47 protein-coding genes, 1 tRNA gene and 1 other RNA gene (2 of these 49 running past the window's edge) are annotated in these 56,504 nt (G+C 67.2%); 23 read left to right on the forward strand and 26 right to left on the reverse strand.

The annotated features are described in order from the left end of the window. A protein-coding gene (gene phoR, locus KW835_RS11740; protein ID WP_218382563.1) for a phosphate regulon sensor histidine kinase PhoR crosses the window boundary here: on the forward strand, nt 1–520 show its 3' portion. It extends 833 nt beyond the left edge of the window; only the last 520 of its 1,353 coding nucleotides appear in the window; the start codon falls outside the window, past its left edge; its stop codon occupies nt 518–520. 16 nt (nt 521–536) lie between these two features. Here the strand turns inward: phoR and KW835_RS11745 are convergent, their stop codons facing one another. The 5 genes from KW835_RS11745 to trxA all read right to left on the reverse strand — a co-directional run bounded on the left by KW835_RS11745 (nt 537) and on the right by trxA (nt 6,136). Beyond that, the gene (locus KW835_RS11745) at nt 537–1,877 is read right to left on the reverse strand and encodes an MATE family efflux transporter (protein ID WP_218382564.1); all 1,341 of its coding nucleotides are present in this window, start codon (nt 1,875–1,877) and stop codon (nt 537–539) included. Next, entirely contained in the window at nt 1,877–3,583 is a 1,707-nt protein-coding gene (locus KW835_RS11750) for a hypothetical protein (RefSeq protein WP_218382565.1), read from the reverse strand. The genes KW835_RS11745 and KW835_RS11750 overlap by 1 nt, the downstream gene beginning before the upstream one ends. Nucleotides 3,584–3,772: 189 nt before the next feature. Continuing rightward, nucleotides 3,773–4,027, reverse strand: coding sequence for a type B 50S ribosomal protein L31 (locus KW835_RS11755; protein WP_056163725.1), 255 nt, complete (start codon nt 4,025–4,027; stop codon nt 3,773–3,775). 247 nt (nt 4,028–4,274) lie between these two features. Next, nucleotides 4,275–5,537: a transcription termination factor Rho gene (gene rho / locus KW835_RS11760; RefSeq protein WP_063459546.1), complete on the reverse strand. Its 1,263-nt coding sequence runs from the start codon at nt 5,535–5,537 to the stop codon at nt 4,275–4,277. 266 nt (nt 5,538–5,803) lie between these two features. Next, nucleotides 5,804–6,136, reverse strand: a complete 333-nt coding sequence (trxA, locus tag KW835_RS11765) for a thioredoxin TrxA (RefSeq protein WP_218382566.1) — start codon at nt 6,134–6,136, stop codon at nt 5,804–5,806. 109 nt (nt 6,137–6,245) lie between these two features. On the opposite strand from trxA, the gene KW835_RS11770 reads away from it, so the two are divergent. From KW835_RS11770 to KW835_RS11780, 3 genes are read left to right on the forward strand one after another with little or no spacing between them, the layout of a single operon-like run. Further along, the gene (locus KW835_RS11770; RefSeq protein ID WP_218382567.1) at nt 6,246–8,801 is read left to right on the forward strand and encodes a PD-(D/E)XK nuclease family protein; all 2,556 of its coding nucleotides are present in this window, start codon (nt 6,246–6,248) and stop codon (nt 8,799–8,801) included. After that, nucleotides 8,798–12,424: an exodeoxyribonuclease V subunit beta gene (locus tag KW835_RS11775; RefSeq protein ID WP_218382568.1), complete on the forward strand. Its 3,627-nt coding sequence runs from the start codon at nt 8,798–8,800 to the stop codon at nt 12,422–12,424. Before KW835_RS11770 ends, KW835_RS11775 begins: the two co-directional genes overlap by 4 nt. A gap of 47 nt (nt 12,425–12,471) precedes the next feature. Beyond that, nucleotides 12,472–13,839, forward strand: coding sequence for a TIGR03862 family flavoprotein (locus tag KW835_RS11780; RefSeq protein ID WP_218382569.1), 1,368 nt, complete (start codon nt 12,472–12,474; stop codon nt 13,837–13,839). Nucleotides 13,840–13,979: 140 nt separating this feature from the next. Here the strand turns inward: KW835_RS11780 and KW835_RS11785 are convergent, their stop codons facing one another. Continuing rightward, nucleotides 13,980–14,573: a hypothetical protein gene (locus KW835_RS11785; RefSeq protein ID WP_218382570.1), complete on the reverse strand. Its 594-nt coding sequence runs from the start codon at nt 14,571–14,573 to the stop codon at nt 13,980–13,982. 499 nt (nt 14,574–15,072) lie between these two features. After that, nucleotides 15,073–15,169: signal recognition particle sRNA small type (gene ffs, locus KW835_RS11790), an RNA gene on the reverse strand. 137 nt (nt 15,170–15,306) lie between these two features. On the opposite strand from ffs, the gene dnaX reads away from it, so the two are divergent. From dnaX to KW835_RS11820, 6 genes are all read left to right on the forward strand, one after another. Beyond that, nucleotides 15,307–17,343 carry a DNA polymerase III subunit gamma/tau gene (gene dnaX, locus KW835_RS11795; protein ID WP_218382571.1) on the forward strand — a complete coding sequence of 679 codons (2,037 nt, stop codon included), beginning with the start codon at nt 15,307–15,309 and terminating at the stop codon, nt 17,341–17,343. A 297-nt stretch (nt 17,344–17,640) separates the two neighbouring features. Then, on the forward strand, nt 17,641–17,973 hold the full coding sequence (locus tag KW835_RS11800) for a YbaB/EbfC family nucleoid-associated protein (RefSeq protein WP_218382572.1): 333 nt from the start codon (nt 17,641–17,643) through the stop codon (nt 17,971–17,973). 249 nt (nt 17,974–18,222) lie between these two features. Then, nucleotides 18,223–18,813, forward strand: a complete 591-nt coding sequence (gene recR / locus KW835_RS11805; protein WP_218382573.1) for a recombination mediator RecR — start codon at nt 18,223–18,225, stop codon at nt 18,811–18,813. Nucleotides 18,814–18,919: 106 nt separating this feature from the next. Next, a complete protein-coding gene (locus tag KW835_RS11810; RefSeq protein WP_218382574.1) occupies nt 18,920–19,345 on the forward strand; it encodes an MAPEG family protein in 426 nt (141 codons plus the stop codon). A gap of 374 nt (nt 19,346–19,719) precedes the next feature. Beyond that, nucleotides 19,720–20,775, forward strand: a complete 1,056-nt coding sequence (locus tag KW835_RS11815; RefSeq protein WP_218382575.1) for an ABC transporter substrate-binding protein — start codon at nt 19,720–19,722, stop codon at nt 20,773–20,775. A 196-nt stretch (nt 20,776–20,971) separates the two neighbouring features. Continuing rightward, nucleotides 20,972–21,124, forward strand: coding sequence for a DUF3096 domain-containing protein (locus KW835_RS11820; RefSeq protein WP_082485775.1), 153 nt, complete (start codon nt 20,972–20,974; stop codon nt 21,122–21,124). 102 nt (nt 21,125–21,226) lie between these two features. Here KW835_RS11820 and KW835_RS11825 read toward each other — a convergent pair whose 3' ends face one another. After that, nucleotides 21,227–22,768, reverse strand: coding sequence for a transglycosylase SLT domain-containing protein (locus KW835_RS11825; RefSeq protein ID WP_218382576.1), 1,542 nt, complete (start codon nt 22,766–22,768; stop codon nt 21,227–21,229). After that, the gene (gene gloB, locus KW835_RS11830) at nt 22,765–23,541 is read right to left on the reverse strand and encodes a hydroxyacylglutathione hydrolase (protein ID WP_218382577.1); all 777 of its coding nucleotides are present in this window, start codon (nt 23,539–23,541) and stop codon (nt 22,765–22,767) included. Before gloB ends, KW835_RS11825 begins: the two co-directional genes overlap by 4 nt. Between gloB and KW835_RS11835 the strand changes: the two genes are divergently transcribed. The 4 genes from KW835_RS11835 (at nt 23,540) to KW835_RS11850 (ending at nt 29,775) form a co-directional block, all read left to right on the forward strand. Further along, on the forward strand, nt 23,540–24,454 hold the full coding sequence (locus KW835_RS11835; protein ID WP_218382578.1) for a class I SAM-dependent methyltransferase: 915 nt from the start codon (nt 23,540–23,542) through the stop codon (nt 24,452–24,454). The genes gloB and KW835_RS11835 overlap by 2 nt on opposite strands. After that, nucleotides 24,451–24,900: a ribonuclease HI gene (rnhA, locus tag KW835_RS11840; protein WP_218382579.1), complete on the forward strand. Its 450-nt coding sequence runs from the start codon at nt 24,451–24,453 to the stop codon at nt 24,898–24,900. Before KW835_RS11835 ends, rnhA begins: the two co-directional genes overlap by 4 nt. Before the next feature lie 207 nt (nt 24,901–25,107). Beyond that, entirely contained in the window at nt 25,108–26,559 is a 1,452-nt protein-coding gene (locus tag KW835_RS11845; RefSeq protein ID WP_218382580.1) for an efflux RND transporter periplasmic adaptor subunit, read from the forward strand. Between the two features lie 45 nt (nt 26,560–26,604). Further along, nucleotides 26,605–29,775 (forward strand): efflux RND transporter permease subunit, encoded by a 3,171-nt coding sequence (locus KW835_RS11850; protein WP_218382581.1) that lies wholly within the window; start codon nt 26,605–26,607, stop codon nt 29,773–29,775. Nucleotides 29,776–29,927: 152 nt separating this feature from the next. Here the strand turns inward: KW835_RS11850 and KW835_RS11855 are convergent, their stop codons facing one another. The 9 genes from KW835_RS11855 to KW835_RS11895 all read right to left on the reverse strand — a co-directional run bounded on the left by KW835_RS11855 (nt 29,928) and on the right by KW835_RS11895 (nt 38,445). Continuing rightward, nucleotides 29,928–30,263: a thioredoxin family protein gene (locus KW835_RS11855; RefSeq protein ID WP_218382582.1), complete on the reverse strand. Its 336-nt coding sequence runs from the start codon at nt 30,261–30,263 to the stop codon at nt 29,928–29,930. A gap of 86 nt (nt 30,264–30,349) precedes the next feature. Next, nucleotides 30,350–31,723, reverse strand: coding sequence for a molybdopterin molybdotransferase MoeA (locus KW835_RS11860; protein ID WP_218382583.1), 1,374 nt, complete (start codon nt 31,721–31,723; stop codon nt 30,350–30,352). 45 nt (nt 31,724–31,768) lie between these two features. Further along, nucleotides 31,769–32,356: a GNAT family N-acetyltransferase gene (locus KW835_RS11865; RefSeq protein ID WP_218382584.1), complete on the reverse strand. Its 588-nt coding sequence runs from the start codon at nt 32,354–32,356 to the stop codon at nt 31,769–31,771. A gap of 8 nt (nt 32,357–32,364) precedes the next feature. Beyond that, the gene (gene mobA / locus KW835_RS11870) at nt 32,365–33,003 is read right to left on the reverse strand and encodes a molybdenum cofactor guanylyltransferase MobA (RefSeq protein ID WP_218382585.1); all 639 of its coding nucleotides are present in this window, start codon (nt 33,001–33,003) and stop codon (nt 32,365–32,367) included. Between the two features lie 286 nt (nt 33,004–33,289). After that, nucleotides 33,290–34,426: a GTP 3',8-cyclase MoaA gene (moaA, locus tag KW835_RS11875; protein ID WP_218382586.1), complete on the reverse strand. Its 1,137-nt coding sequence runs from the start codon at nt 34,424–34,426 to the stop codon at nt 33,290–33,292. A 242-nt stretch (nt 34,427–34,668) separates the two neighbouring features. Further along, the gene (locus KW835_RS11880; RefSeq protein WP_218382587.1) at nt 34,669–35,430 is read right to left on the reverse strand and encodes an SDR family oxidoreductase; all 762 of its coding nucleotides are present in this window, start codon (nt 35,428–35,430) and stop codon (nt 34,669–34,671) included. Nucleotides 35,431–35,492: 62 nt separating this feature from the next. Beyond that, nucleotides 35,493–36,101: a DUF2889 domain-containing protein gene (locus KW835_RS11885; RefSeq protein WP_218382588.1), complete on the reverse strand. Its 609-nt coding sequence runs from the start codon at nt 36,099–36,101 to the stop codon at nt 35,493–35,495. 100 nt (nt 36,102–36,201) lie between these two features. After that, nucleotides 36,202–37,635, reverse strand: coding sequence for an aldehyde dehydrogenase family protein (locus KW835_RS11890; protein WP_218382589.1), 1,434 nt, complete (start codon nt 37,633–37,635; stop codon nt 36,202–36,204). Nucleotides 37,636–37,740: 105 nt separating this feature from the next. After that, entirely contained in the window at nt 37,741–38,445 is a 705-nt protein-coding gene (locus tag KW835_RS11895; protein ID WP_218382590.1) for a Crp/Fnr family transcriptional regulator, read from the reverse strand. Between the two features lie 142 nt (nt 38,446–38,587). Here KW835_RS11895 and KW835_RS11900 point away from each other — a divergent pair, with 142 nt between their 5' ends. Together KW835_RS11900 and KW835_RS11905 are read left to right on the forward strand one after the other, a co-directional pair. Further along, nucleotides 38,588–39,112: a DUF962 domain-containing protein gene (locus tag KW835_RS11900; protein ID WP_218382591.1), complete on the forward strand. Its 525-nt coding sequence runs from the start codon at nt 38,588–38,590 to the stop codon at nt 39,110–39,112. A gap of 159 nt (nt 39,113–39,271) precedes the next feature. After that, nucleotides 39,272–40,156, forward strand: coding sequence for a bile acid:sodium symporter family protein (locus KW835_RS11905; protein WP_218382592.1), 885 nt, complete (start codon nt 39,272–39,274; stop codon nt 40,154–40,156). A gap of 195 nt (nt 40,157–40,351) precedes the next feature. Here KW835_RS11905 and KW835_RS11910 read toward each other — a convergent pair. From KW835_RS11910 to KW835_RS11925, 4 genes are all read right to left on the reverse strand, one after another. Then, nucleotides 40,352–40,441, reverse strand: a tRNA-Ser gene (locus KW835_RS11910). A gap of 75 nt (nt 40,442–40,516) precedes the next feature. Beyond that, nucleotides 40,517–41,725: a GGDEF domain-containing protein gene (locus KW835_RS11915; protein ID WP_218382593.1), complete on the reverse strand. Its 1,209-nt coding sequence runs from the start codon at nt 41,723–41,725 to the stop codon at nt 40,517–40,519. A 226-nt stretch (nt 41,726–41,951) separates the two neighbouring features. Then, nucleotides 41,952–42,878 (reverse strand): SPFH domain-containing protein, encoded by a 927-nt coding sequence (locus KW835_RS11920; RefSeq protein WP_218382594.1) that lies wholly within the window; start codon nt 42,876–42,878, stop codon nt 41,952–41,954. Nucleotides 42,879–42,944: 66 nt separating this feature from the next. Further along, the gene (locus tag KW835_RS11925; RefSeq protein WP_218382595.1) at nt 42,945–43,370 is read right to left on the reverse strand and encodes an NfeD family protein; all 426 of its coding nucleotides are present in this window, start codon (nt 43,368–43,370) and stop codon (nt 42,945–42,947) included. Between the two features lie 147 nt (nt 43,371–43,517). Between KW835_RS11925 and KW835_RS11930 the strand changes: the two genes are divergently transcribed. Together KW835_RS11930 and KW835_RS11935 are read left to right on the forward strand one after the other, a co-directional pair. Next, a complete protein-coding gene (locus tag KW835_RS11930) occupies nt 43,518–45,884 on the forward strand; it encodes an arginine/lysine/ornithine decarboxylase (RefSeq protein ID WP_218382596.1) in 2,367 nt (788 codons plus the stop codon). Nucleotides 45,885–46,090: 206 nt separating this feature from the next. Beyond that, a complete protein-coding gene (locus KW835_RS11935; protein ID WP_218382597.1) occupies nt 46,091–46,651 on the forward strand; it encodes a fasciclin domain-containing protein in 561 nt (186 codons plus the stop codon). A gap of 65 nt (nt 46,652–46,716) precedes the next feature. Here the strand turns inward: KW835_RS11935 and KW835_RS11940 are convergent, their stop codons facing one another. Next, nucleotides 46,717–47,577 carry a DNA ligase gene (locus KW835_RS11940; protein WP_218382598.1) on the reverse strand — a complete coding sequence of 287 codons (861 nt, stop codon included), beginning with the start codon at nt 47,575–47,577 and terminating at the stop codon, nt 46,717–46,719. Between the two features lie 85 nt (nt 47,578–47,662). Then, nucleotides 47,663–48,463 (reverse strand): enoyl-ACP reductase FabI, encoded by an 801-nt coding sequence (fabI, locus tag KW835_RS11945; RefSeq protein WP_218382599.1) that lies wholly within the window; start codon nt 48,461–48,463, stop codon nt 47,663–47,665. 117 nt (nt 48,464–48,580) lie between these two features. Here fabI and KW835_RS11950 point away from each other — a divergent pair, with 117 nt between their 5' ends. The 4 genes from KW835_RS11950 (at nt 48,581) to KW835_RS11965 (ending at nt 54,380) form a co-directional block, all read left to right on the forward strand. Beyond that, the gene (locus KW835_RS11950; protein WP_218382600.1) at nt 48,581–50,386 is read left to right on the forward strand and encodes an extracellular solute-binding protein; all 1,806 of its coding nucleotides are present in this window, start codon (nt 48,581–48,583) and stop codon (nt 50,384–50,386) included. Nucleotides 50,387–50,466: 80 nt separating this feature from the next. After that, nucleotides 50,467–51,498, forward strand: coding sequence for a microcin C ABC transporter permease YejB (locus KW835_RS11955; protein WP_218382601.1), 1,032 nt, complete (start codon nt 50,467–50,469; stop codon nt 51,496–51,498). Nucleotides 51,499–51,514: 16 nt separating this feature from the next. After that, entirely contained in the window at nt 51,515–52,561 is a 1,047-nt protein-coding gene (locus KW835_RS11960; protein WP_218382602.1) for an ABC transporter permease, read from the forward strand. A gap of 169 nt (nt 52,562–52,730) precedes the next feature. Then, nucleotides 52,731–54,380, forward strand: coding sequence for an ABC transporter ATP-binding protein (locus tag KW835_RS11965; protein WP_218382603.1), 1,650 nt, complete (start codon nt 52,731–52,733; stop codon nt 54,378–54,380). A 220-nt stretch (nt 54,381–54,600) separates the two neighbouring features. On the opposite strand, the gene KW835_RS11970 is transcribed toward KW835_RS11965, so the two are convergent. Beyond that, nucleotides 54,601–55,197 carry a lipocalin family protein gene (locus KW835_RS11970; protein WP_218382604.1) on the reverse strand — a complete coding sequence of 199 codons (597 nt, stop codon included), beginning with the start codon at nt 55,195–55,197 and terminating at the stop codon, nt 54,601–54,603. Between the two features lie 285 nt (nt 55,198–55,482). Here KW835_RS11970 and KW835_RS11975 point away from each other — a divergent pair, with 285 nt between their 5' ends. Beyond that, nucleotides 55,483–56,091, forward strand: a complete 609-nt coding sequence (locus KW835_RS11975) for a hypothetical protein (protein ID WP_218382605.1) — start codon at nt 55,483–55,485, stop codon at nt 56,089–56,091. Nucleotides 56,092–56,198: 107 nt separating this feature from the next. Here the strand turns inward: KW835_RS11975 and KW835_RS11980 are convergent, their stop codons facing one another. Then, a protein-coding gene (locus KW835_RS11980; protein ID WP_218382606.1) for a FlxA-like family protein crosses the window boundary here: on the reverse strand, nt 56,199–56,504 show its 3' portion. Its footprint extends 72 nt past the window's final position; the window shows 306 of its 378 coding nt (coding positions 73–378); the start codon falls outside the window, past its right edge; the stop codon is at nt 56,199–56,201.

A 56,504-nucleotide genomic window follows, 5' to 3' on the forward strand; every position in this document is an offset into this window, starting at 1 on the left:
GTGGATGCCGGTGCAGTCACTGTTGCAGCGCTGCGAAGAGGAAGGGCGCGCTTTGTCTGCGCTGCTCACGCAAAACCAGCCGCGACAGCACACGATGGTCTTCCCCGGGGCGGACAGCTTGCGGCAGGAGGGCCAGATTGCCGGCGTGCCTGCTGAACTGCAGAGCGCGCTGTCCAACCTGATCAGCAACGCGGTGCGCTACACGCCTGCTGGCGGCACGATCACGATCACCTGGCAGCGCAAGGAAGATGGGAGCGCGGTGTTCTCGGTGCAGGACACCGGCCCTGGCATTGCCCCTGAGCACATCCCCCGACTGACGGAGCGCTTCTATCGCGTGGACCGCAGCCGATCGCGCGAAACCGGCGGGACGGGCCTCGGGCTGGCCATCGTCAAGCACGTGCTGCAGCGCCACGGCGCCACGCTCGAGATCACCAGTGTGCTGGGCAAGGGCTCGGTGTTCGCGGTGACGTTTCCGGCCAACCGGCTGCGCGGCTTTGCGCTGCCTGCGGCGGCGGCTTGATCGGGCGCCAAGACACTCAAACGGGCCTGTGAATCGCCCGCCACAGCATGGCCACGAACAGCAGTGCCGTTGCCAGCAGGGCGGCCGCACTGGCGGCCCAGAACGGCGTGGGCGAAGGCGTGGTGACGGCCCACATGCCCTCGCCATGGTAGGCCCACAGATAGCCGCCGCCCAGTCCGGCGCCCCACAGCAGAACGCAGTACACCAGCAGCGGTGCCACCGTGATCCGGTAGCAGCGCAGCACAAAGACGCACAGGGTCTGCAAGGCATCCGCAAGGTGGTAGGCCGCAACCCAGACCAGCACGCCGCCGGCCATCGCCACCACGGCAGTGTTGCTGGAGTAGATGGTGCCCAGGTGGTGTTTTGCTATCAATAAAGTAGCTGACAGCGCAATACCAGCAAGCGCTGCAAGCTTGAATCCCATCAAAACCGCCTGCCGCGCGCGCACAGGGTCGCCAGCGCCCAGCCAGTAGCTGGTGCGGGCACTCGTGGCAATGGCGAGCGACAGCGGCACCATGTAGAGCACTGCGGCAAGGTTCGATGCGATCTGGTGTGCTGCCGATGCGATGGTGCCCTGGCGCGCGATGAACAGCGCCATCAGCGTGAACGAAGTCACCTCCACCATCACCGCCAACCCGGCCGGAACGCCCAGCCGCGCAAAGCCGGCGATGGTCGGCCAGTGGGGTGGCTCGATGCGGCGCCAGAGGCTCAGGGGTCGGTAGATGTCCTGCGTGCGCAGCAGCCAGACGGCCAGGCCCAGCATGCTGCAGTTGACCACCAGCGTTGCCCAGGCGCAGCCGACCACGCCCTGTGCGGGCAGCCCGAATCCGCCGAAGGTGAACCAGATCGACAGGGGCAGCTTGATGAACAGCGAGCCCACCTGCAGCCAGGTCACCAGCTGGGGACGCCCGAGGGCCTGGTTCAGCGTGCTGTAGATGCGAAAGAGCAGAGCCGGTGGCAGTGCCAGGGCAAGCACCGCCAGGTAGCTCTCGACCTCGGTGCGCAGTGCGGGTGGTACTTCGGTCCAGCGAAGCAGGGGGCCGGGTGACAGCAGGATGGCCATTCCCGCCGTCGAAGCTGCGGCACACAGGTACAGCGCTTGCCGCAAGGAGCTGCCGATGGCCTCCGTCTGGCGCGCGCCGCGCTGCTCCGACCACACCGGCAGAAGTGCCTGCAGCACACCGATCAGCGCGACATACACGCTGATGAAGATGGCCGAACCGACCGACAGCGCGGCCAGCGAGGACTCTCCATAGCGCCCCGCGACGATGGTGTCCGTCACGCCGAAGGCCATGACGGCCAGCTGCCCGGCCAGCACGGTGGCGGCGTGCCGGGAGATGGTGGACAGCTCGGACATCAGCGCGCAGACCCGGCGCGCCGAAACACCAGCAGATGGTCGTTCTTGTCGGTAGGCCGGGGAACAACGGCCCGGCGCTCCCACAGCGCCGCGTTGACCATGCGCTCGGACGCAGGCCAGGATTCCTTGTCGGCCACCAGCCAGTCGCACTCGTCCTGCAGGCCCGCGCGTTCCAGCGCGAGTTTGCCGTGGTACTGCAGCGCGGCCACTTGGGCGCGGTTCAGTCCCACGGTCTGCACGCAGCCCGGTTGGGGGCCCAGCACCGCCTGCACGGCCCGCACCTGCGGCCCGTAGCTGCGGGCATAGTCCAGCAGCGGCAGCCACAGCGTCATCAGCAAAACCCAGCCCAGCGCCGCGCCGCCTGCGGGCAGCACCAGGCTCTTCCAGATGGGCGCGCGGTCGCGCGAGGCGCGCCACCACACCAGGCTGCACCAGCCGGCCGTGGCCGCCAGCGCCACCACCAGAGCCAGCAATGAAAACTGCGGCACGAAGCCGGGCGCAAGCTTGGCCACGTTGGCCGCCGGCTTGGCCGGAAAGCCCGTCTGCATCGCGATCCATATCACCCAGATCGCCAGGGCCGACACCGTGAAGAACAGCAGCGTGAACCAGTCGATCAGTGCGCCCACGCTGCGCCGCAATGTGGGCAAGGCAAACGCGGCCAGCGCGGCCAGCGCCGGCAGGCCCAGCAGCAAGGCCCTGTCGGCGGGCTGCGTGGTGAGCGTCGCCGCGATCGACACGGCGGAAAACCACAGCGGCAGCAGCAGGTGCCGGTGGCCCTGCCGGCTCACGATCTGCTTGCGCCAACGCCACAGCGTCCACAGCGCCAGGGGCCACGCGGGCCAGCCAAACCACAGCAGCAGCCGTGCAAGGCTTTGCCATTCCTTGCCACCCGAGCCCGCACCGGTACCAACGATGCGCCAGCGCCACAGGTCTAGCTTCCAGGCCACCAGGGCAGCAACCAGGGTGACCGCGGTCAGCACCAGCGCCCAGGGCAAGCGGCGGTCCGTACTGCTGCCCGGCGCCATCACCACCAGCACGATGCTGCCAACGCCCAGCAGGGCGGCGACCGCAGGGGCTCCCGCCAGGGTCAGCCCCAGCATGCCCACGGCCAGTGCGATGGCCGGTGCCGTGGCGCGGTGGGGCATGGCCGCCACCGCGAAGAAGAGCAGCGCCGTGCAACTGAGCTGCACCAGGTAGCTGGTGACTTCGTGCGACAGCTGCGCCAGCCCCAGGCAGGCAATCAGGGCCAGCAGTGCGCCGTCGGCAATCGCACGCGCGTAGTCCGGCGGGTTGGCTTCGCCCCCGAATGCAAATGCCACCGGCTGAGCGCCCGGGCTGCGTGCCAGGTAGTACACGCCGTACCAGGTGGCGATGAGGGTCAAGGCCAGCAGTACGGCAAAGGGCAGGCGTACCGCCATTTCGGCAGACAACCACGACGGCGCGAGCTGGATGGCCCACGCGCCCAGCCAGTAGGGCAGCAGCCCCTCGGTCTCTGGCGCCATGCCGCCCACGAGCGGGGCCAGCCACGGAGTGCGGCCCTGCGCCAGCTCCAGCATGTAGCCGAACGCCGTGACGTCCGCGCTTTTCCAGGGGTCCCGGCCCACGAAGCCCGGTACGACATAGGCAATGCACAGCAGCAGCAGCGCCCAGCGTGGCAGGGGGCTGACGGCATTCTGGGTAACGATGGCAGGGGTGGGTGGGGTCACGCGTCAGAAAGGCGGCAAAAGCGGAGCCACTGAGAATAAGGGCAAAAGCACTGCGAAGGCCCCAAAGCGACGAAAGACTCCGCGCCCCTGCGACGGGCCTTCGCGCGGGGTTGGGGAGGCGGCGACAACAAAGCAAAAAGGCAGCCCGGTTGCCCGGGCTGCCTTTTGTGGCGCTGACGCAAGGACGAATTACTTCGCTGCAGTCTTGCCGAAACGGTTGCGGAAGCGCTCCACGCGGCCACCCATGTTGTCCACCGACTTTTGCGTGCCGGTGTAGAAGGGGTGCGATTCAGAAGAGGTATCCAGCTTGAACAGCGGGTATTCCTTGCCTTCGAAGGTCTCGGTTTCCTTGGTGTTCACGCACGAGCGGGTCACGAACTTGAAGCCGTTGGACAGGTCCGAGAACAGGACTTCGCGGTAGTTGGGGTGAATGCCTTCTTTCATGATCAATCCTTGTCAAGTGCGGGAGCCGCGCTGAACCCGGAGCAACCTTTGCGCCGTGGAACATTCAACGTACTTTCCGCAGAAAAAGCCCTCTATTATTGCATAGGGTGAATCTGGGGCTTGGCAGCATCGGGAGCGGCGGTGGAAACGGGCGCGCCCTGAGACCAGTGCCACCGTGGATCTGGCTCTGCCAGTCCACCGGTGTCGTCCCCCTTTGAGGGGAGGCGCCGACGGCGATCCAGGGGGCTTACCCGCCCCTTCGCATCATGTCGAAGAAGTCCACATTGGTCTTGGTGGCCTTCATGTTCTTGATCATGAGCTCCATCGACTCGATCTCGTCCATGTTGTACATGAACTGACGCAGGATGCGGGTCTTTTGCAGGATCTCGGGGGCCAGCAGTAGCTCTTCGCGGCGCGTGCCGCTCTTGTTGAGTTCGATGGCGGGGAACACGCGCTTTTCGTACAGGCGGCGGTTCAGGTGGATTTCGCAGTTGCCCGTGCCCTTGAATTCTTCGAAGATCACTTCGTCCATGCGGCTGCCGGTGTCGACCAGCGCGGTGGCGATGATGGTCAGCGAACCGCCTTCCTCGACCTTGCGGGCGGCGCCGAAGAAGCGCTTGGGGCGCTGCAGCGCTGCGGCGTCCACACCGCCGGACAGGACCTTGCCGCTGGAGGGCACGACGTTGTTGTAGGCGCGGGCCAGGCGGGTGATGGAGTCCAGCAGGATCACCACGTCCTTCTTGAGTTCGACCAGGCGCTTGGCGCGCTCGATCACCATCTCGGCCACATGCACGTGGCGGGCGGCGGGCTCGTCGAAGGTGGAGGCGATGATCTCGCCCTTCACCGTGCGCTGCATTTCGGTCACTTCTTCAGGGCGCTCGTCCACCAGCAGCACCATCAGGTGCACGTCGGGGTTGTTGGCCGTGATGGCGTGGGCGATGTGCTGCATCATCACCGTCTTGCCGCTCTTGGGCGGTGCGACGATCAGCGCGCGCTGTCCGCGGCCGATGGGGGCGATGATGTCGATGATGCGGCCGGTGATGTTCTCCTCACCCTTGATCTCGCGCTCCAGACGCATCTGTTCCTTGGGGAACAGGGGCGTCAGGTTCTCGAACATCACCTTGTGCTTGTTCTGCTCCGGTGGACCGCCGTTGACGGCGTCGAGCTTGGTGAGGGCAAAGTAGCGCTCGCCATCCTTGGGCGTGCGCACTTCGCCTTCGATCATGTCGCCGGTGTGCAGGTTGAAGCGGCGCACCTGGCTGGGCGAAATGTAGATGTCGTCCGTGCTCGCGGTGAAGCTGGTGTCGGGGCTGCGCAGAAAGCCGAAGCCGTCGGGCAGGATTTCCAGCACGCCGTCGGCAAACACCTGCTCGCCCGCCTTGGCGCGCTTCTTGATGATGGCAAACATCAGCTCCTGTTTGCGCATCCGGCCGGTATTTTCGATTTCGAGTTCTTCGGCTTGCTTCAGGACTTCAGACACGTGCAGTGCCTTGAGTTCGTTTAAGTGCATGGAGTGACTCCTTGGCGGAGCTGGTGTGAACTTTGGGGGGGAGGGCTGATGCCGGGAAGGCTGCTGTTTGCAGGCCTGGCATGCCGTGGATCTTGGTCCGGCTGCCAATGCGTGCAGACCGGTGATCGACAGGAATTATGACAGGAAAAAAACCGGGGTATTCGGGGGCTTGCTATTTGGCCGCCAGCCAGGGCATCGCGGAGTGCGGGTGCCGAAAGAAAAACGCCCCGCCAGACGTCTGTGTCTGCGGGGCATGGGGCGATCGATCAGGCCAGTTGCTGGTCGATGAAGGCGGTCAGTTGTGCCTTGCTCATCGCGCCGACCTTGGTGGCGGCCAATTGCCCGTCCTTGAAAAGCATCAGGGTGGGGATGCCGCGAATGCCGAACTTGGCGGGGATCTCGCGGTTGTCGTCCACGTTCAGCTTGGCGATCTGCAGCTTGCCCTGGTAGGTGCCGGCCACTTCGTCCAGGATGGGGGCGATCATCTTGCAGGGGCCGCACCATTCCGCCCAATAGTCCACCAGCACCGGGGTGCCGGCCTTGAGCACGTCGGCTTCGAAGCTTGCGTCGGAGAGATGTTTGATGAGTTCGCTGGCCATGGCGGATTCCTTGTGTCTGGGCGGGTTGCGACCGGGGTACGTATAAAGTCTGGTCATTGTGACAGAAACCAATCCCACGTTCACCGTTATGGCCGCGCCTTGTGACGCTATGACAGTCATAGCGAAAAGCGATCAGTGCGCGCTCTTGTGGAAGCGTGTTCTGGACCAGGTCGCGCGCCATATTGCGCAGTGCGGCGCCCACCCCGCACGCACCGTGGTGCTGGTGCCGTACGCCCAGCTCATGCCCTGGGCGCAGCGCTACTGGGGCGTGGAGCACCCCGATGGCTTTGCGCCCCGGTTCGAAACCACGCGCAACTGGGCGCGGCAACTTGCGGCTTTTGTGCCCCAGGGGGATGACCTGGCCGGCGATGTGGCGCGTGACACGTTGACGGCACGCCTGTTGCTGGACCGTGTGGGTTTGTCCGCGCAGCGCGATGTGCTGGCCGCTGCGCTGCAGGAGGCCGCCGCCCAACTGGCCCCAGCGGTGGCTGCCGTCCCGCCCGCGCAACGAGAGGCCTGGGGTCAGCAGGCGCGCAGCCTTCTGCCGCAGGCGGACGAAGGTTCGGCGCTGCGCTACGAGTCCGTGGTCGCGCGCATCGCGCTTGAGTGGGTGCTGGCCTCGCGCCACGCCACGGACGTGCTGTTTGAGCCCGGCGTGGCGCGTTCCGTCGATGCCCTGGTGCTCTTGCCCGGGTTCCAGCCCGATGGCCTGGCGCAGTCGCTGCAGGCGCACTGGGGCGCCAGGGCCGTGGCACTCTCCCTGCGGGATGCGGGTGAGCCTGCGCAGGCCGAAGGGCAGCGCCATGTGGCTCTGCATGCGGCGCAGGACGCTGAGGACGAAGCACAGCGCGCGGCAGCCTGCGTGCTGGCCCATCTGGCTGCGGGGCGCGTCCCCGTCGCCTTGGCCGCCAACGACCGCGCGCTGACCCGTCGCATCGGGGCTCACCTGGCCAGCAGCGGAGTCGCGGTGCGTGACGAAAACGGCTGGACTCTGTCGACCACGCGGGGGGCGGCTCGCTTGATGGCGGCGTTGACCGCCAGCGCGTGGGACGCGACCTCCGATCAGGTGCTGGACTGGCTCAAGCACGTGCCCCGTGCCGACGAGCGCGTGCTGGCGCGGCTGGAGCGTGCGCTGCGCAAGGCGTCGATGGCATCGTGGTCGCAGGTGGCTCAGCACGGCTGGGACGGCCAGCCCGATGTGGCGGCTCTGGTGGCGCAGGCACAGTCCTGGCGCGACAGCCTGCGCGCCGCGCGCGCATTGCCCCAGTGGCTGCAGGCCCTGCGCACCTTGCTGGTTGGCAACGGGCAGTGGCAGGTGCTGGAGGACGACGCCGCCGGCGAACGCGTGCTGTCCTCTCTGCGCCTGCAGGCCGGACAGGAGGCGGAACTCGATGGCTGGGGCGATGGCGCGGGCCGCCGCATGTCGCTGGCCGAATTCACGCGCTGGGCCAACGAGGTGCTGGAAGCCGCGCGGTACGTCCCCACCCAGGCGGGCGACGCGCCCGTGGTGGTGTTGCCCATGCCCCAGTTGCTGGCGCGCCCCTTTGCGGCGCTGGTACTGCCCGGTTGCGACGAAAAGCGCCTGCAGGCCGCTCCCGAGCCTGCGGGCGAATGGACGCAGGCGCAGCGCGAAGCCTGGGGCCTGCCCACGCGCGCGTCGATGGAGGCGGCCCAGCGCGCAGCCTGGCAGCACGCCCTGCAGACCCCGGCCGTGGACGTGCTGTGGCGTACCGGCGACGAAGGCGGCGAGCCCCTGCTCGCCAGCCCGCTGGTGCTGGCGCTGCGCCTGGACGGCGCCGCGCAGGCCGGTGCCGATACACGCACGCAGCGCACCGTGGACGCAGCCCCGACGGCACGGCCCTTGCCCCGGGGCGATCGGCTGCCCGTGTTGCGGCTGTCTTCCACCGCGTATTCCGACCTGCGGCACTGCCCGTATCGTTTCTTCGCGCTGCGCCAACTGGGCTTGCAGGAGGCCGATGAGCTGGCCGCCGAAGTGGACAAGCGCGACTTCGGCAACTGGCTGCACGCGGTGCTGCAGCACTTTCACGAGGCCCTGCTGGCCGACCCTGCGCGGGACCTGTCCGAGCGCGTGCTGCGCATGGACGCGGCGGCCCAGGCCGTGACGCGCGCCCAGGCGTTGGGGGAGGGCGACTTCCTGCCCTTCGCCGCAGGCTGGCCGCAGGTGCGTGACGGCTACCTTCGCTGGCTGGCCCGGCATGAAGAGTCGGGCGCATCTTTTCGCCAGGCCGAGCTGCGCGCCACCCAGCCGCTGGGCAGCCTGGAGCTTGTGGGCACGCTAGACCGCGTGGACGCAGTGCCAGCGCACGACGAATCCACCACGCTCGTCATCGACTACAAGACAGAAAGCGATAGCGTGACACGAAAGCGCGTCCAGTCCGGCGCCGAAGACACCCAACTTGCGTTCTACGCCGCGCTCCTCAGCCACGACACGCTGCGTGCCGCCTACGTGAACGTTGGCGAGCGGGGCGAGACGCAGATGCACGAGCAGGAAGACGTGGTGCACCTGCGCGAGCTGCTGGTCGAGGGCATCCAGCACGACTTCGAGCGCATCGCCGCGGGCGATCCGATGCCAGCTCTGGGCGAGGGCATGGTGTGCGACTACTGCGCTGCACGCGGGCTGTGCCGCAAAGATTTCTGGAAATGACTGAACAAGCCGCCTACGAACACAACGGCCAGCCCATATCGCGCGAGGGCTTTTACGCCATTGCCTGCGACCCGCAGCGCAGTGTGGCTGTGGAGGCCTGCGCGGGTGCGGGCAAGACCTGGATGCTGGTCTCGCGCATGCTGCGCGCGCTGCTCGACGGCTGCGCGCCGCACGAGATACTGGCCATCACCTTCACCAAGAAGGCGGCCGGCGAAATGCGCCAGCGCCTGCAGGAATGGCTGGAGGACTTCTCCCACCGCCCGCTGGACGAGCTGACCCGCGAGCTGGTTGCAAGGGGAATCAGTCCCGAGCGCGCGCTGGACAAGCGCGAGGCGCTACAAAATCTATACCGTCAGATGCTGGCCAGCGGCCGCCCCGTGCAGATCCGCACCTTCCACAGCTGGTTTGCGGCGCTGCTGGGCACGGCCCCGCTGGCGCTGCTGCAGTCGCAGGGCCTGCCCGCGCACTTCGAGCTGCTGGAGGACGATGCCGAGGCCGTGCGCGAGGTCTGGAGCCCTTTCCTGCAGGCCGTGGCCGACAGCCCCGGTCTCAAGGCCGACTACGAAGCCGTGGTGGAGCAGCATGGCCGCTCGCAGACGCACAAGGCCCTGGCGGCGGCGCTGGCCAAGCGGGTGGAGTTCGACCTCGCTGATGCGGCGGGCGTGGTGGATGCCTCTGTGCCGCCTTTCCAGGCCGCATACCCCGACCTTGCGGGCTGCGCCGAGCCCGCCGACGCGCTGCAGGGCGACGCGTGCCGCCAGCGCTGGCTGGCCCACGCCAAGGCGTTGGGGGCCGAGGCCAACAAGACACCGCAGAAGGCCGCAGACGCCATCGTCGATGCATTCGCCTGCACCGACCTGAACGAGCGGCTGGACATGCTGCGCAAGGCGCTGTTCGTGGCCAAGGAAGACCGGCTGTCCAAGAACCTTGAGAAGTTCCCCGCCGCGCAAGAGGCCGAGCCCGAGCTGCAGCGCCTGCTCGTGGCGCGCCGCCAGCACGCGGCCTGGCAGCACCAGCAGCGCATGGCGCGCCTGGCGCGCCGCCTGATCGCCGAGTTCGCGGCCGTGAAGAATCAGCACGGCTGGGTGGACATGAACGACGTGGAGCGCACCGCGCTGGTCATGCTGTCCGACCCCATCCTGTCGGGCTGGGTGCAGGAGCGGCTCGATGCCCGCGTGCGCCACCTGCTGGTCGATGAATTCCAGGACACCAACCCGCTGCAATGGCAGGCCCTGCACGCCTGGCTGTCGGGCTACGCGGGCTCGGGCGGCGGCGCCACGGCGCCCAGCGTGTTCATCGTGGGCGACCCCAAGCAGAGCATCTACCGCTTTCGCCGGGCCGAGCCGCAGGTGTTCATCGCGGCGCAGGCCTTTGTGCGCAACGGCCTAGCGGGCGACCTGCTCAGCTGCGACCACACCCGCCGCAACGCCACGGGCGTGATCGCCGCGGTGAACCACGTGATGGGCACGGCCCAGGCCCAGCACGAAACCATCGGCTTTCGCGACCACACCACCGAATCGAGAGACCCCGGCTCCCTGCTGTGCCTGCCGGCCATCCTGCCGCCGCAAGCCGACGGTAGCCCAGGGGCAGGCATCGACCCTCTGGCCTGGCGCGACAGCCTGACCGAGCCGCGCCACGAGGCCGAGGAAACCCAGCGCATGCGCGAATGCACCCAGGCCGCCGCCTGGGTGGCCGCGCAGATCGCCCGGGGAACGCCCCCGAACGAAGTGCTGGTGCTGGCCCGCAAGCGCGACCGCCTGGCCGCGATGCAGGACGCCCTGCGCGCCCTGCACCTGCCGTGCGTGCAGCCGGAAAAAGCCGATCTGTTCGACGCGCCCGAGGTACAGGACATCGTGGCGCTGCTGGACGCGCTGGTGTCCACCGGGCACGACCTGTCTCTTGCGCGTGCGCTGCGCTCGCCGCTGTTTCGCCTTCCTGACGACGCACTGGTGGCGCTGGCCCTGCTGCGCCGCCAGCCCGAGCATGCTGCCACCAGCTGGTTCGATTTGCTACAAAAAACAGAGCTATTGACGACCGAATATCAAGCTATAGGGCCTGTTTTGATGCAATACAAGGCCTGGGTGGACAGCCTGCCGCCGCATGATGCGCTGCACGCCATCTACCAGCACGGCGACGTGCTCGCGCGCTTCGCGGCCGCAGCGCCCGCCACGCAGCGCATGACGGTGCAGGTCAACCTGCGCGCGCTGCTGTCGGCCGCGCTGCAGCATGACGGCGGGCGCTACCTCACGCCCTATGCGTTTGTGCGGGCCATGAAGCGCGGCGGTGTGCGCGCCCCGGGCCGTGCCGATGCGCAGGCCATCCGGCTGCTGACCGTGCACGGCGCCAAGGGGTTGGAAGCGCACTGCGTGCTGCTGCTGGACACCGACACCCGCCCTCAGAAGGCCGAGACCATGGGCGTGCTGGTGGACTGGCCCGGTGAACAGACGGCGCCCACCGGCTTTGTCTTCCTGGCCAGCGAATCGAGCCCCCCGCCCAGCGCGGTCGATGCGCTCGCCACCGAGCAACAGGCCCGCCAGCGTGAAGAGCTGAACATGCTCTACGTGGCCATGACGCGCGCCAAGCACTGCCTGGCCATGTCGTCGGTGCAGCCCGCCACGTCGGCGCCCGGCAGCTGGTGGAGCCGCCTCGCGCCCCTGATGGAAGAGGTGGATGTGGCGGGCGTGCCTGGCGTGCCGGTGGGTGGTGTGCAGGAGGGCGTTGGCCAGGCCGGGGAGGCCGACGACGCTGGACGCGGCGCCGCAACGCCCGCCGCTTTCAGGCTCGCAGAGCTGCAGCGCGTGCCCGATGCGCTGCGCATGCCGGCAGCCGCCGCCATGGCTGCATCCCCGGGCAGCGCTGTGGACCTGGAGCACGGTGCCGCCACGCCCTCCACCCCCGCCTCGCGCCTGGGCGAGGCCATGCACCAGTTGCTCGAACAAACCGGCGTGGCCGGCGCACCGCTGGCAGAGCTGCGCGAGCAGGGCTGGCCGGCCACCCGCGTGGCCCGCCTGGCGCAGGAGTTCGACATCACGCCTGCCGCCGCAAGGGTTGCCTCCCAGACAGCCCAGCGCATCCTGGCGGGCGAGGGCGCCTGGGCGTGGGATCCTGCGGCCGTCGACACCGCCATCAACGAAGCCCCGCTGCGCCACGGTGGCCAGAGCCTGCGCCTGGACCGCCTGGTGCACTGCACGCAGCCCCCGGGGCGCATCGGCTGGTGGGTGCTGGACTACAAAAGCGCTGCAGAGCCCGAGCGCCAGCCCGCATTGATGGCCCAGTTGCGCCGCTACCGCGATGCCGTGCAGCGCCAGGCGCCGGGCGAGCCAGTGCGGGCGGCGTTCCTGACGGGTGACGGTCGCATGGTGCTGGTGCCGGAGGGCGCTGCCATGCCGGCCGGTGCTGACGCTGCGGTCACGGCCATGAAGCAGGCCCCTGCCACACCCGCAGCCGCAGTGCTGGCAGGGGCAGGGGCAGGGGCAGGGGCAGGGGCAGGGGTGCCAGCAGGGCACGCCCATGCCATCAGGCATACTCCGGCCCCCGCCGCGCAACCCGCGGCGCCCCCTGCCTCCGCACCGCCCGCGCCCCCGGGCGACGACCCAGACTCTCCCCAGCGTTCACTGTTCTGAGCCTGGCCTTGCTGCCCCACGGCGCGCCCCATTCAAAGGTTTCCTCCATGTCCGCCACCACGCCTTCTTCCGCCACTCCTGGGGTCGACCTGCACTGCGACGTCGCCGTGGTCGGCGGCGGCCCCGCAGGGCTGATGGCCGCCGAGGTGCTGGCGCAGGGCGGTGTGGGCGTGCACCTGTTCGACGCCATGCCCTCCGTGGGGCGCAAGTTTCTGCTTGCCGGCAAGGGCGGGCTCAATCTCACGCATTCGGAGCAGCACGACGCCTTCGCCACGCGCTACGGAGCGCGGCAGCCGCAGGTCGAGCCGCTGCTGCAAGGCTTTGGCGGGCCCGAGCTGCGCGCCTGGGCGCAGGGCCTGGGGGTGGAAACGTTCGTCGGCACGTCGGGCCGCGTCTTCCCGCAGGACATGAAGGCTGCCCCTTTGCTGAGGGCCTGGCTGCAGCGGCTGCGCGGGCACGGCGTGCAGTTCCACATGCGCCACCGCTGGCTGGGCTGGGCCGATGACGGCGCGCTGCGGTTTGCCGTCACCGGCCCGGCCGAGGCGCCCGCAGCCGCCACAGTGCGCGCACGGGCCGTGGTGCTGGCACTGGGCGGTGGCAGCTGGGCGCGCCTGGGCTCGGACGGAGCCTGGGTGCCGGCGCTGGTGGGGCGTGGCGTGGCGGTCGAGCCGCTGCGCCCCTCCAATTGCGGCTTCGACGTGCTGCGCGCTGCAGCCCCCGCTGGCGAGACCCGCCGCGAATTCCTGCAGGAGCTGCTGGGCCGCACGCCCACTCCGGGCGTGGGCTGGACGCCGCATTTCACGGAGCGCTTTGCCGGCCAGCCTTTCAAGACCGTGCAACTGAACTTCACCGACAGCCAGGGCCGCGCGTTCAGCCGCCGTGGCGAGTTCGTGGCCACGGCCACGGGCGTGGAGGGCAGCCTGGTCTACGCCGTATCGAGTTTGCTGCGCGAGGAGGTACAGGCCCACGGGCACGCGACCTTCCACCTGGACCTGCTGCCCGACCACAGCCCCGAACGCGTGCTGGTCGAAGTGCGCCATCCGCGCGGGTCTCGCTCGCTCTCGAGCCACCTCAAGAGCCGCCTGGGCCTTGACGGCATCAAGGCCGGCATCCTGTACGAACACCTGGGCAAGGACGGCGTCAACGACCCCGTGGCCCTGGCCCACGCCATCAAGGCCCTGCCCATCACCGTGGTGGCCCCCCGCCCCCTGGACGAAGCCATCAGCACCGCTGGCGGTGTGGCCTTCGAGGCGCTCGACGCCCACCTTATGGCCACGGCCGCGCCCGGCGTCTTCTGCGCCGGCGAAATGCTCGACTGGGAAGCCCCCACGGGCGGCTACCTGCTGACTGCCAGCATGGCCAGCGGCCGCGTGGCCGGCCAAGGCGCGCTGCGCTGGTTGGCTCAAAGCGTTTGACTGAGTGCTTGAGAAAGCGCGCTACCGTTGAAACCGGCGCGCCCTAACGCCAGCGCACCCGTGGATCCGGCTTTGCCGGTCCACCGGGTGCGTCCCCCTCAGGGGGAAGACGCGCAGCGTCTCAGGGGGCAGAACTTCGGTCAGAACTTCGCCCTGTAGTACAGCATGGGCCCCCCCTTGCGCGCCCGCAGCACCAGGCGAGAACCGCCCTGCAGTTGCACCCCGATGGCACCGAACTCGGGCACCAGCCCGCGCGTTTTGGACGAGGCCCATTGCATCTCCACCCGCGTGCCGTACACCGGCTGCTGCTGTTGCCAGATCAGGCCCATGGCATCGGGCGACTGCGCCAGTTGCGGCGTCTGCGCCCAAGCGGAAACGTCCAGGTGGCGCCCGGTGGCCAGCTTAGAGCGCCACCGCACGCCCAGGTCCAGGCTCGTGGGGGCGGCGGTGTTGCCGCCACCGAAGCTGTTGGCGCTTGTGGAGCCCGGCGAGCCTGCCAACGGGGCAGCCGACGTCAGTCCCAGCGAAAAACCAAGGCTGCGTGGCGCGTCCGGCGTGAGCCAGCGCGTGACGTCGATGTGTTGGGTGGCGTTGGCAAAGCTGCTGGCGGTACCCCCCTGCCGCTGCGACGGCGTGTTCCAGCTGGCGTCGCCCAGGTTGGGAAGCACCAGGCTGTTCACCTCGTACGCCGTGGGGGAACTGGCACCACGCGTTTCAGTCTGCAACGCGGCCATGGCTTCGTCACCAAAGGTGGATGTTTCCGCAGCAAGTACCGGCCCGGCCCCGGCCAGCAACGCGCAAAACTGCGCGGCCAGCAAGACGCCTGAGCGCCTGGCGCGTGCTTGTTGCAGAGCGTGCGGAACCCAGTGATGGGGATGACAGGAAACAAAGAGCTTTGTCGCCGCGGGGCGGCGAGTGGAAGTCACCTGCGCTGTATTGCGGTTTGGCATGGCGGCACCCGTGAAAAGAAAGGATGAAGCGATGCAACAAAGTGTGCTGTCATCTCCCGCGCCCGTTCCGTGTCGATTGCCTCGAAACGGCGTGGGAAATCACTGACACCATGGTGGCACGGCGCGCAGCCAAGCGCCAGTGCGCCGTCAAATCACGGATGGCGAAGGGGATTCTGGGGGAGATGCAAGCCAAGGGGTACGCGCGGTACCGTGGCGGTCCTTGTGCGTCCGCTGCGATGGTGAAACACGCAGCCGGAGCCAGGATGGAAAAACGCGAAAAGAAGTTGACGAGCCTTACCCCCGGCACTGACTCCACAGTTAGGGCTGCTTGGTTCCCCACCTGACCCGGTTGGCCGCTTCACCATGCGAGGAGGCCCGTCACCGGCGATTGTACGCTGGATGCGGGGCCGTCTTTGCGTCGCAGGCACATGGCCTTGGCCACCGCAAGGCTTCGGCGGGTGGCCGTGCCATCGCCCGGACCGCGAAAGCCTGCGGCCCAACCCGTAGAATCGACCGAATGTCCTATCTCGTGCTCGCCCGCAAGTACCGCCCCCGCAATTTCACGGAAATGGTGGGGCAGGAGCATGTGGTGCAGGCGCTCACCAACGCCCTCACGCAGCAGCGTCTGCACCATGCGTACCTGTTCACCGGCACGCGGGGCGTGGGCAAGACCACGGTGTCGCGCATCCTGGCCAAGTCGCTCAACTGCCAGGGCGCGGACGGCAACGGCGGCATCACCGCCACGCCCTGCGGCGTGTGCCAGGCGTGCACCGACATCGACAGCGGCCGCTTCGTGGACTACACCGAGCTCGACGCCGCGTCCAACCGTGGCGTGGACGAGGTGCAGAGCCTGCTGGAGCAGGCGGTGTACAAGCCGGTGGCGGGGCGCTTCAAGGTCTTCATGATCGACGAAGTGCACATGCTGACGAACACGGCGTTCAACGCCATGCTCAAGACGCTGGAAGAGCCGCCCGAATACCTCAAGTTCGTGCTGGCCACGACCGACCCGCAGAAAGTGCCGGTCACGGTGCTGTCGCGCTGCCTGCAGTTCAACTTGCGGCCGATGGCGCCGGAGACCGTGCTGGAGCACCTCACGCGCGTGCTGGCCCAGGAGAACGTGCCTGCAGAGCCCCAGTCGCTGCGCCTGCTGGCCCGCGCGGCTCGCGGCTCCATGCGCGATGCGCTGTCGCTCACCGACCAGGCCATCGCCTTTGGCAGCGGCCAGTTGCAGGAGGCGGGCGTGCGCCAGATGCTGGGCGCGGTGGACCGCTCGTACGTGTTCCGCCTCATCGCAGCCTTGGCGCAGGGCGATGGCAAGACGGTGGTCGAAACTTCCGATGCGCTGCGGCTCAATGGGCTGTCTGCCGCTTCCACGCTCGAAGAGATGAGCGCCGTGCTGCAGCGCATGGCGGTTTACCAGGCGGTGCCGCAGATGGCCGGCGCCGTGGACGCCAATGACCCCGAGGCCGTGGAAACCGCGCGCCTGGCTGGCCAGATGCCGGCCGACGAAACCCAGCTGCTGTACAGCCTGTGCCTGCACGGGCGCGGCGAGCTGGGCCTGGCGCCGGACGAGTACGCGGCGCTGACCATGGTGCTGCTGCGCCTCCTGGCCTTCAAGCCCAGCGGCGAACCGGCTGAAAAAAAAACTCTGACGCAGGCTGAACCTGCACCTGCACGGCCTGCCGCAGCTCCCGCACCGACGATTTCTGCGGCGCCGGTCGCGCCACCGGCAGCTTTTGTGGCGCCGGCTTTGGCCGCTGCTCCCATTCCTGCCCCCGTAGCTGTACCTGTCCCTGCGCCCGCGCCGACGGCTTCGCAAGTGGGCGCAGAGCCCGCGCCGCAACGCCGCCAGGTACAGACCCCGGAAGATGACGGCGCGTCGTCCGAACCTCCACCATGGCCTGGGTCCGAAGAGGACGAGGGCGGCTCGGCAACCGCGGCCAGGTCCGCACCATCGCCAGCATCCCCTGCGGTGGCTGCTGGCGTCATGGCGTTGCCGGTGCGAGATGCCCAGAATTTTGAGCAAGTTTCGTCTCCATCGTATGCTGAGCAAGCGCAGTCCGCTCCTGAATTCGTAGCAATCCCGGTGCGTGTAGCGCCTGAGCCCGGTGCCCGGTTGCAGCCCGCGCCCCATTCGGCCCCGGTGCCCGTGTCCGCGCGCTACACACCGACCGAAGAGGGCGATGTCTGGCACACCACCGTGCAGCAACTGGTGGCTGCAGAGGCCATCAATGCCCTGGTGCGCGAGCTGGCGCTGCAGTCCCAACTGGTGGCGCGCGACGGCGCCCATTGGCTGTTGCGCGTGGAGCGCGAGTCGCTGAACCAACCGACGGCACGCGAGCGCCTGCGTTCCGCCCTGGAAAATGCCGGCCTCGCCAGCCAGATCAGCGTGGAGGTGGGCGTGGTCATCGACAGCCCCGCGCGCCGCAACGCGGCAGCCGCCGCCGAGCGCCAGCGCCGCGCGGAGGAGATCGTGGCCAACGACCCGTATGTGCAATCGCTGGTGCGAGACTATGGCGCGAGAATCGTGCCGGGCAGCATCAAACCGGCATGAACCTCCCCCTGAGTCGCCCTTGCACCCCGGGGCAGCCGCCAGAGGCGACTGCTTTTCGGGACCGTCCAAGCCTGCCTGGGCAGGCTTGGAGCCGCGGCACTCAGCCCCTCTCTCGCGGCGCGGGAGGGGGACGTACCCGGTGGCCCGGCAAAGCCGGTTCCACCGCGCACTGGCCTGGACCGTGCCAGTTTTTGACGCGGCTGACCTTGCGCACAATGTCGTGATGTGAGCGCGGACCGAATTCAGTCCCCTTCCGGGGATATCGATCAACCAGAAAGAAAGCAAAGGAAACACACCATGTTCAACAAAGGACAACTTGCCGGCCTGATGAAGCAAGCCCAGGCGATGCAGGACAACCTCAAGAAGGCCCAGGATGAGCTGGCGTTCATCGAAGTCGAGGGCGAGTCCGGTGCGGGCCTCGTGAAGGTCGTGATGACCTGCAAGCACGACGTCAAGCGCATCACCATCGACCCCAGCCTGCTGGCCGAAGACAAGGACATGCTCGAAGACCTGGTGGCTGCGGCGTTCAATGCGGCTGTGCGCAAGGCCGAGGAGACTTCGCAGGAGAAGATGGGTAAGCTGACCCAAGGGATGCCGGGCCTCCCCGGCGGCATGAAATTCCCTTTCTGAGGCTGGCTACTGCGCGGGCCATCTGCGTCGTTGGGCGGTGCTCGGAATCCTCACTTACAGGAAGTATGTTCCGGTTCCTGTGCTCCGTCCGCCTAGCAGCTGATCCCGCTCGCTACGCCCTGGAGGGCGGGGTCGGGGGGGGCTGGCAGCGGGCTGGCTCTCCATCCGTTCGGGCTGAGGCCTGCCGAAGCCAGGGCGCGGCATCCACACACAGCCCATACCCTTGTCTGCCCTGAATATCTCCCACCCATGTCCACCACCAACTCCCTCGATGTCTTGATCCAGGCGCTGCGCCGTCTGCCGGGGGTGGGGATCAAGTCTGCCCAGCGCATGGCGTTCCATCTGCTGCAGCATGACCGCGAAGGGGCGCAGGTGCTGTCGCAGGCGCTGCACGAAGCCGTGGGATCGGTGCACCATTGCGCGCGCTGCCATACCTTCACCGAGGCCGAGGTGTGCAGCACCTGCCTGGACCCGTCGCGCGATGCGTCGCGGCTGTGTGTGGTGGAAACGCCGGCGGACCAGGCGGCCATGGAGCGCACCGGCGCGTTCAAGGGCCTGTACTTCGTGCTCATGGGGCGGCTCAGTCCCCTCGACGGCGTGGGACCGAAGGAGATCGGTCTGCAAAAGCTGCTGCAGCGTGCCGCCGAAGAGGGGGTGCAGGAGGTGATCCTGGCCACCAATTTCAATGCCGAGGGCGAAGCCACTGCGCATGTGATCAGCGAGACACTCAAGAGCCGTGGCGTGCATGTCACCCGGCTTGCCCGTGGCGTGCCGGTGGGCAGCGAGCTGGAATATGTGGACCTGGGCACCATAGCGCATGCGCTGTCGGACCGCCGCTGAGCGGAGAGCCCGCGCCCGTGCCCCGTGCCGTACCGGTAGAATACTCACAATTTAATAGCTGCTGGCGCTTGCGTACCAAGCGGTAGCGGCCAAAAAGGCATACAAAATGAATACCACCATGCATGTCGCGAGATTTACGGTGGCCTACTGGTGCGTGCTGATCGCGGCGCTGCTGCCGCTGGCCTGCTCGTGGCTGGCCAAGAGCGGGCACTGGGGCAAGTCTCGCAAGGACGGCGGGTTCGACAACCATGACCCGCGCACCTGGATGGCGCGCCAGACCGACTGGCGGGCCCGCGCCAACGCGGCGCAGGCCAATAGTTTCGAGACGCTGCCATTCTTCATTGGCGCCGTGATCATCGCGCACCTGCTCGGCGCAGGGCAGACTCTGCTGGACATGCTGGCGTTCCTGTACGTCATGCTGCGCGTGTTCTACATCCTGATGTATGTCTCCGACATGCCCACGGTGCGCAGTGCCGTTTGGGCTGCAGCCTTCATCGTGAACATCGCGATCCTCTTTGTGGGGTATCGGTAGCCTGGATCGTTGGCCCCTTGAGGCGCCGTGCGTCTTTCCCCCTCAAGGGGATGCACCCGGTGGACTGGCCAGGCCAGATCCACGGGGGTGCGGGCTTGTTTGCTCGCCAGTTTTATGGGCCCCGCGGTTGGGGCTGCCATCAGGCGCAGCGTCTGAAACCGGCGCCCTCCAGACCAGTCCACCGGGTGCGTCCCCTCCAGAGGGGCGAGAGAGGGAGGGGCGCCGCTGGCGGTTCATGGGTGGACACTTCCACCACCACCTGTGACCGTAAACACATTCTTACGTATAAACCCCGCTGGGAATCCCCCTAATGCGCAACGGCCCACTGTGCGGCACGATTGTTGCAGTGCAACAATCGTTCTTTTTCTGATTCCATGACCCCTCCCTTGCTCTCCCGACGCGCATTCAGCGCACTGTCCGCTGCCACAGCTGCCACGGTGTTTGCGCCCGCGGCCATGCGGGCGCAGACGGCAGAGGCCGCTGCGCTGGGCCGCCTGACCATTGCGGTGGGCGGGCAGGGGGTGCTGTATCACCTGCCCTTGGCGCTGGCGGACCAGTTGGGATACTTCCGGGCCGAAGGCCTTGATGTGACTGTGCGGGACTTCTCCGCCGGGGCGCTGGCCGCGCAGGCGGTGCAGGAGGGCGCGGCCGACGTCTGCGCTGGTGCGTTCGAACACACGCTGCGCCAGCAGGCCCGGGGTCAGGCATACCGTTCGCTGGTGGTGCAAGGGCGTGCGCCACAGCTGGCCTTGGGGGTGTCGCAGCGCTCTTTCCCTGGCTTCAAGGAAGTGGGTGACCTGGAGGGGCGGCGCATCGGCGTGTCGTCGGTGGGGTCGTCCACGCACCTGGCGGCCAGCCTGTTGCTTGGCCGCGTGGGGCTTGCGCCCAAGGACGTCTCGTTTGTCGCCGTGGGCACGGGCACGGCAGCCCTCAATGCGTTGCGCTCCGGCCAGGTGCACGCACTGTGCCATGCAGACCCGATCATGACGCTGCTGGAGCAAAAGGCCGACACCCGCATTGCGGGAGACATGCGCTCACTCAAGGCTGCGCAGGAGGTGTTCGGCGGCAACATGCCTGCCAGCTGCCTGTATGCGCCGCAGGCGTTCATCCAGAAGAACGCCCCGCAGGCTCAGGCCCTGGCCAATGGCATCGTGCACGCGCTCAAGTGGCTGCAGACCGCTGCGCCGGCCGATCTGGTGAAGGCCGTGCCGACCAGCTACCTGATGGGCGACCGGGGCCTGTATCTGGCGGCCTTCAGCCGGGTGCGCGAGACCTACTCCACCAACGGGCTCATGCCCGACGACGGTGCCGCCACCGCACTGCGCGTGCTGGCGCGCGTGCACCCCGAGCTGGCGGATTTCAAGGTGGACCTGGCGCGCACCTATACCAACGAGTTCGTGCGCAAGGCGCGCCAGAAATTCAACGTTTAGTGCGCCCTGCGGGAGGGTGCCGCAACACTTTGCGGGCCATGCCTACACCGTGCCGGCGCCCTGTCCTGCGCGGCAAGAAAGGGGTGGAGGATGGACTACAGTCCTGGGGTCGGGCACTGCGGCACACCGCGCAAATGGCGCGGCGCCATGGCTGCCCACCTCCTGTCCTCACCCTCTACCCCTCAAGGATCGCGCCATGACGTTCAGCCTCAGCATCGGCCCTCTCGTTTCCCTGATCGCCGGAATCCTCATCCTGGTGATGCCCCGCCTTCTGAGCACCATCGTGGCGCTCTACCTCATCATCATGGGCATTTTGGGCCTGCTGGGCATGCACAACCTGCGTTTCTGAAGCGATGGGCTACGCCTCGCAGCGGGGCGGGGCCGGCCCGCCAGGGCGCCACGGGAGAGCCCGCGTGGGCAGCCGCACTCTGTCGAGTGGGCCGGAGTGCGATCAGCGGCGCTTGACCTTGGACGGCGTGCCGCCTTTGCGCGTGGGTGCCGCGGCCGCGCGTTTGCTGTTGCCGCCATTCTTGGCAGAGGTGCGGGTCCCTACCGAGTTGCGCGCGCTGGCCTGTCGCACGGGCAGGTACACCACCACCTGCTGACCCACCTTGAAGGCCGCATTGGCGCGCACATCGTTCCAGTCCGCCACGCTCGCGGCCGCCAGCTTGTAGCGTCGTGCAATGCTGGCCACGGTCTCGCCCTTGCCGGCGCGCACCGTCGTCTTGCGGGTCACCACCTCGGGCGCGAAGGCAAGTTGTCCGTTGTCCGCGAGGTGCGATGAGACATCCTGGCGGATGGCGGCCGAGCGCGGCACCATCAGTGCCGAGCCCGCCTTGATGAGCATGCGTGGCGGGATGTTGTTCAGGCTGCGCAGGTCGTTCTCGCTCATGCCGGCGCGTTGCGCGGCCTCGGCCACCGTCATGTTGGAGGGCACGGACCAGACGGTCCAGCTCGCGTACTGGCCCTCTCGGCGCGCTTCCAGATTGCGCTGGAACACCTTCGCGTTGTCCCATGGAAGCAGGATCTGCGGAGTGCCCGCAGCCAGGATCACCGGGCGGTGAAAGGATGGATTCAGCGCGCGGAAGTCTTCCTCGCGGATGCCGGCAAGCTGCGCGACCAAGGCTACATCCATGTCATGCGTGATGTCCACGGTCTGGAAATAGGGGTGGTTCTCGATCAGCGGCAGCTCGGTGCGGAAGGCCTCGGGGTTGGCCACGATGTTCTTCACTGCCTGCAGCTTGGGCACGTACATGCGGGTTTCGGCCGGCATGTTCAGGTCGGTGTAGCTGGTGCCCAGGCCTTGCTTCTGGTTGCGCGCGATCGCGCGGCCCACGCTGCCCTCGCCCCAGTTGTAGGCGGCCAAGGCCAGGTGCCAGTCGCCGAACATGCCATAGAGCTTTTGCAGGTAGTCGAGCGCGGCGCGCGTGGAGGCCAACACATCGCGCCGGTCGTCGCGGAAGGCGTTCTGCTTGAGGTCGAAGTAGTTGCCCGTGGCGGGCATGAACTGCCACATGCCGGCCGCCTTGGCGCTGGAGACGGCCTGCGGGTTGAAGGCGCTCTCGATGTAGGGCAGCAGTGCCAGCTCGGTGGGCATGCCTCGGCGCTCGAGCTCCTCGACGATGTGGAACAGGTACTTGCTCGAGCGTTCAGTCATGCGCTGCATGTAGTCGGGCCGGGTGGCGTACCACTGCTCACGGTCCTGCACAAGCTCGTGCTGCAGGTCGGGCATCGCAAAGCCGCGGCGGATGCGGTCCCACAGGTCAGCCGGGGCCGAGAGCGAAGCGACTTCGCCGCTGGATGCCTGGGCTGCAGTGATGGGGCGCAGCGGTCCGTTGGGGATGACCGGTGTGTGGGAAGCGCGGGCCGAAGAAGTGGCCTCAGTGGATGCCTTGGCGTCTGCCGCAGCCGAAGGGTTTTGCGTGGAGCCTGTTGTGGCACAGCCCGTGAGCCAGAGGGCTGCAGCCAGGCAGGCAATGTGCAAAATTTTCATCGGAACTCGTTCTTCCATTGGCGCAGCGCGGCCAGTACCGCCACTGCGTCGTCTTGGTGGACCTGCGCGTCGAAATCCCGGGCAGCTTGGGCCACGCCAGGCTGCCGCACACGCAGGAAGGGGTTGATGTCTCGCTCCAGCGCCATGTTCGAAGGCAGCGTGGGCTGCTCGGCGGCACGCAGCGCTTCGCACCGGCTGCTGTAATGGAGCAGGGCCGCGTTGCCGGGTTCCACGGCGCGTGCAAATTTCAGGTTGGACAGCGTGTACTCGTGCGTGCAGCACACACGGGTATCGCCGGGCAGCGCGGCCAGCTCGTCGAGCGAGCCGAGCATCTGCGCCGGTGTGCCCTCGAACAGCCGCCCGCACCCGCCCGAGAACAGCGTGTCGCCGCAGAACAGCAGCGGCGCGCCCTCGAAGGCCGTGCAGTAGTAAGCGATGTGCCCCGCAGTGTGGCCGGGCACGTCGATCACGGCGAAGCGCAGGCCCAGCACGTCCACCATATCGCCCTGCGCGAGCCGAACCAGCGGTTCGGGAATGCGCTCACGGGCGGGGCCGTAGACCACGGCGCCGGTGGCATCGCGCAGCGCGTCGACCCCACCGACATGATCGGCATGGTGGTGCGTGACTAGAATGGCCTTCAACTGCAGGCCCAGGCGCTGCAGTGCCTGCACCACGGGCGCGGAATCCCCGGGGTCGACGACGACGGCCTGGTGCCCGTCGTGCAGCATCCAGATGTAGTTGTCGGTAAAGGCGGGCAGCGGCAGCAAGTTCATGAGCGATCAAATTATAGGTTTGCACCACTGGTTCGATTCGCCGCCGGGCCGGTACCTGCTGGCGTGGGAGCAGGCGCGCTTCGATGAGGCGGTGGCCGACATCTTCGGCTATCACAGCCTGCAGCTGGGCATGCCGCTGCTCGATGGCCTGCGCGCCAACCGCATGCCGCACCAGTGGCTGGCACTCGGGCACGAAGGTTTCGCCGTCAGTGGCTTGTGGGGTGGGTTGGGGGGGCACGACGATGCCGATCCCTCGACCCCGCCGCGCCGCCCGGTCGATCTGCTGGCCGAGCCCTTGGCCCTGCCTTTTGCCGAGGGCAGCCTCGACCTGCTCGTGCTGCCCCATACCCTGGAGCTGAGCATCGACCCCCACGCGACGCTGCGCGAGGTCGAGCGAGTGCTCGTGCCCGAGGGCCGGGTCGTCATCAGCGGCCTGAACCCGGCCAGCCTGTGGGGCCTGCGGCAGCGGCGCGCGCGGCTGTACCAGCGCATGGGCAAAGGTCACCTGTACTTGCCCGACGTGGGCGAGTTCATCGGCTACCGCCGCCTGCGCGACTGGCTGCGCTTGTTGAGCTTCGAGGTCGAATCGGCGCAGTTTGGCTGTTATCGTCCTGCCGTGCGCAGCACCCAGTGGCTGGAGCGCTTTGGCTTCATGGACCCGCTGGGCGAGCGCTGGTGGCCCATCTTCGGTGCGGCTTACTTCGTGGTGGCTGTCAAGCGGGTGCATGGGATGCGGCTGCTGGGGCCAGCTTGGCGCACTCAACGCCAGCGGGCCGCCGGCACCGTTCCCATCGCCAACCGTGCGCACGCGGCGGGTGGGCCCGCAGCACCGAGGGTGCAGGCCCCGGACCGCGCCACCAAGACACCTTTGCGGCAACGCGACACAGCTAGAAAAGACAGGAATACGGTTTGAATCAGGTAGTGATATACACAGATGGCGCCTGCAAGGGCAACCCCGGACCAGGGGGATGGGGCGTGCTGCTGCGCGCCGGCGACGTCGAGAAGGAGCTCTTCGGGGGCGAGATGGGCACCACCAACAACCGCATGGAGCTGATGGCGGTGATCGAGGCGCTGGCCGCCTTGAAGCGCCCCTGCGCAGTGACGCTGTTCCTGGACAGCGAATACGTGCGCAAGGGCATCACCGAATGGATTCACGGCTGGAAGGCCAAAGGCTGGCGGACTGCGTCCAAGCAGCCCGTCAAGAACGTGGAGCTGTGGCAGCGCCTGGATGCGCTGGTCAGCACCGGCGGCCATCGCATCGACTGGCGCTGGGTGAAGGGGCATTCCGGCGACCCTGGCAACGAGCGGGCCGATGCCCTGGCTAACAAGGGGGTGGACAAGGCGCGGGGACGCGGCTGACCACCTGGAACCTGGAGCGGAGTGCTGGAGAGCGCGCAGCCGAACCGGCACACAGTGTGCTTGCACGCAACAAACAGCGTGCTTTGTGTAAAGCCTGCGTAAAACCGGGGAATTGACCTTCGGTCAAGCGGTCAGTCACTGCACTGTCTGACACTGACTGATACATTCTTTGGCTGCATTCCGCATTTCCACCGGCTTCATTGATCCATGGCGTCCAAGAAAAGAACCATTGTTTTTGCTGTCATCGGCATCGCAGCCGCTACCGGTGCCGCCTGGTGGCTGCAAAAGCCACCCCAGGCCCCGCGCACGGACGCGGCCACGGCGGCTGCCAGCGGCGCTGCGGCCGGGGGGGGCGCACGTGGCGGGGCGCAGGGCGGAGCCGGCCGCTTGGTGTCGGTGGAGGCAGTGGCCGTGCGACAGATGTCGCTGCGCGATGAGGCCGAGGCCGTGGGCAGCCTTCGGTCGCGCCAGAGCGTGGTGCTGCGCCCCGAGGTCAGCGGCCGCATCACGCATCTGAACTTCCGCGACGGCCAGCGCGTCAAGCGCGGGCAGGTGCTGGTGCAGTTCGACGACCAACTGCCCCGCGCCCAGGTCCAGCAAAGCCAGGCCGAGCTGTCCATCGCCCAGGCCAACCACAAGCGCAACCAGGAGCTCGTGGCCCAGGGCTTCATCAGCCAGCGGTCGGTGGACGAAAGCGCGGCCAACCTCGAAGTGGCACAGGCCAAGCTATCGCTGGCGCAGGCCACCGCATCGCGCCTGAAGATCGTGGCACCCTTTGACGGCATCGCCGGCATCCGTGGCGTGAACGTGGGCGACTACCTCAAGGACGGCGCTGACATCGTCAACGTGGAAGACCTCGACGCGGTGTATGTGGACTTCCGCCTGCCCGAGCGTCTGCAGGGCAAGGTGCGCACGGGCCAGACCGCGCAGGTCTCGTTCGATGCGCTCCCGGGCGTACGCTACGGCGCCGTGGTGCAGGCCATCAACCCCCAGATCGACGCCGACGGCCGGTCGGTGGCGGTGCGTGGCTGCATCGACAACCGCCGACTGCAGCTGCGCCCCGGCATGTTCGCCCGGGTGACGGCCGTGTTTGCCGAGCGCGCCAACGCGAGCGTCATCCCTGAAGAGGCCGTGGTGCCCGACGGCACCAATCCCTACGTATTCAAGATCGTCGAAGGCAAGGAGGCCGGCAGCCGCGTGGCCCGCCGCACCCCGGTGAAGCTGGGCGTGCGCACGCCTGGATTCGTTGAGGTGGTGGAGGGTATCGGCGCTGGCGACCTGGTGGTGTCCGCGGGGCAGCAGCGCATCCAGAAGGACGGCACGGCGGTGCGCGTGGTGGAGCTGGGCAAGCCCACTGGCGGTGCTGCGCCGGGTGCTCCGGGCGCTGGTGCTTCCGGTGCCAAGGGGGCGGCTGGTGCTGCCAGCGCCTCGGCCACCGCACCTGCGACGGCTCCGGTCGATGCGCCCGCAGCAGGTGCAGCAGGCGCCGCCAGCAACGCCGCCGTGGCGGCGGCTCCCGCAGCGCCGCAATCCGCCGCTCCGCCCGCGCCACAGACTGCACAGACCCTGGTGGCTCCGCTGCCCGGGGCCAATCCGTGCCTGGCCGCCATTGCGCCGGCGGGCCGCGCTTTGCCCGCACCCACCCGGGCACCCGCCTGATGCGAGCGCTCGACCACCACCGACTGACCGAAGCCCCCCGCCGCCATGCAACTCGCTGAAATATCGATCCGCCGGCCGGTCTTCGCGACCGTGCTGTCGCTGCTGGTGCTGCTGATTGGCGCGGTGAGCTTCACGCGCCTGTCGGTGCGCGAATACCCCAAGATCGACGAGCCCGTGGTCACGGTCAGCGTGCGCTATGCGGGCGCCTCGGCCGAGGTGATCGAATCGCAGGTCACCAAGCCGCTGGAAGACTCCATCGCGGGCATCGACGCGGTGGACGTGATCACCTCCATCAGCCGGCCCGAGCAAAGCCAGATCAGCGTGCGCTTTCGCCTGGAGAAGGACGCCGACAACGCCGCCGCCGAGGTGCGCGACCGCACGGCCCGCGTGCGCAACCGCCTGCCCGACGCGGTGGACGAGCCCGTCATCGCCAAGGTCGAGGCCGATGCCTCGCCCGTGATGTGGCTGGCCTTCAGCAGCGACACGCGCAGCCCGCTGGAGATCAACGACCTGGTCAACCGCATCGTCAAGCCGCGCCTGCAGACCGTGACCGGTGTGGCCGACGTGCCCATCTACGGCGAGCGCAAGTACGCCATGCGCGTGTGGCTCGACCCCGAGCGCATGGCCGGCTACCGCCTGACCACGCAGGATGTGGAAGACGCGATCCGCAGGAACAACCTGGAGCTGCCCGCGGGCCGCATCGAGTCGCAGCAGCGCGAGTTCAGCGTCACGTCGCAGACCGATCTGTCATCGCCCGGGCAGTTTGCCGAGGTGGTGATACGCACGGTCAACGGATTTCCGGTGCGCATCCGCGACGTGGCGCGGGTGGAAGAGGGCGCGGCCAGCGACCGCAGCCGCGTGCGCCTGAACGGGCGCGAGGCCATTTCGGTCGGCGTGATCCGCCAGGCCACGGCCAACCCGCTGGAGCTGGCCCAGGGTGTGCGCGCCATGATGCCCGTCCTCAAGACCGACCTGCCGCCAGACATCGTGATCGATGTGGCCAATGACAATTCGCTGTTCATCGACCGGTCCATCAAGAGCGTGTACTCCACCATCATCGAGGCCGTGGTGCTGGTGGCGCTGGTGATCTTCGTCTTCTTGCGCACGCTGCGCGCCTCCATCATTCCCATCATCACCATCCCGGTGAGCCTGGTGGGCAGCTTCGCGCTGATGTCGCTGGCGGGCTTTTCGATCAACACCCTTACCCTGCTGGCGCTGGTGCTGGCCATTGGCCTGGTGGTGGACGACGCCATCGTGATGCTGGAGAACATCTACCGGCACATCGAAGAAGGGCTCGACCCGTTCTCCGCAGCCATCAAGGGGGCGCGCGAGATCGGTTTTGCCATTGTGGCGATGACGCTCACGCTGGTGGCGGTGTATGCGCCGCTGGCCTTCACGCCGGGCCGCACGGGCCGGCTGTTCGTGGAGTTCGCGCTGGCGCTGGCCGGGGCGGTGGTGGTATCGGGCTTCGTCGCGCTCACGCTGTCGCCCATGATGTGTTCGCTGCTGCTCAAGCACAACCCCAAGCCCAACTGGTTCGACCGGTCCATGGAGCGCTGGCTCACCGCGCTGTCGGACGCGTACGGCAGACTGTTGCGCTGGATCGTGACGGCCCGATGGGGAGGCGGCACAGGCAAGGTGGGAGCCGGGCGAGGCAGTCGTATCCGGGGCGTTGTCTTCCAGGCGCGCTGGATCGTGATCGCGGTCATGGCCGTGAGCGGTGTGGCCCTGGCCCTCGTCTATCCCACCATGCGCCAGGAGCTGTCGCCGCTGGAAGACCGTGGCACGGTTTTGGTCAACGTCACGGCGCCCGACGGTGCGACACTCGACTACACCAACCGGTATGCGCTGGAGCTGGAGAAGCTCGGGCAACAGTACCCCGAGTTCGACCGCATCTTCGCCAACATCGGCAACCCCACGGTAGCGCAGGGCAGCGTCATTTACCGCACGGTGGACTGGGAGAATCGCAAGCGCACCACGCTGGAGCTGGCCCGCGAACTGCAGCCCAAGGTGGGCACGCTGCCGGGGGTGAGCTCCTTCCTGATCACGCCGCCATCGCTGGGCCAAGGCTTTCGCGCGCGGCCGCTCACCTATGTGATCCAGACCTCCGACAGCTATGAAAACCTCAACGAGGTGACCACGGCCTTCATGGCCGAGATCGCGCAGAACCCCGGCATCGTCGGGCCGGACATCGACCTGCGCCTGAACAAGCCCGAGCTGCGCATCGAGGTGAACCGCGAGCGCGCGGCCGACCTGGGCGTGAGCGTGGACGTGGTGGCCAAGGCCATCGAGACCATGCTGGGCGGTCGCACCGTCACGCGCTACAAGCGCGATGCCGAGCAGTACGACGTGATCGTGCAGACGTCGGCGCGCGGGCGCACCACGCCTGAGAACATCGACACCATCTACGTGCGTGGCCGCAACGATTCGATGATCCCGCTCTCCAGCCTGGTCAAGGTGCGAGAGAGCGTGAGCCCGCGCGAGCTCAACCACTTCGGGCAGCGCCGCTCGGCCACCATCACCGCCAACCTGTCGCCCGACTACTCGCTGGGCGAGGCGCTCAAGTTCATGGACGACACCGCCGCCAAGGTGCTCAAGCCCGGCTACACGACCGACCTGAATGGCACCTCGCGCGAGTTCAAGAGCTCGCAGGGCGCGCTGGGCATCGTGTTCCTGCTGGCGCTCGTGTTCATCTTCCTGGTTCTGGCCGCGCAATTCGAGAGCTTCATCGACCCGCTGGTGATCATGGTGTCGGTGCCGTTGTCGATGATCGGCGCGCTGCTGGCGCTCAAGTGGAGCGGCGGCTCGCTCAACGTGTATTCGCAGATCGGGTTGATCACGCTGGTGGGGCTGATCACCAAGCACGGGATCCTGATCGTCGAGTTCACGAACCAGCTGCGCGAAGAAGGCATGGAGATGGTCGATGCGCTGGTCAAGGCCTCGGCCCAGCGCCTGCGCCCCATCCTGATGACCACCGGCGCCATGGTGCTGGGCGCCATCCCCCTCGCGCTGGCCACCGGCGCGGGCGCCGAGACGCGCATGCAGATCGGCTGGGTGATCGTGGGCGGCATGTCGCTGGGCACGCTGCTGACCATCTTCGTCGTGCCCACCATGTACACCCTGTTCGCGCGCAAGGCCGTGCCGGGCGCTAACACGGCGGTGGCGAGCGATGAGCCTGCGCACGCGCTGCACATGCACGATTACGTGGGCAAGTAGCGGCACAAGAGCGGTATGGGCCCATCGGCACAAAAGGTCCCGTCGGGACCTTTTGTTTTTTGGACCCCACCGGCATGGGAGAGACGGTGCGGCTTCAGGCGTGCAGAAAGCCGTGGGCTTCTGGCTGAGCTTGTCGAAGCCCTGCGGGCGTATCAGCCTGCCGGCGCTGCGACGGCCTGCAGTGCATCGGCGATGTCCTGCTGGCCTTGCGGCCGCACCAGCCGCTCCACTTCCTTGCCGTCCTTGAGAAAGACCAGCGTGGGCCAGAGCTTGACGCCGAAGCTGCGGCCCAGGCGCTGGCCGGGGCCGTCTTCCACTTTCACGTGCGCGATGTCGGCGCGGTCCGTCAACGCTGCTTCAATGAGCGGCTGGGCGCGTTGGCAGTGGCCGCACCAGGGTGTGCCGAACTCCAGCACGGTGGCGCCCTTCAGGCTGTCGATGTCTTCGCGGGCAGGAGGCTGGGCAAGGTGCGTGGCGGTATAGGGCATGGCGATTCGGCGAATGAAGTGAAAAGTTGGGACTCAGGTTAGGGCGAGGGTGCGTGCTCTACACCAGCGATGTGCTCACGGCCGTGTCAGATCACGCCTTCAAACACCATCACGTCCACCAAGTCGCCCACGGCCACGTTGCCTTGTCCGTGGTGAAGCACGATGAGGCCGTTGGCCTGCGCCATGGAGCTGAGCACCCCCGAGCCCTGGTTGCCGGTGGTGCGCACCTGCAGGGTGCCGTCGGGCGCGGTGGTGACCGTGCCGCGCTGGTACTCGGTGCGGCCGGGCTTCTTGCGCAGGGGCTCGGTGGACGCGGCGCGCAGCAGCGGCGGCGTCGTGCGTGTGCTACCCATCATGCGCAGCAGTGCGGGGCGCACGAAGGCGAGGAAGGTCACCATCACCGCCACCGGATTGCCCGGCAAACCGAAGAGCACCGCGCCTGAGCCGGATTTGATATTGCTACTATTTTCGTAGCTATCGGCGCTTTCTGGATGGGTGGTAGCGGCATTTTTTGCTTCAAATTTATCGGCCGCGATGCGCCCTACTGCCATGGGGCGGCCGGGGCGCATGGCGATGCGCCAGAAGGCGACGTCGCCCAGCTTCTTCATCATGGTGCGGGTGTGGTCGGCTTCGCCCACGCTTACGCCGCCGCTGGTGATGATGGCGTCTGCCTGCCACGCAGCCTTGCGGAAGGCGGCTTCGAGCAGCGCGGGTTCGTCGCGCACCACACCCAGATCGATCACTTCCACGCCCAGGCGCGTGAGCAGGCCGAACACGGTGTAGCGGTTGCTGTCGTACACCGCGCCTTCGCGGGGCGATTCGCCCAGGCTCAGGATCTCGTCGCCGGTGGAGAAATACGCCACACGCAGGCGGCGGAACACGGTCACCGTGGGCAGGCCCAGGCTGGCCACCAGGCCCAGGGCGGCGGGTGTCAGCAATTCGCCCCGCGCCAGGGCCACGCCGCCTTCCATCAGGTCCTCACCCTTGAAGCGGCGGTTGTCGCCCGGCTGCAGCACGTCGGCGGCGATGGTGATGCGCGGGCTGCCGTCCGCGCCATCGGCATGCGCGGTGGTGAATTCCTGTGGCACCACGGTGTCCAGGCCTGCCGGCATGATGGCGCCGGTCATGATCTTCACGCAGTCGCCTGCGGCCACCGTGCCCGTCCAGGCCTTGCCTGCCAGCGCCGTGCCCACCACGCGCAGGGTGAGGGGCTGGCCCGGGGCCAGTTGCGCACCTGTGAACGCATAGCCGTCCATGGCCGAGTTGTCGTGCGGCGGCACGCTGATGGGCGATACCACGTCGCGGGCCAGCACGCGGCCCAGGGCGCTGAAGAGCGGCAACTCTTCGGTGCCTTGCACGGGCTCGACCAGGTGGCCGAGGAACGCGTTCACATCGGCGGCTTTGAGCGCCTGGGGGTCGTAGCCCTGCAGTTCGGCGGCGATCTGGGCAATGGTCTTCATGGGCAGCAAACAATCAGTCGGGTACGCCGAGCGGCAAACATCACGTCACTTGGAGCGGCAGGCGGGAAAGGGGTCGGCCGTGAGCGACAGCAGCATGTGCAGCTTGTCGTACGCCACGTTGTCGACCACGATGGCGCGCGGCAGCAGGCCCCAGGCACGAAAGCCCGCCTGCTCGTACAGCCGCACTACATGGGTGTTTGACGCAGTCACCGTGAGCACCAGTTGCAGGAGCCCCGGCACATGCCGCGCGGCCTGCACGCAGGCCGCCACCAGTTGCTGGCCGATGCCCCGGCGCTGGGCGGCGGGCGCCACCATCATGCCCACCACGCTGGCGCAGTGGCGTTGCTTGACGCGCTGCTCGCGCTCGCAGCCCACGCAGCCCAGCAACTGGCCTGCGGCATCGAAGGCGCCCAGGAAGAAGGTGCCTGAATCCAGGGGGCCGAAGCGCACTGCGTACTCCTTGGCCGAGCGGCCTGCGGATGACGCGTAGTCCGACGTGAAGGCGTCGGGCGCGGTGCGCAGCGCCTCGTCGCGCAAGGCCTTGTAGGCCACGGCGTCGGCGGCCACCAGGGGCCGGATCTGGACGGCGGCCTGTGCTGCGGCGGCTGCGGCAAAGGCGGTTGCAGAAGACATGGAGGTTGTCATGGGCGGTGCGAGGTGGCGCTCTCCAGCGCCTGCAGCTCGGCCAGCGTGTTGGCGTTGAAGAATGCCTGCGGGTCGTCGCCCGGCTGGTCAAAGGGTACGAAGGCGCAGCGGTGCTGGCCCGTCCACGCATCGATCTTGCGGCCGCCCGCCTGTGTGAAAGCCACCAGGCTCTCGAGCAGCTCCACGCGCAGCAGGCAGAACACGGGCTGGGGGCGGACGGCGATGCCGCCCTGGCCGTTGTCCTCTGGCGCAGACGCCATGGCGATCTCGGCGTTTTGCTCGCTGGCGGCAGCGGCCAGGCGCGCCGCCAGGTCCAGCGGGAAGAGCGGTGTATCGCACGGCACCGTCAGCAGCCATGGCGTTTCGCAGCGCTCCAGGCCCGTCAAAAAGCCCGCCAGCGGGCCAGGGTAGTCGGCCAGCACATCGGGCCACACCGGCGCGCCAAACGCCTCGTAGGCCGCGAGGTTGCGGTTGGCGTTGACCATCACCGCGCCCGTCTGCATCTGCAGCCGCATCAAGGTGTGCAGCGCCAGCGGCAGGCCGCGAAAGTTCTGCAGGCCCTTGTCGACCCCGCCCATGCGTGAGCCACGGCCGCCGGCGAGGACCAGGCCGGTGATGTCTTGGGTTGGAATCATGGAATTTGGCAAGCGTTGGTTCAGGCCGTGAAGGGATGGGCGGCAGTACGGAATTTCATGGCAGTGGTGCGCTTAGCCCGTAATCTGCGAATCGGCGCGGCCGAGACGAGTGCACCCGTGGAACTGGCTTTGCCAGTCCATTGCGTGCGCCCCCCTCCCGCGCAGCGAGAGAGGGGCTGAGGGCAGCGGCTCCAAGCCTGCCCACGCAGGCTTGGACGGTCCTGAAGAGCAGTCGCCTCTGGCGGATGCCCCGGGGTGCAAGGGCGACTCAGGGGGAGCTTCCATCTCATCCGCCGATGTAGCTCATTTCAACCCTGCGTGCGCCGCTGCCCGTATCTGCGGGCAGGCTGCTGCGCAGCTCTGAATAACGGTCATTGCGCTGCTGCCAGATGGGGGCGATGGCCGATGCGATGGCCTCGTCGCTGGCGCCGCCGCGCAGCAGGGTGCGCAGGTCGTAGCCCTGGGTGGCGAAGAGGCACAGGTACAGCTTGCCTTCGGTGGACAGGCGCGCGCGGTTGCAGTCGTGGCAGAAGGCCTGGGTGACGCTGCTGATCACGCCGATCTCGCCCAGGGCGGGGTCGTGCTCGCCCGCCGCGTTGGCATAGCCCCAGCGTTCGGCGGTCTCGCCGGTGGTGCTCGGGTCCAGGGCGACCAGGGGCAGTTGGGCGCGCAGGCGTTCGAGCAGTTCGGCCGAGGGCAGCACCTCGTCCATGCGCCAGCCGTTGGTGGCGCCCACGTCCATGTATTCGATGAAGCGCAGCGTGGTGCCCGTGCCGCGGAAGTGGCGCGCCATGGGCAGCACCTCGTGGTCGTTGGTGCCGCGCTTGACCACCATGTTCACCTTGATCTGCGACAGGCCCGCCGCATGCGCTGCCTCGATGCCGGCCAGCACGTCCGCCACCGGAAAGTCCACATCGTTCATGCGGCGGAACACCGTGTCGTCCAGGCCGTCCAGGCTCACGGTCACGCGGTTCAGGCCCGCGTCCTTCAAGGCCTTCGCCTTGCGTGCGAGCAGCGATCCGTTGGTGGTGAGCGTGAGGTCCGGCGGCAGGCCGTCCACAGTGCGCAGCGCGGCCAGCTGGGCCACCAGGGCTTCCAGGTTCTTGCGCAGCAGGGGCTCGCCGCCCGTGAGGCGGATCTTGCGCACGCCGTGGGCCAGAAAGAGCCGCGCCAGCCGGGTGATTTCCTCGAAGCTGAGAAGCGCGCCGTGCGGCAGGTAGGGGTAGTCCTTGTCGAAGACTTCCTTGGGCATGCAGTAGTTGCAGCGGAAGTTGCAGCGGTCCGTGACGCTGATGCGCAAGTCGCGCAGCGGCCGTCCCAGGGTGTCGGTCAGCAGGCCGGTGGGCGCCGTGGCATGCAGAGGCACCCGCGCCGCCAGTGCGGCGATGCGTTGGTCCACCAGGGGAATCACTCGTTCGGCCATGGCGTGATTTTGCCGCAAGGGCTCGGTTCGGCGGGCCAAGCCCCTGCGGTCGGAGTTGATCGGGATCAATTCCTGCGGGTCATGGCGCTTTCATTGCGCGCAGCGCGCGTGGGTGTTGCGCCGCAACAATGAACGCCTTGGATTTGATCGTGTCTCCGTCAGCGCGAAGGTGTTGTGCCATTGCACAGCAGATGGTGGCTGGAGGTTTGGGTGGGGGCGGGTGGCACCCTGTCAGCCCCGGCTCACACGCAGCGCGCGCCGTCCACCTCGATGCACACGCCGCTGATGAACGAGCCCTCGTCGCTGGCCAGGTACAGCGCGGCGTTGGCCACGTCCAGCGCCGTGGAGAAGCGGCCCAGCGGGATGGTGGCCAGGAACTTGGCGCGGCGCGCCTCGTCCACCGGGCCGCCCGCGAACTCCGCCGCCAGGCCCGTGTCCGGGTTGAACACGGGGTTGATGCAGTTCACGCGGATGTTGTCGGGGCCCAGCTCGGCCGCCATGGATTTGCTGGTGATGATGACGGCGCCCTTGGAGCCGTTGTACCAGGTCAGGCCCGGGCGGGGGCGCAGCCCGGCGGTGGAGGCGATGTTGATGATGCTGCCCCCGCCGGCCTTGCGCAGCTCGGGCACCGAGTGGATGGCCGACAGGTAGATGCTCTTCATGTTGATGGCATAGACCTTGTCGAAGTCTTCTTCGCTCACTTCGAGCATGGGGCGGTTGCGGTGCGTCCAGCCGGCGTTGTTGACCACCACGTCCAGGCGGCCGTACAGGCGCACCGTTTCGTCCACCAGCGCCTTCACCTCGGCCGAGCTGGTGACGTCGGCCTTCACGAAGGCGGCGGTGCCGCCGGCGGCGGTGATCTCGCTCACCACACGCTGGCCGCCAGCTTCGTTGATGTCGTTCACCACGACCTTGCCGCCCTCGGCGGCCAGGCGCTTGGCGATGCCTTCGCCAATGCCGTTGCCGGCGCCGGTGACGATGATGGATTTGTTCAGCACGCGCATTGGGGGTCTCCGATGGGTTGGGGTGATGTTTGTCAAAAATGATAGCTGCTAGCGCTTGCCTATCAAGCGCTGGAGCCCGATGGGGCTGATTTTTCAGATGCGGTGGCCGGCGGGGGAGCGGGTGCCTTGGGCGCCCGGCCATAAAACTGCGGGAAGTATTCCTTCACGCCGTTGCCGTTGAAGTCCCAGCCAGTGCACTGGCCCAGGTGGCGCGGCGGCTCATCCGGGTTGGCGGACGAAAACACCGCAGGCACCGACTGGAAGGCCGCCGTCGCCAGGTTGAACAGCAACTCGCGCAGATGCGTGCAGCTTTCCACCCCGCCCAGGTGCTTCTGGATGGACTGGCGCCAGCCGCGCGCCATGCTGCAGCCCACCATGCGCTGCAGCGCGGCCTGGGCCGCAGTGCAGTCCTTGAGCGGGTGTGCGTCCATGGCCACGTCGATGGCCTGCACCACCAGCTGGCGGTTCACCGTCACGCGCAGCCACATGTGGTGGATGGGCTCGCCGGCACGGCGCGTGCCGGTGGCATCGCGGAACGAAGGCGCATCGTAGGCCTTGCTGTCGTGCAGCTCGCCCTCGATGTCCCACAGTCCGTCTTCGCGCTCGAAGCCCTGGTAGTTCACCCGGCGGACGTGCTTCAAGGTGCGGGGTGCGGAGGGGATCAGGGGCATGTAGGGTTCAAGCGTCGAACGGAAGAGGCCAAGGGTAGGGGCCGCCGGCCGCGCCGTCGCGCACCCATGCGACAGGCGAGGAGTGGCAGCCGCGCAGCGATCAGCCGTACTTGATGGCGACGGTTTTCAGGGTGGTGAAGCCGTACAGCGCCTCGAAGCCCTTTTCGCGGCCATAGCCGCTCGACTTGACGCCGCCGAAAGGCAGCTCCACACCGCCTGCCGCGCCGTAGTTGTTGATGAACACCTGGCCGCTGTGCACGCGCTTGGCCATGCGGAACTGGCGGGCGCCGTCGCGCGTCCAGATGCCGGCCACCAGGCCGAACTGCGTGGCGTTGGCCAGCTCCACCGCGTGGTCCTCGTCCTGGAAGGCCATGGCCGACAGCACGGGGCCGAAGACTTCTTCCTGTGCGAGGCGGTGGTTCACCGGAACGTCGCGCAGCAGCACGGGCGCCTGGTAGTAGCCGGTGTCGGGGGCATCGGGCACCACGATGCCCTGCGCCACCATGGGGATGCCGGCCACCTGGGCGTCCGACAGGAAGTCCCACACCCGCTGCTGCTGGGTCTGGCGGATCAGCGGGCCCACATCCAGGTCCATGGCCGCAGGGCCCACACGCAGCTTCTCGAAGGCCTTGCCCAGGCGCTCGAGCAGGGGTTCATAGATCAGCGAATCGATCAGCACGCGCGAGCCGGCCGAGCAGGTCTGCCCGGCGTTCTGCACGATGGCGTTGATGACCACGGGGATGGCGGCGTCCAGGTCGGCGTCTGCAAAGATGATCTGCGGGCTCTTGCCACCCAGCTCCAGCGTCACGGGGCAGTGGCGCTCGGCCGCCACCTGCTGGATCAGCGTGCCGATCTTGGGGCTGCCGGTGAAGCTGATGTGATCGATGCCCGGGTGGCGCGCCAGTGCGTCGCCCACCTCGTGGCCGTAGCCGGTGACGATGTTCAGCGCGCCGGACGGAAATCCCACCTCGGCCGCCAGCTGCGCCACGCGGATCAGCGACAGGCAGGCGTCTTCCGCCGGCTTGACCACGCAGACGTTGCCCGCCGCCAGCGCGCCGCCCACGCTGCGGCCGAAGATCTGCATGGGGTAGTTCCAGGGGATGACGTGGCCCGTGACGCCGTGGGGCTCGCGCCAGGTGAGCACGCTGTAGCCGTCGGGGTAGGGGATGGTCTCGCCGTGGAACTTGTCGCAGGCACCGGCATAGAACTCGAAGTAGCGCGCCAGCGCTATCGCGTCGGCCCGCGCCTGCTTGGTGGGCTTGCCGCAGTCGCGCTGCTCCAGCGCCGTGAGCTCGTCGGCATGCTCGAGGATCTTGGCCGAGAGCTTTTGAAGCAGCCGGCCGCGCTCCACGGGCGCCACCTTGTGCCACACCGCGTTGTAGCACTGGCGTGCCGCATGCACCGCCGCGTCGATGTCGTCGGCATTGCTGCGCTGGATCTCGTCGAACGGCTGGCCATCCGACGGGTCGATCACGGGGATGGTGCGGCCTGAGGCGGACGCCACGGAGGCGTTGGCGATGTAGTTCAGTTGCATGCCCGCCATTTTGCCCCGAAATGGAATGTGTGCTTAGTATTTGTGCGAAAACCGCCTCTCACGCTTTGTCAGAAAGCGTAGGTTGCTATCGATTGAGTAGCAAAATCATAAGCATGCCGCGCGCAGGGCGGCCAGGTCCAGGATTTCCACCTCGCCGCGGTGCACGCGTACCAGGTGGCGCTGCTCCAGGTCCTTGAGGATCTGGTTGGTGGTCTGCCGCGAGATGGCCAGCATCAGCGACAGTTGCTCCTGCGAGATGGACAGCACACGACGCGACTGGCCCCCTGCAGTCCACTGCCCATAGCCCTCGGCCATCATCACCAGGCGCCGGGCCAGGCGCTGCGGCGCGGGCAGTAGCGCCAGCTCCTCGATGGCCACGAAGGCGGTGCGCAGCTTGTCGGTCAGCAGCAGCGCCAGCGCATGCCAGTGCGCCGGGTGGGCCTGCAGCCAGGCCTGCAGGCGCTCGTGGGGTATCTGCACCAGCGTGCTGGCCTCGGCGGCATGCGCATCGTGGGTGCGCGCCGAACCATCGAACACCGATATCTCGCCGAACCAGTGGGGCGGCTCCAGCCGCGTGAGCAGCGCCGAACGCGCCTCGTTGGCGCGCCCGCCCGTGCCCGAGATGCTGATGGCCCCGCGCACCACCGCATACAGCCCGCAGGGCGCGTCGCCGCGCAGGAACAGCACCTCGCCCGCCTGCAGCTGGCGCAGGTGCGCCATGCCGATCAGCGGCAGTGCGAAGTCGGGCGGCAGGTGGGCGAACCAGCGGCCGGACTCGAGGATGGGCAGGTAGGCAGCAGGGTCGGTCATGCGGTGTGGAAGCGGTATGCGTACGGCTGGGCAGGGGCTGGTGCCCAGCCTGGAGTGTGCCTTTTTGTCGTGTGTCCGACAGACGCTGACGGGACGCCCGGGTGAGTATTGATGCTGCTCAAAACAACATGCGGAGACACCCATGAAAACCCTGATCGACCACCTGTCCCAGTACGCCGACTACCACCGCGACCCGCGCAACATCCACACCCATTTCGTGGGCGTGCCGATGATCATGTTCGCTGTGGTCGTGCTGCTCTCGCGCCCCGCGTGGATGGTGGGCGATCTGCCGGTGACGCCGGCGCTGTTCTGCGCGCTGGCCGCCAGCGTGTTCTACCTGCGCCTGGACACGCGCTTGGGCCTGTCCATGGCGGCGATCCTGGCGGCCATGCTGGTGGCGGCGCAATGGCTGGCGGTGCAGAGCCTGGCCGTGTGGCTGGGAGCGGGCATCGGCTTGTTCGCAGTGGGCTGGGTGATTCAGTTCGTGGGCCACTACTACGAAGGCCGCAAGCCCGCGTTCGTGGACGACCTGGCGGGCCTGATCGTCGGCCCGTTGTTCGTGGTGGCCGAATGGGCCTTCGCGCTGGGCTTGCGCAAGGAAGTGCAGGCGGCCATCGAAGAGCGCAGCGGCCCGGTGCGCCTGCGTACGGGGCAGGCCGCCGCATAGGCGGTGGGGGCTGTCTTCTCCCTCGCTTGCTTCTCCCTCCTTCTCTCCCCATGTTGTCGGGATAGCGGCATCCGGCCCACGGCGCTCTCACAGGCGCCGTGGGCGCTGTCGCTTGAGTCCCATTGAACGGAGCGCGGCCCCCGCGGGCCGTGTGCGCCCATGAGTTTTGTGTCCATCCTGCCCACGCTGCTGTTCATTGCGCTGGGCCTCGTCATGTTCGGCCTGGGCCTGTCGCTCACGGTGGGCGACTTCACGCGGCTGGCGCAGCACCCGCGCGCCGTGGTGCTCGCGCTCGTCCTGCAGGTGCTGGTGTTGCCTGCCGCGTGCTACGCGCTCATCGTGCTGCTGGGCGTGGCGCCGCTCTACGCGGTGGGGCTGATGCTGCTGGCCGCATCGCCTGGCGGCGTGTCGGCCAACCTGTTCAGCCATTTGTTCGGTGGCAACGTGGCGATGAACATCTCGCTCACGGCGATCAACACGGTGCTCTCCATCGTGAGCCTGCCCCTCATCACCAACTGGGCCATCGCCACCTTTGCCCACACGGGGCAGGTGGTGCCGTTGCAGTTCGGCAAGGTCGTGGAGGTGATCGTCATCGTGCTCGTGCCGGTGGTGCTTGGAATGGCCGTGCACCGGCGCGCGCCTACGTTCAGCGCCCGCATGGAAAAGCCCATGAAGATCTTCAGTGCCGTGGTGCTGGCCGCGTTTGCGCTGATCGCCATCGCCAAGGAATGGACGGCGCTCGTCGAGTCCTTCGCCGGCATCGGCCCGGCGGTGCTGCTGTTCAACGCCATCAGCCTCGCATCGGGCTACTACCTCGCCCGCGCGGCGGGGCTCGACAGGTCGATGGCCACGGCCATCTGCTTCGAGATCGGCATACACAACTCCACCCTCGCGATCTTCATCGCGCTGTCGGTGCTGGAGAACTTCCAGCTAGCGCTGCCGGCGGCCATCTACTCGGTCAGCATGTATGTGTTGGCAACGCTGTTCGGTGTGGCGGTGCTGCGGCGAAGGGGCAAAGCAGGGCGCCACGCGGGCTCGGCCTGACGGGCCTGTGGCGGAGATCGCCCGGCAATGCACGCGTTACCGCATGCCCGATCCTTCGCCTTTCGCGCACATACCGTGTTGGAGATGGGCAAAGCGCTCCGCCCCCCCGCATTTCTTCTGGCAACCGCTGGCTGGCATGCGTGGGGACGTAAAAAAGCGCCATGGGCTTGGAAGCCGCATGGCGCTCAGTATTGTTGGCGGAGAGGGCGGGATTCGAACCCGCGGTGGGGATTAGCCCACACACGCTTTCCAGGCGTGCGACTTAAACCGCTCATCCACCTCTCCGAAGCCCGCTATTGTAGCAGTGCTTTGAGCCGATTTCTGCGGCGCGGCGTGCTTGGGGGTAATTTTGTTGCGGGCTCAGGTCGCTGCAGGGGCCGCAGTGCTGGCCAGGCCCGGCAGCAGGGTATCGCTGCCTGGCTCGACACGGTTGCGCCCGGCAGTCTTGCCCCGGTACAGCGCGGCATCGGCCTGTTGCATGGCGTGGTCCAATCCCTGCGCGCTGGCGAAGCCATCCGAGAGTCCGATGGTCGCGGTGCAGCGGATGGCGGTGTGCGGTTCGTCGGCTACCACTGCGCCACTGTTCTCGATGGCAGCTCGGGTGCGTTCTGCCAGGCGCACGGCACCGCTCGCGTCGGTGTTCAGGCAGACCACCACGAACTCTTCTCCGCCAACGCGGGCGGCCAGGTCTCCCTGGCGGATGGTGCGCCTTAGCACGTCGGCGACATGTCGTAGAACCTTGTCGCCCACCTGGTGGCCGTGGGTGTCGTTGATGTGCTTGAAATGGTCGATGTCCGCAATCAACAGGTGCGCCGGCCCTGCCGTTCGGGAGCGGAAGTACGCTTGCAGGCCATCGAGCAGCCCGCGCCGGTTCAGCAGTCCTGTGAGTGGATCGTGCTCGGCCATGGCGCGCAGTTCATCGGTAAGGCGGCGCAGCACCAGCCAGATGATGGACGGCGCGAGCACGGTCGCCAGGAAGGACATGTAGAGGTAGAACGCAGTCTGAAAGCGGGCATCCATGTCCAGGGCCGGCAGCCCGCCCTGGACGATCATCGCGAACTTCACGGCATTGAGTCCGCAGATGCCGCCGATCAGCACGGCGAAAACGATCATCTCGGAGCGCAGGTCGCGGGCAAACGTGCGAGCGCCGACGATCACTGCCGCCGTCATGCCAAGAAAGAGAAGGGCAGAGGCGCCTGCGAGCATGGCGTAGCGGGCCGCAGGCCCCAGCGCCCAGTGCACCAATGCCTGCGCTGCGGTGTACGTCAGAGCCAGGGCGGCCAGTGGTCGCCACAGAGGCGTGGCGCGGCCGAAGAAGCGCATGGCGCCGATGCAGTAGACCGCAGGCGCGCACAGGGTCAGCGTGTGGTTGACCACACTCATCGCGCCCCATCCAGGCGGGCCGCCGAGCAATTGGAGTACGTATGCCGTGCCCAGCAGGAAGTTGCCGATGGCGAATACTTCCATGCCCAGTTTCTTGTCTTTCAGCCGGGCACTGATCAGCAGGAACATGACGCCGAAGCAGAGCAGGTGCACGCAAAGCATGCCGACGACGAGGGTGGCGGCCATGGAATCTTGTTGACGCAGGTATCGCTGAGGGGAGAGAGGGTGCTCCGATGCTAGCCGCGGCGGGTCGGCATGCAGGCCGCATTGCCAGCCATCGACGGTGGAAGGCGTAGAAAACCCCGCGCGAAGCGCTCCGGGCGCAGCCCTTCAGCGCGCCGGCCCGGCGGGGTTCAAGCGAGTCGCAGTGGTACGGGTGGGCTTGTGGGTGCGGCCTGCCGCGCCGGGGCTGTCACGCGCGCGGCGCACCGGTGCCTTGCACCATCTTCATGGCAGAGCCGATGAGGGCCGACACCTCGGTCATGTTGCTCGGGACGATGAGGGTGGTGGTCGCGTCGGCCGCGACCTGGCTGTAGGCCTCGACGGCTTTTTCGGCCACCTTGAGCTGTACGGCTTGGTCGCCACCGGGCTGGCGGATGGCGGCGGCGACGCGTTCGATGGCCTGGGCAGTGGCTTCGGCCACGGCCTTGATGGACTCGGCCTCGCCCTGGGCCTTGTTGATGACGGCCTGTTTTTCACCTTCGGAGCGAGCGATGAACGCCTCGCGCTCGCCGGTGGCGATGTTGATCTGCTCCTGGCGGCGGCCCTCGGAAGCGGCTATGAGCGCGCGCTTCTCACGCTCGGCCGTGATCTGGGCCTGCATGGAGCGCAGGATCTCGGCCGGCGGTGTCAGGTCCTTGATCTCGTAGCGCAGCACTTTCACGCCCCAGTTCAGCGCTGCTTCGTCGATGGCCTGCACCACCTGTGCGTTGATGATGTCACGCTCCTCGAAGGTCTTGTCCAGCTCGAGCTTGCCGATCACGGAGCGCAGCGAGGTTTGTGCCAGTTGGGTGACGGCCATGATGTAGTTGCTGGAGCCGTAGCTCGCGCGCATGGGGTCGGTGACCTGGAAGTACAGGATGCCGTCCACCTGCAGCTGCGTGTTGTCGCGCGTGATGCAGATCTGGCTGGGTACGTCGAGCGGGATTTCCTTCAGGCTGTGCTTGTACGCGACCTTGTCGATGAAGGGCACGAGGAGGTTCAGGCCCGGCGCGAGCGTGCCGGCGTACTTGCCCAGGCGCTCCTTCACCCAGGCGTTCTGCTGGGGGACAACCTTGACCGCGCGCGCGATGAAGATCACCGCGATGATGAGTATGGTGACGGGGACGGCGATTTCCATGGCTCAGCCTTTTTGCAAATGGTGAAGAAAGGGTTGGTGGTTGACCGCTGTACTTGCGGCTGCGCGCTACAGCGGGTCTACCAGCAGGCGGTTGCCTACAAGCTCCGCGACGCGGTGCATGCCTGTCGATGGCGTGATGCCGGGGCGGTGGATGGCTGTCCACTGCGCTCCTCGGTACTTCACGGTGGTGGTGCCGTCGGGGTTCCAGCTGTCGATGAGCACGGTTTCGCCCACGTCCATGTTCACGCTGCGGTCCGCGCGCGCCGAGGGGTCGCCGGGGCGCCGTTTCTTGAGCTGGTACGACGCCAGCACGGCACCGCCACCCACTACCGCTGCGGCCACGATCTGAAGGGCGAACGACAGTCCGAGGTGCGCGCCCACAGCGGCAGCAGCCAGGCCGAAGGCCACCATGAGCAGATAGAAGGTGCCGGTGAGCAGTTCCGCCACGACCAGTGCTCCTGCTGCCAGCCACCAGATGGTGGATTCCTCCATTGCGAACCTCCTCGTTGTGGTTGTGTTTGTTGCACCACATTCTGGGTCAAAAGCATGGCAGTTCAAAGGCGCGTCAACGTTATTCCTTACACTTCGCGCCTATTTCGTTTTTTGGCCGGGCAGGCCACGGCTCCCTGGAGGCTGCGCATGAAGTTTCGCTTTCCCATCATCATCATCGATGAAGACTATCGTTCCGAGAACACTTCGGGCCTCGGTATCCGCGCGTTGGCGCAGGCCATCGAGTCCGAGGGTTTCGAGGTGGTCGGCGTCACCAGCTACGGTGACCTGTCGCAGTTCGCGCAGCAGCAAAGCCGGGCCAGTGCATTCATCCTGTCCATCGACGACGAGGAGTTCACCCTGGGCGAGGGGCTCGACCCCGTGGTGCTGAGCCTGCGCAACTTCATCGGAGAAGTGCGCCGCAAGAACACCGAGGTGCCTATCTACGTGCACGGCGAGACCAAGACCAGCCGCCACCTGCCCAACGATATCCTGCGCGAGCTGCATGGCTTCATCCACATGTTCGAGGACACCCCCGAATTCGTGGCGCGCCACATCATCCGCGAGGCCAAGAGCTACCTGGAGAGCGTGCAGCCGCCGTTCTTCAAGGCGTTGCTCGACTATGCCGAAGACGGCTCGTACAGCTGGCACTGCCCCGGCCACTCGGGCGGCGTGGCGTTTCTGAAGAGCCCCGTGGGCCAGATGTACCACCAGTTCTATGGCGAGAACATGCTGCGCGCCGACGTGTGCAACGCGGTGGAGGAGCTGGGTCAGCTGCTGGACCACAATGGCGCCATCGGCGAATCCGAGCGCAATGCAGCCCGCATCTTCAATGCCGATCACTGCTTTTTCGTGACCAACGGCACATCCACATCCAACAAGATGGTGTGGCACCACACGGTGGCCCCGGGCGATGTGGTGGTGGTGGACCGCAACTGCCACAAGTCCATCCTGCACAGCATCATCATGACCGGGGCCATCCCGGTGTTCATGAAGCCCACGCGCAACCACTTCGGCATCATCGGGCCCATTCCGCAAAGCGAATTCGAGCCCAAGGCCATCGAGGCAAAGATCAAGGCCAACCCGCTGCTCAAGGGCGTGGACGCCAAGAAGGTCAAGCCGCGCGTGCTGACGCTTACGCAGTCCACCTACGACGGCGTGCTCTACAACACCGAGACCATCAAGGGCATGCTCGATGGCTACGTGGACAACCTGCACTTCGACGAGGCCTGGCTGCCGCACGCGGCCTTCCACCCGTTCTACGGCACTTACCACGCCATGGGCAAGAAGCGCACGCGCCCCAAGCACTCGGTGACCTACGCCACACAGTCCATCCACAAGCTTCTTGCCGGCATCAGCCAGGCCAGCCATGTGCTGGTGCAGGACTCGCAGACCACCAAGCTGGACCGCCACCTCTTCAACGAGGCCTACCTGATGCACACCAGCACCAGCCCGCAGTACAGCATCATCGCCAGCTGCGACGTGGCCGCCGCGATGATGGAGCCGCCCGGCGGCACCGCGCTGGTGGAAGAAAGCATTCTGGAGGCGCTGGACTTCCGCCGTGCCATGCGCCAGATCGAGGACGACTTCGGCAAGAACGACTGGTGGTTCAAGGTCTGGGGCCCGGACAAGCTGGTCGATGAAGGCATCGGCCGTGCCGAGGACTGGATCATCAGAAGCGACGCCAAGGGCAAGAAGGCCGGCAGCAAGTGGCACGGCTTTGGCCAGCTGGCCGATGGCTTCAACATGCTGGACCCGATCAAGTCCACCATCGTCACGCCGGGACTGAACCTGGATGGCAAGTTCGACAAGACCGGCATTCCCGCATCCATCGTGACCAAGTACCTCGCCGAGCACGGCGTGGTGGTGGAGAAGACCGGGCTGTACAGCTTCTTCGTGATGTTCACCATCGGCATTACCAAGGGCCGCTGGAACACGCTGCTGACTGCGCTGCAGCAGTTCAAGGACGACTACGAGAAGAACCAGCCCATGTGGCGCATCCTTCCGGAGTTCTGCCAGCAGCACAAGCGCTACGAGCGCATGGGCCTCAAGGACCTGTGCCAGCATGTGCACGAGATGTACGCCAAGTACGACATCGCGCGCCTGACCACGGAGATGTACCTGTCGGACCTCACGCCCGCCATGAAACCGTCGGACGCATACGCCCACATCGCCCACCGCCAGACCGAGCGCGTGGAGATCGACCAGCTCGAAGGCCGCATCACCGTGGGGCTGGTCACCCCGTACCCGCCAGGCATTCCGCTGTTGATCCCCGGCGAGGTCTTCAACAAGAAAATCGTGGACTACCTCAAGTTCGCGCGCGAGTTCGCCAAGCTGTGCCCCGGCTTCGAGACCGACATCCACGGCCTGGTGGAGGTGGAGGACGAGAGCGGCCAGGTGCGCTACTACGCCGACTGCGTGGCAGAGGCGAAGACTGGCAAGAACCCCAAGCCCCTGGCGACGGCGAAGAATCTGGTGCAGGTGGGCGACGACGGCCCCTACGGCCGCACGATCTGAACCCGCAACGGTCCTGACCGGCCGTGTGCCATCCGTGCACGGCGCCCCCATCGCCCCCTGGCTCACGCCGCGGGGCGATTTTTTTGTTTGTATCAATGTTGTTGCAAATCGGCTGAATCCGGGCCGGGACGCTGGACGTATTGAAGGGTAGCCGCGTGCATTGCATGCGGTGTGAGACATCCCTTCATCCATCTCAGGAGATTCCCATGCGCACTTCATTCAATGCCCGTATCGCTGCCGGTTTGCTGGTGGCCCTGTCCGCCGCTGCAGTGCCTGCCCTGGCTGCCGACGTCATGGTGGGCGGCGCGCCCATGCTGGCCAGCAAGGACATCATCGACAACGCCGTGAACTCCAAGGACCACACCACACTGGTCGCCGCGGTGAAGGCTGCCGGGCTGGTGGAGACGCTCAAGGGCCCAGGCCCTTTCACCGTGTTCGCGCCCACCAATGCGGCGTTTGCCGCACTGCCTGCCGGCACGGTGGACACCTTGCTCAAGCCTGAGAACAAGCCCACGCTGACCAAGGTGCTGACGTACCACGTGCTCGCAGGCAAGTGGGATGCCGCAGCGCTGTCGAAGATGATTGCCGATGGCAAGGGCATGGCCAGCATCAAGACCGTGGCGGGCAACACGCTCACTGCCAAGGCCAGCGGCAAGGCCATCATGCTGACCGATGAAAAAGGCGGCACCGCCAACGTGACCATTGCCGACGTCTACCAATCCAACGGCGTGATCCACGTGGTGGACAAGGTTCTGCTGCCCAACTGATCCAGCCGAAAGCAAAGCCGCGGTATTGCACGCGGGTGTGCGGCACGGCGACGCAGCTTTGCTTTTCAGCGGCTGGGCGCCATGTCCTCGCGCATGCGCAGGAAGCTCGCAAAACGGGGCAGCCCGCTTTCGTGCGTGCCGCGATACCGGTAGGTGACCCAGCTGCCCACGGGCGGCGGGTCGGCCCGCTGGGCGTCATTGAAACCGGCTCCGAGCTTGAACCTCTGCCCCGACGGCATCTCCACCAGCAGGGCGCCCATGCGGCCTTCGTGCCGGCCTTTGCCGGCCAGGTGGGCCACGACGCGTGCTTCGGTGTCTGCGTGGGTCTTGACCTTGATGAGGTCGTCGCTGCGCCCGCCTTGGTACAGCGACGCGCCCCGGTGCAGCATCAGACCCTCGCCACCCGCCCGCACCGTGCGCTGCAACAGAGCCTGCAGCGCGGCGTCCGAGACGATGCGCCGCTGCTCCACTGCCTGCACCCACGGCTGGCCGATGCGCCGGGTCAGGGCCACGAGGGCGGGAATGCGCTCGTCGAACGTGCCGCCATGCTGCGGCAGGTCGAACACCATGAACTTGATCTGGCGCCACGCGGCGTCGCCTGCCTGCTGCTGGCGCGTGGTGGACTGCGCATGCGCAAAGCGCCCGCGCCCGGCCCACAGCTCTCCGTCCATCGGCGTGTCGGCCGGCCAGCCCGCCGTGAACCACGCGGGCGGGGCGATGGTCTCGCCGCCGCGCGTGCGCAGGATTTGGCCGTCCCAATAGCCGCGCACGCCGTCGTACTTCTCGCTCACCCAGTAGTCCGCCAGCGGCATGCCGGGGCGGTACACATTGGCCAGCAGCAGCGCGGGCGCATCGGCCGCAAGCGCGGGCATGGGGCTGGCAACCATCAGGGCTGCGCCCCAGGTCAGCCAGCGTCTTCGAAGCATGGTGCTATTGAATTAATAGCTACTGCCGCTTGTGCTGCAAGCGGTAGAGCCGGTTTTCGAACGGATTAGATCAGGATGGCGCGGATCAGACCTGGTCGGCGCTCAGGCCAGCGGTCTGGCTGAAGCCGCCGTCCACATACGTGATCTCGGCCGTGAGGCCGGAGGCCAGGTCCGACAGCAGGAAGGCGGCCACATTGCCCACATCTTCGATCGTCACGTTGCGGCGCAGGGGCGATGCATCGGCCACGCGGGACAGCAGCTTGCCGAAATCCTTGATGCCGCTGGCCGCCAGCGTCTTGATGGGGCCGGCGCTGATGCCGTTGGCGCGGATGGCGCGGCCGTCTTCGGTGCGGCCGACGGCCTCGGCGAGGTAGCGCACGCTCGCTTCCAGGCTGGCCTTGGCCAGGCCCATGGTGTTGTAGTTGGGGATGGAACGCAGCGCGCCCAGGTACGACAGCGTGATCAGCGACGACTTGTCGTTCAGATAGGGCAGGGCCGCCTTGGCCATGGCCGGGAAGCTGTAGGCGCTGATGTCGTGCGCAATGCGGAAGCCTTCACGGCTCAGGCCGTCCAGGAAGTTGCCTGCAATCGCCTCGCGCGGTGCGAAGCCGATGCTGTGCACGAAGCCGTCGAACTTCGGCCAGGTCTGCGCCAGGTCGGAGAACATGCGCTCGATCTGCTCGTCGCTGGCCACGTCGCAGTCAAAGATGAGCTTGGAGTCGAACTCGGCCGCAAAGTCGGTGATGCGGTCCTTGAAGCGCTCACCCACGTAGCTGAAGGCCAGTTCCGCGCCTTGCGCGTGACAGGCCTTGGCGATGCCGTAGGCGATGGAACGATTGGACAGCACGCCCGTGATGAGCAGCTTCTTGCCGGCGAGGAAACCCATTGTTGTTCTCCTGTGGAATGCATGGAATGAGGGAGGGCATCGCTGCAGCCGTGCGGGGCGGTAGGAAATCCCCACGGCCTGCGCGGCGGCGATGCAGACGTAGTGCAGAATTGTCGCATGCGGTTTTGGCTCACTTTTCTGCTGACGGTATGCGCGGCGCCCGCCTGGGCAGCCCACGGCTATGCGCTGTGGGACGACCTCAAGTACCCGGAGGGCTTCACGCATTTCGATTACGTGAACCCCGATGCCCCCAAGGGTGGCGAGCTGCGCATGGTGAGCAACCTGCGCTACTCCACGTTTGACAAGTACAACCCGTTCACCATGAAGGGCTCGGTACCCGCCTACCTGAGCGAGTTGCTGTTCGAGACGCTGCTCACCGGCTCCATGGACGAGACCGCCTCCGCCTATGGCCTGCTGGCCGAAGACGTGCAGGTGGCCGACGACCGCCTGAGCGCCACCTTCCGCCTGCGCGCCGAAGCCCGTTTTCACAACGGCGACGCGGTGGAGGCGGCGGACGTCAAGCACAGCTACGACATGCTGATCAGCCCGCAGGCGTCGCCCAGCTACGCCACGCTGCTGCAGGAAGTGGCGGGGGTCGATGTGCTGGACAAGCGCACCGTGCGCTTTCGCTTCAAGCAGCCCAACCGCGAGTTGCCCTTGACCGTGGGCAGCGTGCCGGTTTTCAGCCGGGCCTGGGGGCGCGGGCCCGATGGCAAGGCCAAACCGTTCGACCAGATCGTGACCGATACCCCCATCGGCAGCGGACCGTACCGCATCGGCGATGTGAAGTTCGGCCGTGACATCACCTACCAGCGTGATCCGAAGTACTGGGGCCGCGACCTCAACGTCAACCGGGGTGCGCACAACTTCGACCGCATCACCGTCAAGATCTACAAGGACAACACTGCGCGCCTGGAGGCCATGAAGGCGGGCGAGTTCGACTTCATGACCATCTATTCGGCCGGTGACTGGGCGCGGCGCATCGACGGCAAGCTCTTCAAGCAGGGCGTGCTGACCAAGAAGGACATGAAGCACCGCCTTCCCTCGGGCTTTCAGAGCTATGTGCTCAATACCCGCCGCCCGCTGCTGCAGGACGTGCGCGTGCGCGAGGCGCTGGGCCTGGCCATCGACTACGAGTGGATGAACCGCCAGATGTTCTATGGCGGCTACCCGCGCGTGAAGGACCTGTTCGGCAACACCAGTTGCCAGGCCACGGGCACGCCCGGGCCTGACGAGCTGGCGTTGCTCGAGCGTTGGCGTGGCAAGGTGCCCGACACCGTGTTCGGCCCCATGTACACGCCACCCAGCACGGAAGGCGAGGGCCATTCGCTGCGCGACAACCTGCGCCGCGCGCGGCAGTTGCTCGCCGACGCCGGCTGGACGTACCGCGATGGCGCCCTGCGCAATGCCGACGGCAAGGCCATGGAGATCGAGTTCCTGGACAGCAAGGAAGCCGGTGCCCGCACCGTGACGCCCTGGATCCGGAACCTGGAGAAGCTGGGCATCACGCTGCGCTTCACCACCGTGGACTTCGCGCTGTACCTGCAGCGCCTGGACAAGTTCGACTACGACATGATCAGCCTGGCCTACCCGGGCACCTACAACCCCGGCCAGGCGATGAAGGAGCTGTTCGGCAGCCAGGGCGTGAAGGTCGAGGGGTCGAGCAACCACGCGGGGGTGAACAGCCCGGCGGTGGATGCCCTGGTCACCGCGCTCACCCGCGCCAGGAGCCAGGCCGAGATGCTGCCCGCCTGCCGTGCGCTGGACCGCGTGATCATGCACAGCCACTACCTCATCCCCCAGTGGACGCTGGAGTCGCACCGGGTGGTCTACAACCAGCAGCGCCTGGCGTACAAGGAGCCCATGCCCCCCTATGCCAAGGCGGAAGAGTGGCTGATGTTCTCCTGGTGGACCAGGCAATGAACGAGCACTCGCCCGATTCGCTGCACACCGGGGGCCTGCCGATGTCCTTGCGCCGTACACCGTTCCCTCGATAGCCGAACATGCTCGCCTACATCGCCAAACGTCTGTTGTTGATGCTGCCCACTTTGCTGGGCGTGCTGCTGTTGACCTTTGCGGTGATCCAGTTCGTGCCCGGCGGGCCCGTGGAGCAGTACATGGCGGAAGCCCGGACCGCCGCCGGCAAGGGCGGCGTCGAGAGTGGCAGCATGGCCTACCGGGGAGACCAGGGCGTGGACCCCAAGCGCCTGGAGCAGATCAAGGCGCTGTACGGTTTCGACAAACCCGCGCACGAGCGCTTCTTGCAGATGCTGGGGCAGTTCGCGCGGTTCGACCTGGGCAAGAGCTTCTTCCAGAACAAGGACGTGTGGACCCTGGTCAAGGAGAAGCTCCCCGTGTCCATCAGCCTCGGGCTGTGGACCTTCTTCATCAGCTACCTGGTGGCCGTGCCCCTGGGCGTGGCCAAGGCCGTGCGGGCCGGCTCGCGCTTCGACCTGGTGACCACGCTGCTCATCCTGGTGGGCTATGCTATACCCGGCTTCGTACTGGGCGTGGCGCTGCTCGTGATCTTCGGCGGTCAGCTACAGTGGTTCCCGCTGCGCGGGCTGACCTCGTCCAACTGGGACGAACTCAGCTGGGGTGCGCGCATCGTCGACTACCTGTGGCACATCACGCTGCCCGTCACGGCGATGGTGCTGGGCAGTTTCGCGGTCACGGCCATGCTGACCAAGAACGCGTTCCTCGAAGAGATCCGCAAGCAGTACGTGCTCACGGCCCGCGCCAAGGGGTTGAGCGAGCGGCAGGTGCTGTGGAAGCACGTGTTCCGCAATGCGCTCATCCCCATCGTCACCGGTTTTCCGGCGGCGTTCATCGGGGCGTTCTTCACGGGCTCGCTGCTCATCGAGACACTGTTCTCGCTCGACGGCCTGGGCCTGCTCAGCTACGAGAGCGTGATCCGGCGCGACTACCCCGTGGTGCTGGGCACCCTGTACCTGTTCACCCTCATCGGGCTGGTGACCAAGCTCATCAGCGACCTGTGCTACGTGTGGGTGGACCCGCGCGTGAAGTTCGATTGACCCCCACCTGCACGGCATGAGCACTGCTTCTTCCTCGCCATCGCCTTCGCTCTCGCCCGCCCGCCGCGCCTGGCTGCGCTTCAGGCGAAACCGGCTGGGCTACTGGAGCTTGCTGATCTTCAGCACCCTGGTGGCCATCAGCCTGTGCGCGGAGCTGATCAGCAATGACAAACCCATCATCGTGCGCTACGAGGGGCAGACCTACTTCCCCATGCTCAAGGACTACCCCGAGACCACCTTCGGGGGGGACTTCGAGGCGCCGACCGACTACCTCGATCCCTTCATCAAGGAACGGCTGAGCCAGGGCGGCAACTGGGCGGTGTACACCTTGAATACCTACGGACCCAACACCCTCAACTACTTCGCCAAATCACCCAACCCGTCGGCGCCCACCACCGACAACTGGCTGGGCACCGACGACCGGGGCCGCGACCTGCTGGCGCAACTTCTGTATGGCTTTCGGGTGAGCGTTCTGTTCGGGCTGGCGCTCACCGTCACCGGCGTCGTGCTGGGGGTGATCACGGGCGCCATCCAGGGCTTCTTCGGGGGCAAGGTGGACCTGGCTTTCCAGCGCTTCATCGAGATCTGGGGCTCCATGCCCGAGCTGTATTTGCTCATCATCTTCAGCGCCGTGTTCGCACCCAGCGTGTCGCTGCTGCTCATCCTGCTGTCCCTTTTCGGCTGGATGGGGCTGTCCGACTACGTGCGTGCCGAATTCCTGCGCAACCGGCAGCTCGACTATGTGAAGGCCGCCCGCGCCCTGGGTGTGGGCAACGGCCAGATCATCTGGCGCCACATCCTGCCCAACAGCCTGACGCCGGTGGTCACCTTCCTGCCGTTTCGCATGAGTGCCGCCATCCTCGCGCTCACCTCGCTCGACTTCCTGGGCCTGGGCGTGCCGCCGGGCACGCCGTCGCTGGGCGAGCTGCTGAGCCAGGGCAAGAACAGCATCGATGCCTGGTGGATCTCGCTGTCCACCTTCGCGGTGCTGGTCACGACCTTGCTGCTGCTGACCTTCATGGGCGACGCCTTGCGCGATGCTCTGGACCCCCGAAAACAATGAACACCCCCCTGAGTCGCTTCGCGCCTTCCCCCCTCTCTCGGCTTCGCCGGGAGGGGGGACGCCGCCAGCGCGGCGGGGCGGCCCTTGCGCGGCGTCCGCCGGCCTGGTGCGTGCCAGTTGCGGGCGCCCAATGCGGCATCATCAGCCCGCTGCGAACGACAGGCAAGCCATGAGCCTCCCACTCCAACCCCCATCCTCGTCCGCGCCGCTGCTGGAGGTGAAAGACCTTTCGGTGCGCTTCGGCACCAAAGAGGTCGTGCGCGGCGTCGGCTTCACCATCGCGCCCGGCGAAAAGCTGGCCCTGGTGGGCGAGTCGGGCTCGGGCAAGACCATCACCGCGCTCAGCCTGCTGCGGCTGGCGGGCAATGCGGCCATCACGGGGCAGGCGGTGCTGCGCGGGCAGCGCGACCTGCTGGCGCTGACCGAGCGCGAGATGCGGGGCGTGCGTGGCGGCGACATCGCCATGGTGTTCCAGGAACCCATGACCGCGCTCAATCCGCTCATGACCATCGGCGTGCAGATCGCCGAGATCCTGCAGCTCAAGAAGGGCCTCACGGGCGCGCAGTGTGCCCAGGCCGCCGTCGAGCTGCTGGCCAAGACCGGCATCCCCGAGCCCGCGCGGCGCGCCAACAGTTTTCCGCACCAGCTCTCGGGCGGCCAGCGCCAGCGCGCCATGATCGCGATGGCACTGGCCAGCGAGCCGCAACTGCTGCTGGCCGACGAGCCCACGACCGCGCTGGACGTGACCCTGCGCGGCCAGATCCTGGACCTGCTGTCCGACCTGCAGCGGGCCAACGGCATGGCCGTGCTGCTCATCACGCACGACCTGAACCTGGTGCGCCGTTTTGCCGATCGCGTGGCCGTGATGGAGCAGGGTGTGCTGGTGGAGCAGGGGCCCGTGGCCGAAGTGTTCGGCGCGCCGCAGCATGCCTACACCCGCCGCCTGATCGCCAGCCAGCCGCGCCGCGACGTGGCACCCGCCGATTCGCCCCCCGGCACGCCGCCCGTGGTGCGCACGCAGGACCTGCGCGTGGTCTACCCTACGCCGCTGCCCGGCATTCGCGGATGGTTCCAGAAGGGCGAGTTCGTGGCGGTGCAGGGCGCCACGCTGTCGCTGCTGCCGGGAGAGACGCTGGGCGTGGTGGGCGAGTCCGGCTCGGGCAAGTCCACCCTGGCGCAGGCCATTCTGGGCCTGTTGCCGCATGCGGGGCAACTGCAGGTGGGTGGGCAGGCATGGCAGCAGCCCGCGATGCGCAACACGCCGGCCAACCAGCAGCTGCGCCGCCGCGTGCAGGTGGTGTTCCAGGACCCGTTTTCGTCGCTGTCGCCGCGCCTCACCGTGGAAGAAATCGTGGGCGAGGGCCTCAAGGTGCACGAGAGCGCCCTGGGCGTGGCCGGGCGCCGCGGCCGCGTGGAGTCCGTGCTGGCCGAGGTAGGCCTGGCAGAGGCGCAGTACCCGCGTTTGCTGGATCGCTACCCGCATGAGTTTTCTGGCGGCCAGCGCCAGCGGCTGGCCATTGCCCGAGCGCTCATCGTGCAGCCGCAGGTTCTGGTACTCGACGAACCCACCAGTGCGCTCGATGTCACCATCCAGCAGCAGGTGCTGGGCCTTTTGCAACGGCTGCAGAAAGAAAAGGGCTTGAGTTACCTGCTCATCACCCACGACGTCGACGTGATCCGCGCCATGGCGCACAACGTGCTGGTGATGAAGGACGGTGCGGTGCTGGAGCACGGCACGGTGGAACAGGTGCTGGACGCACCGCAGCACCCGTATACCCAGCGCCTGGTGGCCGCGGCCACGGCGCCGCAGGTGGCTTAGGCCTGCGCCCTGGCGCTCGCTGGACCGCACTGCTGCGCTCTGCCCTCTACCACCTGCCAACGCCTGCCAATCAAGCGGTGTTTGCTATCTTTTCCATAGCTTATGGTGGGCTGGCAGGCCGGCTGGCGGATGAGTGTTTGCCGCGCCGTGCCCTGCGTGCTTCCGGGCTCCGGCCACCCAATGCAGCCTAAACCCGATGTCGCTGGGCGCAGTTCGCCGGTCAGGTCATGACCGCGCGCCTGGCATGCTGTTCCGTGGCAGGCGGCGCCCACTGGATGCGGTTCACGTCGATGCCCAGGGCCTGCGCACGCTCCAGGAGGTGCTCGCGCACATGCCAGGGCAGGGTGGGGGTGCGCGAGAGGATCCACAGGTAATCCTTGCTCGACCCCACCACCATTGCCCACTGGTAGTTCTCGTCCAGCGCCACCACGTTGTAGCCGCCATAGAAAGGCCCGAAGAACGACACCTTCAGCGCGGCGCGGGTGGGCTCATCCACGAAGCTGGCGGTGCCCTCGGCTTCCTTCCATTCCTTGCGCACCGGGTCGTAGCCGCGGTTCACCACCTTCACGGTGTCGTCGGCGTTGCGGGTGTAGGTGGCGCTGGTCTGGGTGAGCCCGCGCTCGAACGAATGGTCGATGCGGGCCACCTCGTGCCAGTGGCCGGTGTAGCGGTCCACGTCGAACCCCGTCACGGCCTGGATGCCTTCGGGGCTGCGGGGCGTGGAGCAGGCCGACAGGACCAGCACGGCCAGCAAGGCTGCGGCGCCCACCACCAAGGGCCAGGGGGAATGGCGGCTGGGAGGGGTGTGGATGCGCATGGGGGTTCTCCTGCAAGGTGGGTGGTGATGGCGATGTGGGCTGTTGCCCGCTACCGCCCCGGGGCTTGTTGCCGCGTGCCTTCTTTCTGCAGGCCAATGTAGTTTTGCCGCTGCGGTGCCTGTGTAGGTGGGCGCTGTCACGGCGTGTCGGTGGCGCATGAACGCCGGTGCAGGTGCCGGCAGTCGGTGGATGACTCGCGTCGTGGAAGCCCGCACCGCAAGGAGAGGAGCGGAGCGGCGAGGAGAGGAGGACAATGGTTGCCACCGCATCCTCCCCGCCCCGACATGCCTTCGACCACATCGCCACCATCCGTGGACTCCAGTGCTGGGGGGGCCGACCCGTGGGTGGCGCTGTACCGCCTCGCGCATGCCGGAGCGTCCACGGCCTCGGCGCCTTTCGCCGTGCTGCAGCTGGGCGCTGAGCAGACGCGCATCGCGTCCGGGCAGGAGCCCCTGGGGCCATCGGTGATAGTGACGCTGGCGCTGGGCTACGACAAGACCGCCCGCGACTTCTTTCGCAGCGCCGTGTCCACGCCGCTGCAGCTCGAGACGGCGATCGCCTCGGTCGAAGACGAGATCCACGCGGCGCGGCGCCCTCCTGCAAGCGGCCAGGCGCTGCACGCCAAGGTCGTGCCGTGGTCGGCAGACCCAGGCCTGCATGAGCTGGCCACCTTGGCCGGCATTGCGCGTGGCCCGGTACGGGTGCTGCCGCTCGACGCCATGGAGCGCCTGTTCAACCGCCTGGCCGCAGTGTCCGAAGGCCGCCCCGCAGCGCACGAGGGCCTGCCGGAAAGCGCTGCCTTCGCGGCGCGCCTGCTGGTGCTGCGGGAGCTGATGCACCATGTGCCGTTCGATGCGGTCACGCTGGTGGACGAAACGGGATCGATAGCCTAGGCGTGATGTAAAACCGGCCCCTGGCCCTTGTCTATAAAGCGCCAGATGCTATTTATTCAATAGCAATCTGCCCGTCTGGCATGGACTGCGCCCTGTGTGCCAGGCTTTCAGGCGTAGGTATCGACGGACTCTCCCAGCCCGGGTGTGCGGCGTGGAGCGGTGGGGCTTGCAGCCGCGTTGGCCGATGCTTCCCTGTCCGCCTTGGCCTGCCGTTGCGCCTGGGCCTGCTGTTGGGCTTGGGCACGGTCCATCTGCTCCTGCTGCGTCTGGCGCTGGATGGCGGCGATCTGCTGCTGCACCATCTGGATCTGCGCCTGCAGCAGCTTGACCTTCGCGGCCTTGGCCTTGGGCTCCATCTCCTGCCCGGCCACGTTGCGCAGCTCATTGGTCAGGTCGCGCAGCTGCTTTTGCAG

The sequence above is a fragment of the Acidovorax sp. sic0104 genome (genome assembly GCF_019219095.1).
Taxonomy (GTDB): Bacteria; Pseudomonadota; Gammaproteobacteria; order Burkholderiales; family Burkholderiaceae_C; genus Acidovorax.

Excerpts from the sequence above, each read along its gene's own strand:
- KW835_RS11745 (WP_218382564.1), bottom strand. The coding sequence starts at position 1,877 with ATGTCCGAGCTGTCCACCATCTCCCGGCACGCCGCCACCGTGCTGGCC.
- KW835_RS11755 (WP_056163725.1), bottom strand. The coding sequence starts at position 4,027 with ATGAAAGAAGGCATTCACCCCAACTACCGCGAAGTCCTGTTCTCGGAC.
- rho (WP_063459546.1), bottom strand. The coding sequence starts at position 5,537 with ATGCACTTAAACGAACTCAAGGCACTGCACGTGTCTGAAGTCCTGAAG.
- trxA (WP_218382566.1), bottom strand. The coding sequence starts at position 6,136 with ATGGCCAGCGAACTCATCAAACATCTCTCCGACGCAAGCTTCGAAGCC.
- KW835_RS11770 (WP_218382567.1), top strand. The coding sequence starts at position 6,246 with ATGACAGTCATAGCGAAAAGCGATCAGTGCGCGCTCTTGTGGAAGCGT.
- KW835_RS11775 (WP_218382568.1), top strand. The coding sequence starts at position 8,798 with ATGACTGAACAAGCCGCCTACGAACACAACGGCCAGCCCATATCGCGC.
- KW835_RS11780 (WP_218382569.1), top strand. The coding sequence starts at position 12,472 with ATGTCCGCCACCACGCCTTCTTCCGCCACTCCTGGGGTCGACCTGCAC.
- KW835_RS11785 (WP_218382570.1), bottom strand. The coding sequence starts at position 14,573 with ATGGCCGCGTTGCAGACTGAAACGCGTGGTGCCAGTTCCCCCACGGCG.
- dnaX (WP_218382571.1), top strand. The coding sequence starts at position 15,307 with ATGTCCTATCTCGTGCTCGCCCGCAAGTACCGCCCCCGCAATTTCACG.
- KW835_RS11800 (WP_218382572.1), top strand. The coding sequence starts at position 17,641 with ATGTTCAACAAAGGACAACTTGCCGGCCTGATGAAGCAAGCCCAGGCG.
- recR (WP_218382573.1), top strand. The coding sequence starts at position 18,223 with ATGTCCACCACCAACTCCCTCGATGTCTTGATCCAGGCGCTGCGCCGT.
- KW835_RS11810 (WP_218382574.1), top strand. The coding sequence starts at position 18,920 with ATGAATACCACCATGCATGTCGCGAGATTTACGGTGGCCTACTGGTGC.
- KW835_RS11815 (WP_218382575.1), top strand. The coding sequence starts at position 19,720 with ATGACCCCTCCCTTGCTCTCCCGACGCGCATTCAGCGCACTGTCCGCT.
- KW835_RS11820 (WP_082485775.1), top strand. The coding sequence starts at position 20,972 with ATGACGTTCAGCCTCAGCATCGGCCCTCTCGTTTCCCTGATCGCCGGA.
- KW835_RS11825 (WP_218382576.1), bottom strand. The coding sequence starts at position 22,768 with ATGAAAATTTTGCACATTGCCTGCCTGGCTGCAGCCCTCTGGCTCACG.
- KW835_RS11835 (WP_218382578.1), top strand. The coding sequence starts at position 23,540 with ATGAGCGATCAAATTATAGGTTTGCACCACTGGTTCGATTCGCCGCCG.
- gloB (WP_218382577.1), bottom strand. The coding sequence starts at position 23,541 with ATGAACTTGCTGCCGCTGCCCGCCTTTACCGACAACTACATCTGGATG.
- KW835_RS11845 (WP_218382580.1), top strand. The coding sequence starts at position 25,108 with ATGGCGTCCAAGAAAAGAACCATTGTTTTTGCTGTCATCGGCATCGCA.
- KW835_RS11850 (WP_218382581.1), top strand. The coding sequence starts at position 26,605 with ATGCAACTCGCTGAAATATCGATCCGCCGGCCGGTCTTCGCGACCGTG.
- KW835_RS11855 (WP_218382582.1), bottom strand. The coding sequence starts at position 30,263 with ATGCCCTATACCGCCACGCACCTTGCCCAGCCTCCTGCCCGCGAAGAC.
- KW835_RS11860 (WP_218382583.1), bottom strand. The coding sequence starts at position 31,723 with ATGAAGACCATTGCCCAGATCGCCGCCGAACTGCAGGGCTACGACCCC.
- KW835_RS11865 (WP_218382584.1), bottom strand. The coding sequence starts at position 32,356 with ATGTCTTCTGCAACCGCCTTTGCCGCAGCCGCCGCAGCACAGGCCGCC.
- mobA (WP_218382585.1), bottom strand. The coding sequence starts at position 33,003 with ATGATTCCAACCCAAGACATCACCGGCCTGGTCCTCGCCGGCGGCCGT.
- moaA (WP_218382586.1), bottom strand. The coding sequence starts at position 34,426 with ATGGCCGAACGAGTGATTCCCCTGGTGGACCAACGCATCGCCGCACTG.
- KW835_RS11880 (WP_218382587.1), bottom strand. The coding sequence starts at position 35,430 with ATGCGCGTGCTGAACAAATCCATCATCGTCACCGGCGCCGGCAACGGC.
- KW835_RS11885 (WP_218382588.1), bottom strand. The coding sequence starts at position 36,101 with ATGCCCCTGATCCCCTCCGCACCCCGCACCTTGAAGCACGTCCGCCGG.
- KW835_RS11890 (WP_218382589.1), bottom strand. The coding sequence starts at position 37,635 with ATGCAACTGAACTACATCGCCAACGCCTCCGTGGCGTCCGCCTCAGGC.
- KW835_RS11895 (WP_218382590.1), bottom strand. The coding sequence starts at position 38,445 with ATGACCGACCCTGCTGCCTACCTGCCCATCCTCGAGTCCGGCCGCTGG.
- KW835_RS11900 (WP_218382591.1), top strand. The coding sequence starts at position 38,588 with ATGAAAACCCTGATCGACCACCTGTCCCAGTACGCCGACTACCACCGC.
- KW835_RS11905 (WP_218382592.1), top strand. The coding sequence starts at position 39,272 with ATGAGTTTTGTGTCCATCCTGCCCACGCTGCTGTTCATTGCGCTGGGC.
- KW835_RS11915 (WP_218382593.1), bottom strand. The coding sequence starts at position 41,725 with ATGGCCGCCACCCTCGTCGTCGGCATGCTTTGCGTGCACCTGCTCTGC.
- KW835_RS11920 (WP_218382594.1), bottom strand. The coding sequence starts at position 42,878 with ATGGAAATCGCCGTCCCCGTCACCATACTCATCATCGCGGTGATCTTC.
- KW835_RS11925 (WP_218382595.1), bottom strand. The coding sequence starts at position 43,370 with ATGGAGGAATCCACCATCTGGTGGCTGGCAGCAGGAGCACTGGTCGTG.
- KW835_RS11930 (WP_218382596.1), top strand. The coding sequence starts at position 43,518 with ATGAAGTTTCGCTTTCCCATCATCATCATCGATGAAGACTATCGTTCC.
- KW835_RS11935 (WP_218382597.1), top strand. The coding sequence starts at position 46,091 with ATGCGCACTTCATTCAATGCCCGTATCGCTGCCGGTTTGCTGGTGGCC.
- KW835_RS11940 (WP_218382598.1), bottom strand. The coding sequence starts at position 47,577 with ATGCTTCGAAGACGCTGGCTGACCTGGGGCGCAGCCCTGATGGTTGCC.
- fabI (WP_218382599.1), bottom strand. The coding sequence starts at position 48,463 with ATGGGTTTCCTCGCCGGCAAGAAGCTGCTCATCACGGGCGTGCTGTCC.
- KW835_RS11950 (WP_218382600.1), top strand. The coding sequence starts at position 48,581 with ATGCGGTTTTGGCTCACTTTTCTGCTGACGGTATGCGCGGCGCCCGCC.
- KW835_RS11955 (WP_218382601.1), top strand. The coding sequence starts at position 50,467 with ATGCTCGCCTACATCGCCAAACGTCTGTTGTTGATGCTGCCCACTTTG.
- KW835_RS11960 (WP_218382602.1), top strand. The coding sequence starts at position 51,515 with ATGAGCACTGCTTCTTCCTCGCCATCGCCTTCGCTCTCGCCCGCCCGC.
- KW835_RS11965 (WP_218382603.1), top strand. The coding sequence starts at position 52,731 with ATGAGCCTCCCACTCCAACCCCCATCCTCGTCCGCGCCGCTGCTGGAG.
- KW835_RS11970 (WP_218382604.1), bottom strand. The coding sequence starts at position 55,197 with ATGCGCATCCACACCCCTCCCAGCCGCCATTCCCCCTGGCCCTTGGTG.
- KW835_RS11975 (WP_218382605.1), top strand. The coding sequence starts at position 55,483 with ATGCCTTCGACCACATCGCCACCATCCGTGGACTCCAGTGCTGGGGGG.